The sequence below is a fragment of the Xanthomonas sp. NCPPB 2922 genome (assembly GCF_041520885.1).
Taxonomy (GTDB): domain Bacteria; phylum Pseudomonadota; class Gammaproteobacteria; order Xanthomonadales; family Xanthomonadaceae; genus Xanthomonas; species Xanthomonas campestris.
Genome location: NZ_JBGOFY010000011.1, coordinates 1 through 57,671 on the forward strand (window position 1 = coordinate 1; position 57,671 = coordinate 57,671).

49 protein-coding genes (1 of these 49 running past the window's edge) are annotated in these 57,671 nt (G+C 65.2%); 1 reads left to right on the forward strand and 48 read right to left on the reverse strand.

Annotated features, from left to right (window positions below):
* Positions 1-323 (forward strand): XVIPCD domain-containing protein (locus ACD584_RS13150; RefSeq protein WP_372357293.1); only part of this gene is annotated, 323 nt, incomplete at its 5' end.
* Between the two features lie 265 nt (positions 324-588).
* Here the strand turns inward: ACD584_RS13150 and ACD584_RS13155 are convergent.
* The 48 genes from ACD584_RS13155 to flgJ form a co-directional block, all read right to left on the reverse strand.
* A complete protein-coding gene (locus ACD584_RS13155) occupies positions 589-2,244 on the reverse strand; it encodes a chemotaxis protein CheA (RefSeq protein WP_012438327.1) in 1,656 nt (551 codons plus the stop codon).
* Positions 2,245-2,246: 2 nt separating this feature from the next.
* On the reverse strand, positions 2,247-2,873 hold the full coding sequence (locus ACD584_RS13160; protein ID WP_011037071.1) for a protein phosphatase CheZ: 627 nt from the start codon (positions 2,871-2,873) through the stop codon (positions 2,247-2,249).
* Positions 2,873-3,265, reverse strand: coding sequence for a chemotaxis response regulator CheY (gene cheY, locus ACD584_RS13165; RefSeq protein WP_014507662.1), 393 nt, complete (start codon positions 3,263-3,265; stop codon positions 2,873-2,875). Before cheY ends, ACD584_RS13160 begins: the two co-directional genes overlap by 1 nt.
* A 35-nt stretch (positions 3,266-3,300) precedes the next feature.
* The gene (locus ACD584_RS13170; protein WP_011037072.1) at positions 3,301-4,068 is read right to left on the reverse strand and encodes an RNA polymerase sigma factor FliA; all 768 of its coding nucleotides are present in this window, start codon (positions 4,066-4,068) and stop codon (positions 3,301-3,303) included.
* Positions 4,065-4,949 (reverse strand): MinD/ParA family protein, encoded by an 885-nt coding sequence (locus ACD584_RS13175; RefSeq protein WP_010374294.1) that lies wholly within the window; start codon positions 4,947-4,949, stop codon positions 4,065-4,067. The genes ACD584_RS13170 and ACD584_RS13175 overlap by 4 nt, the downstream gene beginning before the upstream one ends.
* Positions 4,936-6,603, reverse strand: coding sequence for a flagellar biosynthesis protein FlhF (gene flhF / locus ACD584_RS13180; RefSeq protein ID WP_042599020.1), 1,668 nt, complete (start codon positions 6,601-6,603; stop codon positions 4,936-4,938). The genes ACD584_RS13175 and flhF overlap by 14 nt, the downstream gene beginning before the upstream one ends.
* A 1,011-nt stretch (positions 6,604-7,614) precedes the next feature.
* Positions 7,615-9,687 (reverse strand): flagellar biosynthesis protein FlhA, encoded by a 2,073-nt coding sequence (flhA, locus tag ACD584_RS13185; RefSeq protein ID WP_175611847.1) that lies wholly within the window; start codon positions 9,685-9,687, stop codon positions 7,615-7,617.
* Between the two features lie 17 nt (positions 9,688-9,704).
* On the reverse strand, positions 9,705-10,835 hold the full coding sequence (flhB, locus tag ACD584_RS13190) for a flagellar biosynthesis protein FlhB (protein WP_076036899.1): 1,131 nt from the start codon (positions 10,833-10,835) through the stop codon (positions 9,705-9,707).
* Positions 10,836-11,278: 443 nt separating this feature from the next.
* A complete protein-coding gene (locus ACD584_RS13195; protein WP_076036900.1) occupies positions 11,279-13,369 on the reverse strand; it encodes a bifunctional diguanylate cyclase/phosphodiesterase in 2,091 nt (696 codons plus the stop codon).
* 87 nt (positions 13,370-13,456) lie between these two features.
* Positions 13,457-16,384: a ligand-binding sensor domain-containing diguanylate cyclase gene (locus tag ACD584_RS13200; RefSeq protein ID WP_175611646.1), complete on the reverse strand. Its 2,928-nt coding sequence runs from the start codon at positions 16,382-16,384 to the stop codon at positions 13,457-13,459.
* Between the two features lie 130 nt (positions 16,385-16,514).
* Positions 16,515-19,505 (reverse strand): ligand-binding sensor domain-containing diguanylate cyclase, encoded by a 2,991-nt coding sequence (locus ACD584_RS13205; protein WP_076036902.1) that lies wholly within the window; start codon positions 19,503-19,505, stop codon positions 16,515-16,517.
* Positions 19,506-19,609: 104 nt separating this feature from the next.
* Positions 19,610-20,401 (reverse strand): flagellar biosynthetic protein FliR, encoded by a 792-nt coding sequence (gene fliR / locus ACD584_RS13210; protein ID WP_011037080.1) that lies wholly within the window; start codon positions 20,399-20,401, stop codon positions 19,610-19,612.
* A gap of 12 nt (positions 20,402-20,413) precedes the next feature.
* The gene (locus tag ACD584_RS13215) at positions 20,414-20,683 is read right to left on the reverse strand and encodes a flagellar biosynthetic protein FliQ (RefSeq protein ID WP_040941337.1); all 270 of its coding nucleotides are present in this window, start codon (positions 20,681-20,683) and stop codon (positions 20,414-20,416) included.
* 911 nt (positions 20,684-21,594) lie between these two features.
* Positions 21,595-22,437, reverse strand: a complete 843-nt coding sequence (fliP, locus tag ACD584_RS13220; protein ID WP_076036903.1) for a flagellar type III secretion system pore protein FliP — start codon at positions 22,435-22,437, stop codon at positions 21,595-21,597.
* 1 nt (position 22,438) lies between these two features.
* The gene (fliO, locus tag ACD584_RS13225; RefSeq protein ID WP_076036904.1) at positions 22,439-22,846 is read right to left on the reverse strand and encodes a flagellar biosynthetic protein FliO; all 408 of its coding nucleotides are present in this window, start codon (positions 22,844-22,846) and stop codon (positions 22,439-22,441) included.
* Entirely contained in the window at positions 22,843-23,181 is a 339-nt protein-coding gene (fliN, locus tag ACD584_RS13230; RefSeq protein ID WP_014507674.1) for a flagellar motor switch protein FliN, read from the reverse strand. Before fliN ends, fliO begins: the two co-directional genes overlap by 4 nt.
* Positions 23,178-24,191, reverse strand: coding sequence for a flagellar motor switch protein FliM (fliM, locus tag ACD584_RS13235; RefSeq protein ID WP_011037085.1), 1,014 nt, complete (start codon positions 24,189-24,191; stop codon positions 23,178-23,180). The genes fliN and fliM overlap by 4 nt, the downstream gene beginning before the upstream one ends.
* 12 nt (positions 24,192-24,203) lie before the next feature.
* Positions 24,204-24,746 (reverse strand): flagellar basal body-associated protein FliL, encoded by a 543-nt coding sequence (gene fliL, locus ACD584_RS13240; RefSeq protein ID WP_016945280.1) that lies wholly within the window; start codon positions 24,744-24,746, stop codon positions 24,204-24,206.
* A 165-nt stretch (positions 24,747-24,911) separates the two neighbouring features.
* A complete protein-coding gene (locus ACD584_RS13245; protein ID WP_076036905.1) occupies positions 24,912-26,192 on the reverse strand; it encodes a flagellar hook-length control protein FliK in 1,281 nt (426 codons plus the stop codon).
* On the reverse strand, positions 26,189-26,644 hold the full coding sequence (gene fliJ / locus ACD584_RS13250; protein WP_011037088.1) for a flagellar export protein FliJ: 456 nt from the start codon (positions 26,642-26,644) through the stop codon (positions 26,189-26,191). Before fliJ ends, ACD584_RS13245 begins: the two co-directional genes overlap by 4 nt.
* A gap of 3 nt (positions 26,645-26,647) precedes the next feature.
* A complete protein-coding gene (gene fliI / locus ACD584_RS13255; RefSeq protein WP_012438339.1) occupies positions 26,648-28,024 on the reverse strand; it encodes a flagellar protein export ATPase FliI in 1,377 nt (458 codons plus the stop codon).
* Complete coding sequence (locus ACD584_RS13260) at positions 28,021-28,641, reverse strand: FliH/SctL family protein (protein ID WP_011037090.1); 621 nt, start codon at positions 28,639-28,641, stop codon at positions 28,021-28,023. Before ACD584_RS13260 ends, fliI begins: the two co-directional genes overlap by 4 nt.
* Complete coding sequence (gene fliG / locus ACD584_RS13265; RefSeq protein ID WP_011037091.1) at positions 28,638-29,627, reverse strand: flagellar motor switch protein FliG; 990 nt, start codon at positions 29,625-29,627, stop codon at positions 28,638-28,640. Before fliG ends, ACD584_RS13260 begins: the two co-directional genes overlap by 4 nt.
* A 10-nt stretch (positions 29,628-29,637) precedes the next feature.
* On the reverse strand, positions 29,638-31,365 hold the full coding sequence (gene fliF, locus ACD584_RS13270; RefSeq protein WP_076036906.1) for a flagellar basal-body MS-ring/collar protein FliF: 1,728 nt from the start codon (positions 31,363-31,365) through the stop codon (positions 29,638-29,640).
* 13 nt (positions 31,366-31,378) lie between these two features.
* The gene (fliE, locus tag ACD584_RS13275; RefSeq protein WP_014507679.1) at positions 31,379-31,750 is read right to left on the reverse strand and encodes a flagellar hook-basal body complex protein FliE; all 372 of its coding nucleotides are present in this window, start codon (positions 31,748-31,750) and stop codon (positions 31,379-31,381) included.
* Between the two features lie 976 nt (positions 31,751-32,726).
* Entirely contained in the window at positions 32,727-36,257 is a 3,531-nt protein-coding gene (locus tag ACD584_RS13280; RefSeq protein ID WP_076036907.1) for a glycosyltransferase, read from the reverse strand.
* Positions 36,254-37,624 (reverse strand): polysaccharide pyruvyl transferase family protein, encoded by a 1,371-nt coding sequence (locus ACD584_RS13285; RefSeq protein WP_075285703.1) that lies wholly within the window; start codon positions 37,622-37,624, stop codon positions 36,254-36,256. Before ACD584_RS13285 ends, ACD584_RS13280 begins: the two co-directional genes overlap by 4 nt.
* A 36-nt stretch (positions 37,625-37,660) precedes the next feature.
* Positions 37,661-39,184, reverse strand: coding sequence for an FkbM family methyltransferase (locus tag ACD584_RS13290; RefSeq protein WP_075285702.1), 1,524 nt, complete (start codon positions 39,182-39,184; stop codon positions 37,661-37,663).
* Positions 39,181-39,804: a UDP-3-O-(3-hydroxymyristoyl)glucosamine N-acyltransferase gene (locus tag ACD584_RS13295; RefSeq protein WP_070693113.1), complete on the reverse strand. Its 624-nt coding sequence runs from the start codon at positions 39,802-39,804 to the stop codon at positions 39,181-39,183. Before ACD584_RS13295 ends, ACD584_RS13290 begins: the two co-directional genes overlap by 4 nt.
* Positions 39,794-40,939 carry an aromatic ring-hydroxylating dioxygenase subunit alpha gene (locus tag ACD584_RS13300; RefSeq protein ID WP_076036908.1) on the reverse strand — a complete coding sequence of 382 codons (1,146 nt, stop codon included), beginning with the start codon at positions 40,937-40,939 and terminating at the stop codon, positions 39,794-39,796. The genes ACD584_RS13295 and ACD584_RS13300 overlap by 11 nt, the downstream gene beginning before the upstream one ends.
* A 3-nt stretch (positions 40,940-40,942) precedes the next feature.
* Positions 40,943-41,596: an acetyltransferase gene (locus ACD584_RS13305; protein WP_070693108.1), complete on the reverse strand. Its 654-nt coding sequence runs from the start codon at positions 41,594-41,596 to the stop codon at positions 40,943-40,945.
* A complete protein-coding gene (locus tag ACD584_RS13310; RefSeq protein WP_070693106.1) occupies positions 41,593-42,327 on the reverse strand; it encodes an SDR family NAD(P)-dependent oxidoreductase in 735 nt (244 codons plus the stop codon). Before ACD584_RS13310 ends, ACD584_RS13305 begins: the two co-directional genes overlap by 4 nt.
* Complete coding sequence (locus ACD584_RS13315; protein ID WP_070693104.1) at positions 42,324-43,088, reverse strand: SDR family NAD(P)-dependent oxidoreductase; 765 nt, start codon at positions 43,086-43,088, stop codon at positions 42,324-42,326. The genes ACD584_RS13310 and ACD584_RS13315 overlap by 4 nt, the downstream gene beginning before the upstream one ends.
* On the reverse strand, positions 43,085-44,122 hold the full coding sequence (locus tag ACD584_RS13320; protein WP_075285696.1) for a ketoacyl-ACP synthase III: 1,038 nt from the start codon (positions 44,120-44,122) through the stop codon (positions 43,085-43,087). Before ACD584_RS13320 ends, ACD584_RS13315 begins: the two co-directional genes overlap by 4 nt.
* 4 nt (positions 44,123-44,126) lie before the next feature.
* Positions 44,127-44,348 (reverse strand): acyl carrier protein, encoded by a 222-nt coding sequence (locus ACD584_RS13325; protein ID WP_070693100.1) that lies wholly within the window; start codon positions 44,346-44,348, stop codon positions 44,127-44,129.
* A gap of 64 nt (positions 44,349-44,412) precedes the next feature.
* Positions 44,413-45,522, reverse strand: coding sequence for a DegT/DnrJ/EryC1/StrS aminotransferase family protein (locus tag ACD584_RS13330; RefSeq protein WP_076036909.1), 1,110 nt, complete (start codon positions 45,520-45,522; stop codon positions 44,413-44,415).
* A gap of 115 nt (positions 45,523-45,637) precedes the next feature.
* The gene (locus ACD584_RS13335; RefSeq protein WP_011037099.1) at positions 45,638-47,128 is read right to left on the reverse strand and encodes a sigma-54 dependent transcriptional regulator; all 1,491 of its coding nucleotides are present in this window, start codon (positions 47,126-47,128) and stop codon (positions 45,638-45,640) included.
* Complete coding sequence (locus ACD584_RS13340; RefSeq protein ID WP_005997154.1) at positions 47,121-47,504, reverse strand: response regulator transcription factor; 384 nt, start codon at positions 47,502-47,504, stop codon at positions 47,121-47,123. The genes ACD584_RS13335 and ACD584_RS13340 overlap by 8 nt, the downstream gene beginning before the upstream one ends.
* 8 nt (positions 47,505-47,512) lie before the next feature.
* Positions 47,513-48,916: an RNA polymerase factor sigma-54 gene (gene rpoN / locus ACD584_RS13345; protein WP_076037857.1), complete on the reverse strand. Its 1,404-nt coding sequence runs from the start codon at positions 48,914-48,916 to the stop codon at positions 47,513-47,515.
* Between the two features lie 225 nt (positions 48,917-49,141).
* Complete coding sequence (locus tag ACD584_RS13350; RefSeq protein WP_011037101.1) at positions 49,142-49,774, reverse strand: response regulator transcription factor; 633 nt, start codon at positions 49,772-49,774, stop codon at positions 49,142-49,144.
* A 68-nt stretch (positions 49,775-49,842) separates the two neighbouring features.
* On the reverse strand, positions 49,843-50,409 hold the full coding sequence (locus ACD584_RS13355) for a PilZ domain-containing protein (RefSeq protein ID WP_040941334.1): 567 nt from the start codon (positions 50,407-50,409) through the stop codon (positions 49,843-49,845).
* A complete protein-coding gene (locus ACD584_RS13360; RefSeq protein ID WP_016945285.1) occupies positions 50,409-50,702 on the reverse strand; it encodes a hypothetical protein in 294 nt (97 codons plus the stop codon). The genes ACD584_RS13355 and ACD584_RS13360 overlap by 1 nt, the downstream gene beginning before the upstream one ends.
* An 8-nt stretch (positions 50,703-50,710) precedes the next feature.
* On the reverse strand, positions 50,711-51,124 hold the full coding sequence (fliS, locus tag ACD584_RS13365; RefSeq protein ID WP_011037104.1) for a flagellar export chaperone FliS: 414 nt from the start codon (positions 51,122-51,124) through the stop codon (positions 50,711-50,713).
* 147 nt (positions 51,125-51,271) lie between these two features.
* On the reverse strand, positions 51,272-52,600 hold the full coding sequence (fliD, locus tag ACD584_RS13370; protein ID WP_012438352.1) for a flagellar filament capping protein FliD: 1,329 nt from the start codon (positions 52,598-52,600) through the stop codon (positions 51,272-51,274).
* Positions 52,601-52,820: 220 nt separating this feature from the next.
* The gene (locus ACD584_RS13375; protein WP_042599040.1) at positions 52,821-54,020 is read right to left on the reverse strand and encodes a flagellin; all 1,200 of its coding nucleotides are present in this window, start codon (positions 54,018-54,020) and stop codon (positions 52,821-52,823) included.
* Positions 54,021-54,338: 318 nt separating this feature from the next.
* Entirely contained in the window at positions 54,339-55,544 is a 1,206-nt protein-coding gene (gene flgL / locus ACD584_RS13380) for a flagellar hook-associated protein FlgL (RefSeq protein ID WP_050911509.1), read from the reverse strand.
* Positions 55,544-57,418 carry a flagellar hook-associated protein FlgK gene (gene flgK / locus ACD584_RS13385; RefSeq protein ID WP_076036910.1) on the reverse strand — a complete coding sequence of 625 codons (1,875 nt, stop codon included), beginning with the start codon at positions 57,416-57,418 and terminating at the stop codon, positions 55,544-55,546. Before flgK ends, flgL begins: the two co-directional genes overlap by 1 nt.
* 11 nt (positions 57,419-57,429) lie before the next feature.
* Positions 57,430-57,671: the 3' end of a flagellar assembly peptidoglycan hydrolase FlgJ gene (gene flgJ / locus ACD584_RS13390; RefSeq protein WP_076036911.1), read on the reverse strand. The gene runs 940 nt beyond the window's last position; only the last 242 of its 1,182 coding nucleotides appear in the window; its start codon lies off the right edge, out of view — the gene reads right to left on this strand; its stop codon occupies positions 57,430-57,432.

Consider the following 57,671-nt stretch of genomic DNA (forward strand, 5'->3'; position numbering starts at 1 on the left):
CATCGAGCGAGCGCATGACAGCTAGCCTGCTTGCGCTGGCAAAAGAGGAAGGGTTGTCGCGGGTGGATCATGTGGTGCTCAACAACCCAACGGCTCAGCTGGCGGGCGGCGAGAAGGTCTTCGTCGTTCAGGGCGCCCTCAACGACCCGGCTCACCAGCGTGCCCATATGTCGACCATGGACGCCGTGCAGACACCAGAGACCCAGTCGTTCGATCGCCTGCAGGCAATCAATCAGACTCAGGCCCAGGCGCGCGAACAGCAGCAGGCGCTGGAGCAATCTCAGCAAGCCGTCAGCCAGGCTGGTCCGTCGATGACACGCTGAGTGTTTCGTAACGAGATAACGGGGTCCAAACGGTTCCAGGTTGGGGTCCAAACGGTTCCAGGTTCACTTCCACGGCAGCCAGACCATCGCGCCCATACCTGCGCGCGTAGCGACATAGATCGGCAGCGATGCTGGTAGTGAAACGACAACGGCCGCAGTACGCGGCCGTTGTCGTTAGATCAGGCAACCAGGATCGTCTTGCCGATTCCCGATTCCCGATTCTCCCAATCCCCAATCCCCAATCCCGAATCCCCAATCCCCAAAATCAATGATCGCTGGAACGCAGCCCATCCACATCCAGAATCAGCGCCATGCGGCCATCGCCGATCAGGGTGGCGCCGGCGTAGCCGGGCAGGCCGCGCAGGGCGCGGGGCAGGGGCTTGATCACCACTTCCTCGCGGCCGCGGACCTGGTCCACCACCAGGCCGAAGCGGGTTTCGCCAGCCTGCAGCAGCACCACGGTCAGCAGCGGCGGTTGTTCGGCGGGCACGCCCAGCCAGCGGCGCAGGTCGATCAGCGGCAAGGTGTGCGAGCGGCGATCGAGCACGGCGCGGCCGTCGAACCAGCCCAGCGAGGACTGCGGGGCATGCAGCACCTCAACCACGCGGGCCAGCGGCAGGGCATAGACCGCTTCGCCGGCCTGCACCAGCAAGGTGGGCAGGATCGCCAGGGTCAGCGGCACGCGGATCATGAAGCGGCTGCCGCGGCCCAGTTCGGACTGGATCTGGATCTGCCCGCTGAGCTCGCGGATACGCGATTGCACCACGTCCATGCCAACGCCGCGGCCGGAGATGTCGGTCACCTCGGCCTTGGTCGAGAAGCCGGGCATGAAGATCAGATGCAGGCACTCGTCGGTGCTCAGACGCGCGGCGGCTTCTGCATCGATCAGGCCCTTGTTGCGGGCGATTTCGCGCAGACGCTCAGGGTCGATGCCGGCACCGTCGTCCTGGATTTCGATACTGACGTAGTCGCCTTCCTGCTGCGCGGACAGGCGCACGTGGCCGCTGCGTGGCTTGCCGGTGGCTTCGCGTAATGCGGGGGATTCGATGCCGTGGTCGATCGCGTTGCGCACCAGGTGCACCAGCGGGTCGGCCAAGGCTTCGACCAGGTTGCGATCCAGCTCGGTCTCCGCGCCAATCAGCTCCAGTTCCACTTCCTTGGACAGGGTGCGCGCCACATCGCGGGCCACCTTGGGAAAGCGCGAGAACACCTTGCTCACCGGTTGCATGCGGGTGCGCATGACCGCGGTCTGCAGGCGGGCGGTGGCGATGTCGAGCGTGCTCACCGCGCGGTCGAGTTCTTCGTCGCGCAAGCGGGTGCGCAAGGTCTTGAGCCGGTTGCGCGAGAGCACCAGTTCGCCGATCAGGTTGACGATGGCGTCCAGGCGCTTGGTATCCACGCGCACGGTCTGTTCGGCTTCGGCGCCACCGCTCTTGGCTGCGGCTTTCGGCGCGGCCTTGGCACCGGCGGCGGCCGGTGCCTGGCCGGCGGGTACCGCGGCGAGCGCGGCGGCCTTGGGCGCGGACTTCACCGCCGGCGGGCCGCTCTTGGCATCGAACTGCGCGATCAGCGACGCCGGTGCATGCGGCACCGGGTCACCCGAGCCCATCGCATCGAGCATGGCCTGCAGATAATCCAGCGACTGCTGCGCGGCATCGAAGTGATGCGCCTGCAGCACCGCCTGGCCGGAGCGCGCCATGCCGAGCGTTTCTTCGGCAGCGTGGCACAGCTCCACCATGGGCTTGATCGCCAGGAAGCCGGCGCCGCCCTTGAGCGTGTGGAAGCCGCGGAACACCGCGTTGAGCTGGTCGGCTTCGTCTGGCGCCTGTTCCAGCGACACCAGCTGTTCGCCGAGGCGATCCAGGATTTCCTGGGCCTCGACGATGAAATCGGCAGCAATATCGTCTGGAACAGCACTCATGGTTACAACCCCAATCCGGACAGCAGGTCGTCGGCGTCGTCTTGCGACACCGCGTGACGGTCCAGGCCCTTGACTGCAGGACCGGCAAGACCGCCGTCGTCTTTCTTCGGCTCGGTGCTTTTCGGCGGCAGGCCGAGGGCGCCAAAGCCTTCATGCACGCGCCGCACGATGCCGGCCACGCGCCGGATGATCTGGCCGCTCAGGTCCTGGTAGCTCTGCGCCAGCGACAGCTCGGTCAGGTTGTGGCGCATCTTGTCCATCAGCGCGCCCTGGTCCTGGTTAAGACCACCATCGCGCAGCTGGTTCGCCAGCAAACGGCATTCTTCGACCAGATCCAGCGTGCGATGGCTGGCCTTTTCGGTCATTTCCACCACGTGGTCCAACCGCGAGCAGGCGTCGTCGAGCTCGCCGGCTTCTTCGGGCACGGTGGGCAGTTCGCCCAGGGCCTGGCCCAGTTCGCGTGCAAGCCGGCTCAGGCCCTGCATCATCGGACGGGTGCGCAAGGCGGCGAGGTGGTCGACCTCGCGCTTCCAAGCGGCTTCGTCACCGCTTTCCAACGCATCGAGCGCGCCCTGCAGGCGGTCGATCAGCGCGGCGCGTTCGGCATTGGTGTCCACGGTGGCGTTCATCAGGCGGTCGCCGCCAGACGTTCGAACACCTTGCCCAGCTTTTCTTCCAGGGTCTGGGCGGTAAACGGCTTGATGATGTAGCCGTTCACGCCGCACTGGGCGGCTTCGATGATCTGTTCGCGCTTGGCCTCGGCGGTCACCATCATCACCGGCAGGTGCTTGAGCTTGGCGTCGGCGCGGATGTTGCGCAGCAGGTCGATGCCGGTCATGCCGGGCATGTTCCAGTCGGTGACCACGAAATCGAACGGGCCCGCGCGCAACGCAGCCAGTGCGCTGTTGCCGTCTTCGGCCTCTGCGGTATTAGTGAAGCCGAGATCCGCCAACAGATTCTTGACGATACGGCGCATCGTCGAGAAGTCGTCCACGATCAGGATCCGCATGTTCTTATTCACATCAAGCTCCTAACACGAAAAAATACGCGAAAAAATTAATCGTCAATTTCGACACCGGCATCGGCCAGTTCGAAGACTTTGAGGCGGCCGCGCAGACGCACCACGGCCTGGCCATGGATCTGGCAGACGCGCGACTCGCTGACACCGAGCACGGCGCCGATTTCCTTCAGGTTCAATTCCTGTTCGTAGTACAGCGACAGCACCAGCTGTTCGCGCTCGGGCAACTGGCCAATGGCCTTGCCCAGCTCGCGACCAAACTCGCCGCGCTCCATCATCTGCTGCGGATTGGGGCCACCCTTGGCGGTGGTGTCCAGTTCGCCGTGATCTTCGATGCGCGATTCCAGGCTCAGCACCTGGCCGCGTGCGGCGTCTTCCATCAGGCGCAGGTAGTCGGGCAGCGGCATCTCCATCGCGGCGGCCACTTCGGTGGCGGCGGCGGCGCGGCCGGTGTTCTGTTCGATCTTGCGCACGGCGGCGGCGGCGTCGCGGGCACGGCGGTGCACCGAGCGCGGCACCCAGTCGCCCCGACGGATCTCGTCGATCATCGAGCCGCGGATGCGGATCGAGGCATAGGTTTCGAACGAGGCGCCCTGGTCGGAATCGTAGCTGCGCGAGGCTTCGATCAGGCCGATCATGCCGGCCTGGATCAAATCGTCCACTTCCACGCTCGCCGGCAGGCGCGCGGCCAGATGGTGGGCGATCCGGCGCACCAGGTCGGCGTGCTGGGTGACCACATCGTTGGCGTTATTGCGTTGCACGGCACGGTACTGGGCCGTGGCGGTCGTTGCGGTGGCGGTACTCATGCGGCCACTCCCCGTTGGATGATGCGTTCGACGAAGAACTCGACGTTGCCGCGCGGCACGGTGGGGGCCTGCCAGCGCGAGGTACGGCGTGCGATTTCGGCAATGGCCTGTGCCGAGGGACTGGCCGGGTAGGCCTTGATGACCGGTTGCTGGCGCTGCACCGACAGGCGCAGCCAATCGTCCTGCGGCACGTGGCCGAGGTAGTTCAGCGAAACGTCGCCGAGGAACTTTTCGCACACCCGCGAGAGCTTGTCGTACAGCAGGCGGCCTTCGTTGGGGTCGCGCACCATGTTGGCGATGATCTGCAGGCGGTCAACGCCGCGTTCGCGCGAGAGCACCTTGATCAGCGCGTAGGCGTCGGTGATCGAGGCCGGCTCGTCGCAGACCACCACCACGGTGTCCTGGGCGGCCTGGCAGAAGGTCAGCACGCTGTCGGTGATGCCGGCGGCGGTGTCGATGACCATCACGTCCAGGTCGCGCTCCAGTTCGGAGAACACGTTGACCAGGCCGATGTGCTGGGCCGGGGCCAGTTCGGCCATGTGGCGGCGACCGGAGGCGGCCGGCACCACGAGCACGCCGCCGGGGCCTTCGATGATCACTTCGTCCAGCGTGCAGCGGCCGGCGATCAGGTCGGCCAGGGTGTACTTGGGCGACAGGCCCAGCACCACGTCCAGATTGGCCAGGCCCAGGTCGGCGTCGAGCAGCAGGGTGCGCTTGCCCATGTCGGCCAGGGCCACCGCCAGGTTGGCGGAGATGTTGGTTTTACCCACGCCACCCTTGCCACCGGTCACGGCAATGGTGCGCACCGGGCCCAAAGGCTCGGGACGGGTCGCCGACAGGGGGAAGGCGTTGGTCAGCTTTGCGTATTCACGCGACTGCATGGTTGTGCTCCGGAGTACAGGGCTTATCGGCAGCGCGCCGCAAATCTTCAAGGCGAAGAACGAGACTGGCGGCATTGGCACGGTGCAGGTCATCGGGGACGCGTTGTCCGTCGGTGACCCAGGTGATCGGCATCTGGTGATCGACGACCACCGACAGGGCGCTGCCGAAGCGTCCGGTCTCGTCGAGTTTGGTCAGCACCACGCCCTGGGGCTTGGCATGGGCGAAGCGGCGCACGACCTCGTCGAGGTCGGAAAAATGGGCGTTGGCGGGCAGCACCAGCAGCGAGGTGACCTGGCGGGCGGCGCGCAGCCAGTTGAGCTGGGCGGCCAGGGCGCGGTCGCGCTGGCCCATGCCGGCGGTGTCGATCAGCACCAGCTTGTAGTCGCGCAGGCGCTCGAGCAGCTCCAGCAGGCTTTCGGCGCTGTCGGCCTCGTGCACGGCGATGCCGAGCTGGCGGCCGTAGCTGTGCAGCTGTTCGCGGCCGCCGACACGCTGGGTGTCGGTGGTGACCAGGGCCACGTCGCGCGGGGCGTGCTGGGCGGCGAAGCGCTGGGCGAGCTTGGCGATGGTGGTGGTCTTGCCGGCGCCGGTCGGGCCGACCAGGGCGATGACGCCGCCCAGTTCCAGCGGGTCGACCGGGGCCACCGGCAGGCGCTTGGACAGCAGGCCCAGCATCAGCCCACGGCCGCGGTGCAATTCGGTGTCGGCCGGGATCTGCAGGGCGACATCGCGGATCAGGCCGGCGTCGAAGCCGTAGTCGTCCATCAGCTCCAGCGCCTGGGCACGCACCGGCGAGCCGCGCAGGCGTTCGTCGGTGAGGCGGTTCATTTCGCGCTCGATCATCTGGCGCATCAGCGCCAGCTCGCCGCGCAGCTGCTTGAGTTCTTCGTCGTTCTGCGGCGCCGGGGCGGCGGCCTGCACGGCGGCCAGGGCGACCGGCGCCACCGGGGCGACGACCAGCGGCGGCAGCGCGGCCGGCGGCAGGATCTGCGGCAGCGCGTCGTCCAGGTCGAAGCCGTCGTCGGCCAGTTCGTCATCGTGGTGGTGTGCGATCGCGACCGGTGAGGCAACAGCGGCCGGCATCGCCGGGACCGGCGCGGTGGCGACGACCGGGGCCTGCAGCGGTGCACGCGGCACCGGCGGGGTGGTCAGGAATTCGGCGAACAGCTGCTCGGGCAGTTCCGACAGGGCGTGCTCGGGCTGCTGGCGCATGGCGGCAGCCGGTGCGCTCTGCACGGCAACCGGCATCGGCGCCGCAGCGCGGACCGGTGCAGCCGCCGGGGCGGGGCGCGGCACGCTGACCGGCTGGCGCAGGGCCATGGCGGCGATCATTTCTTCGGCGGCACTGGCCACGCGCTGGCGCTGGGTCATGCCGGCTTCGGCGGTGTCGCGACGCGGCACGTGCACAGGAGCAGGCTGGATGGCCGGCGCCTGCTGGACCGGAGCCGGCGCCGCAGCGGCGGCCGGCACGTCGGAGCGGGCGGTTTCCAGGGCGCGCTGCACCAGTTCTTCGTCGTAGTTGCTGGCGGCGACGATCTCGACGCCTTCGGCGGTGCGGCGGTTGGACAGGATCACCGCGTCCGGGCCGTGCTCTTCGCGCACCATGCGGAATGCGGTGCGCATGTCCGGGGCAACAAAGCGTTTGATCTTCATGCGAAGTGCCTCCAGGAACAGGACCCGACGGACGCCGTACGGGTGCGGGTGAAATGTGGGTGTGTTGCCAGCGTCATGAGGTGCCTGTCCCGTTCGTTCGTCCAAGTGCTGCGTCCCGCCCCGCAGCGGTGTGGCTGTCTGCGGTCTCGCCAGAGCTAATGCATGCGGTGTGCCAAAACGCGGCGCCGGGGTTCCGGCGCGTAGGTTTATGGGATTGGGACGGAGGCGGGGCTGGGCGTTCGGCCTGGGCGGGTGTGGTCAAGTCGTTGGATTGATTGACGTTTTTCCAGGGCGGCGATGCGGTGGCGGTGCCGTGCGGGCGGAGCCGCTGACGGGCTGGGTGACGAACGTGGAGCGAGTGGAGCGCCTGAAAACGGCCAGCGCCCTGCAATCGATTGGAGGTTTGGACCGGTGGCGGGTTTCCGACGCCGGGTTTTGGCATTCGATTACCGGGCTTTAGCATTCGCTTGCCGGTCGGCAGGCAGTGCGACGCCGAGGCGCGGGGCACCGGTCAATGCGTAGGAGCGCCCTTGGGCGCGATGGGCATTCCCGGTGAAGCCCTATGGGCGTTTCCGGTAAAGCCCTCGCGACCGAGGTCGCTCCTACCAAGCGGTGTCAGCGAGATTGTTGGCCGATCGCGTGGTCGGGTCGCCGGAATGCCGTAGGAGCGCACTTGTGCGCGAGGGCGTTCCCGGTGAAGCCCTATGGGCGTTCCCGGTAAAGCCCTCGCGACCGAGGTCGCTCCTACACAAGCGGTGTCAGCGAGCTTGTCTGGGCCACTGCGCGTGGTCGGGTCGCCGGAATGTCGTAGGAGCGCCCTTGGGCGCGAGGGCATTCCCGATAACGACCGTCGCGCCCGGGTGCGCTCCTACGAGGTGGCCAATCGACGAACCCGCCTCATCAATCACCACAGCGAAGGCTGGCTGACCACAAACCCGTCTCATCAATCGACGGGCCTGGCTCAGCTAATGGTGCCCGCCAGTTTCAACCGCGTGATTAGAAGCGCCCGGCTCAGCTAATGGTGCCGACCAGCTTCAACCGCTTGTCTTCCGGCACTTCGCTATACGCCAGCACCGACAGGCTCGGCACGCTGTGGCGGACCAGGCGGGCCAGGGCGGCACGCACCTGGCCGGGCACCAGCACCACCGCCGGTTCGTTGCGGGCTTCCTGCTTGCCGACGCACTCGGCCAGGCTCTGGTGCAGGCGTTCGGCCAGGCCCGGTTCCAGCGCTACGCCGTTGCCATGGGTGGATTCCTGCAGCACGCGCTCCAGCTGCGGGGCCAGGGTGAACACCGGCAGCTCGGCCGACATGCCGGCGATTTCCTGCACGATGAACCGGCCCAGCGAGGTGCGCACCGCGGCGGTGAGGGCGGCCGGGTCCTGGCTGTGCGGGGCGTGCTCGACCAGGGCTTCGACGATCTTGCGCAGCTGGCGCACCGGGATGCGTTCGATCAGCAGGTTCTGCAGCACGCGCACCACCACCGACAGCGGCAGCGCCTTTGGAGTGAGATCTTCGACCATCTTCGGCGCGGTCTTGCCCAGGGTGGCCAGCAACTGCTGCACTTCTTCGTGGCCGAGCAGCTCCGGGGCGTGTTCGCGGATCAGGTGCGACAGGTGGGTGGCGACCACGGTGGCCGGGTCGACCACCGTGTAGCCCATCGATTCGGCATAGGCGCGCTGGTGCGGCTGGATCCAGGTGGCATCCAGGCCGAACGCCGGGTCCTTGCCGGGAATGCCGTCCAGCTGGCCGAGCGCACCGCCCGGGTCCAGGGCCAGTTCGCGGTCGGGGTAGATCTCGGCGGTGGCCACCGGCACGCCGTGCACCAGCAGCCGGTAGGCGTTGGCCGACAGCTCCAGGTTGTCGCGGATGTGCACCGGCGGCACCAGGAAGCCGATGTCCTGGGTGAGCTTGCGGCGCACGCCCTTGATGCGCGCCATCAATTCGCCGCCCTGGTTCTTGTCCACCAGCGGAATCAGGCGGTAGCCCACTTCCAGGCCCAGCGGGTCGATCGGGCGCAATTCGTCCCAGCTCAGCTCGGCGCTGGCGGCGGCGGCCGTCGCGGCAGCGGCGGCCTTCGGGTCGGTGGTGGCTTCGCCGGTGGGGGCGACCACCAGGCTGCGCTTGTACATTTTCCAGGCGATCACGCCCAGGATCAGGCCGAGCGTCAAAAACGCGACGTTCGGCATGCCGGGCACCAGGCCGACCAGGCCCAGGATGGCCGCGGCCACCGCCAATGCGCGGTGCTGGCCGAAGACCTGGCTGATCATGGCGCCGCGCATGTCCTGCGCCCGCGAGGCGCGGGTCACCAGCAGGGCGACCGAGGACGAGACCAGCAACGCCGGCAGCTGCGCCACCAGGCCGTCACCGATGGACAGCAGTGTGTAGGTGGACGCCGCATCGATGAAGGACATGTTGTGCTGGAGCATGCCCACCGCCATGCCGCCGATGAGGTTGATGAACAGGATCAGGATGGCGGCGATGGCGTCGCCGCGGATGAACTTGTTGGCACCGTCCATTGCGCCGTAGAAGTCGGCTTCCTCGCGGACCTCTTCGCGGCGGGCCTTGGCTTCCTCACGCGTCAGCAAACCGGCGTTGAGGTCGGCGTCGATGGCCATCTGCTTGCCGGGCATGGCGTCCAGGATGAAGCGGGCGGTCACTTCCGACACGCGCCCGGCACCCTTGGTGATGACCACGAAGTTGATGATGGTCAGGATCGCGAACACCACGATGCCCACGGCGTAGTTGCCGCCGATCACGAACTGGCCGAAGGCCTCGATCACCTTGCCGGCTGCGGCGTGGCCGTCCTGGCCGTTGATCAGGATCACGCGGCTGGAGGCGACGTTGAGCGCCAGCCGCAGCATCGTGGTCATCAGCAGCACGATCGGGAAAATGGTGAATTCCAGCGGGCGCTGCACGTAGACCACCGCCAGCAGCACCATCAGCGAGATGGCGATGTTGAAGGTGAACAGCGCATCCAGCACCGGCGCGGCCAGCGGCACCATCAGCATGGCCAGCATGGCCATCAGCGCGAGCGGGGCGCCCAGGCCGTTGCGCAGCAGCTCCATCACGCGGCGGGCGTTCATCGGGGCGGGTTGGGCGCTCATGCGCTGGCCCCCTTGCCGAACTCATCCACCTCGAGCGGCGGCAAATCGGGCATCGGGCCGCCGTTCCAGCCGCGTAGCTGGTAGACGTAGGACAACACCTGTGCCACCACCGAATAGAGTCTCACGGGAATTTCCTTGCCGAGTTGGGCTTCCCTATACAAGGCGCGTGCCAAAGGCGGCGCGGTGACGATCGCCACCCGGTGCTGCTCGCAGGCTTCGCGGATGCGGAAGGCCATTTCGTCCACACCTTTGGCCACCACCACCGGGGCGCGCATCTTGCCGCCTTCGTACTTCAGCGCCACCGCGTAGTGGGTCGGATTCATCAGCACCACGTCGGCGGTGGGCAGCGCTTCCATCATCCGGCGCTGCGACATCTGCATCTGCATCTGGCGGATGCGGCCCTTCACTTCCGGGCTACCTTCGCTTTCCTTCATCTCGCGCTTGATCTCCTCGCGCGTCATCTTCAGCTTCCGCAGCCAGTTCCACTTCTGGTACGGCGCGTCGAAGGCGGCCAGCAGCACCAGCGCGCCGGCGGTGTAGAACAGCAGGCTCTTGGTGAAGTCCAGCCCGTTGCCCACGGCCTGTTCCAGCGGCTGGTTCACCAGCGAGCGCAGGCCGTGCAGGCCCTTGGAGACACAGAGGCTGGCCGCCAGGCCCACGAACAGCAGGCGCAGGATCGACTTGACCAGCTCGGCCAGGCTGTTGCCGCCCCACATGCGCTTGATCCCGTTCATGGGATTGAGCTTGTTGAGGTCGGGCATGATCGCCTTGCCGGAAAAGTGCAGGCCGCTCATCAGCAGCGGGCCGACCAGCCCGGCTGCCAGGCAGATGCCGATCAGCGGCACCATCACCCACAGCAGTTGCAGCAGCAGATCGCCGAAGTGGCCGAACAAGGCCATCGGGTTCTCGCGCATCTTCGGGTCGGGGCTCAGCGCGGTCTTCATCCAGACACTGGCGCCGTCGCCGATGCCGCGCGCCATCAGCATCAGCGCGAACACCCCGGTACCGAACACCGCGGCGGTGGACAACTCGCGCGATTGCGGGATGTTGCCCTGCTCGCGGGCTTCGCGCAGGCGTTTTTCGGTCGGTAGTTCGGTGCGTTCGCCGCCGTCTTCGGACTCGGACATTGGGGGGCCGTTGACTGGATTGGCCTTGCGTCATGCAAGTGGTGTTCCTTAAAACGGGAATGGGGAATCGGGATTCGGGAATCGCAAGGGCGGGGGGCTGCGCGCTGGACGATTGCGGGGGGGCGGGAATAGGCAAAGCCGGGTAGCAGACGGCTGGTAGGTTGCGCTGGCCGGACAAGCAGCGGTGGTGCGTCTTACGCCGTATGGCTGGGAGCGTGCATGGTCTAGATCGGGGCGCCTGGCGATGCCAACCATGTGGGTGCGTTGTTGGGTAGTTCGGTGTGTTGGCAGCCGGATGCTGGGAGCGCGAACGTGGGCTGGGCCACGGGATCGATTGGCCTGCGTGGGGCTGAAGCAGGGGGGCGTCAGGTTGCCGGCGTTGGGCTACGTACGCGCAAGGTGCGGGCTTGCGCCTGCGGCACTTTCACCTGCAGCCTTGGGGCTCAGCTGGCGCGGCGGCGTTCGCCATCGGGTTGGGCGACGACCAGGGCGATGAAGCGGTCCGGTTCCATCGGTCGGCCCAGCAGGTAGCCCTGCAGTTGGTCGCAGCCCAGGCGTTCTAGCGTGTTGCGCTGGGCGGCGGTCTCCACGCCTTCGGCCACCACCTGCAGGCGCATGGTGTGGGCCAGGGCGACCACCGCGGCGACGATGGCGATGTCTTCCGGGCCGCTGTCCATGGCCTGCACGAAGCTGCGGTCGATCTTGAGCTCGTGAGCGGGCAACTTGCGCAGGTAGAGCAGGTTGGAATAGCCGGTGCCGAAGTCGTCGATGGCGATCCGTACGCCCAGGTCGGTGAGCTGGCCCAGCGTGCGCAGGCAGGCGTCGGCGTCGCGCATGGCCATGGTTTCGGTGATCTCCAGGGTCAGCTGGCCGGGCGCGATGGCGTGCGCGGCCAGGGTGGCGGCCACTTCCGCCGGCAGGCTGGGCGAGGCCAGCTGGGTGGCGGAGAGATTCACCGCCACGCGCCAGTCGCCGTGCCCGGCATCGCGCCAGGCGCGCATCTGCCGGCAGGCTTCTTCGAGCACCCACTTGCCGAGCGGGCCGATCATGCCGCTGCGCTCGGCCAAGGGGATGAAGCTGTCCGGCGGCACCATGCCGCGTTCGGGGTGCAGCCAGCGGATCAATGCCTCCGCACCCAGGGGGCGGCCGTCTTCAGCGCAGTACTTGGGCTGGTAGTGCAGCGCGAACTGGCCCAGCTCCAGCGCGCGCGGCAGATCCTGCAGCAACTGCAGGCGCTCGCGGGTGGTGCCGGTCATCGAGCGATCAAAGAAGCTGTAGCGGTTGCGACCGGCCTGCTTGGCATGGCCCATGGCGGCATCGGCGTGGGTCATCAGCTGGTGCTCGCTGCCGGCATCTTCCGGATACAGCGCAATGCCCACGCTGCTGCTGAGGCGCAGCTCGTGGTCGCCCACCAAAAACGGCAGCGCCAGCGCCTGCACCAGATGCCCGGCGATGGCGGCGGCATCTTCCGGGTCGGCGATGTCGGCCACCAGCACGAATTCGTCCGCGCCCAGCCGTGCCAGGCTGCCGTGTGCGCGCCGATGCGCGCCCAGCCGCTGTGCCACGGCGATCAGCAGTTGGTCTCCGAGCTGATGCCCGTAGCCGTCGTTGACCGCCTTGAAGCCGTCCAGGTCGATCAGCATCACCGCAAAGCGCTGCCCGTCGCGCTGGCCGCGCTCGATGCTCTGCAGCACGTGCTCATGCAGCAGCACGCGGTTGGGCAGGCGGGTCAGCGGGTCGTGCAGGGCGGCCAGCACCAATTCCTGGTTGGCCTGCGCCAGCGATTGCGCCAGCACGTCGGTGCGTTGCTGGAAGCGGCGCGACAGCACCGAGATCACCAGCGCCAGCCCCAGCAGGCCCAAGGTGACCGCCGCCACCACCGAGGCCAGCCACGACAGCGGCAGCTGCGCGCCGATCCCGGCCGCGCCGCAGATGCTGCCGGGCGCAAATTGCGCGGCAGCCATGCCGGTGTAGTGCATGCCCACGATGGCCACGCCCATGATCATGGCGGCGACCACGCGCAGGCTGTAGCGGCGGCCGTCGTGGCGCAGCTGGAAGGCGATCCACAACGCTGCAGCCGAGGCACCGATGGCGATCGCCACCGAGACCGCGAACAGCAGCGGGTCATAGGTGATCTCCGGATCCATGCGCATCGCCGCCATGCCCATGTAGTGCATCAGCGCGATGCCCAGGCCCATCAGCAGCGCGCCCAGGCTCAAGCGGCGCCAGGGCAGGTCGGCGCGCGAGGTCAGCCACAGCGCCAACGCCGAGGCCAGGATCGCCACCAGCATCGAGTACGCGGTCAACGCCAGGTCGTAGCCCAGCGGAATCGGCAGCTGGAATGCCAGCATGCCGACGAAATGCATCGACCAGATGCCGAACCCCATTGCAATGGCGCCGCCCACCAGCCACGCGGCCGCAATGCCGCCACGGCTGGCGGTCATGCGCGCGGCCAGGTGCAGCGCGGTATACGAGGCCAGCACGGCCACCGCCAGCGACAGCAGCACCAGCGAAAGATTGTAAGTACCGAGCACCCGTCCACATCCCGCGCCGACACCAGCGCTTGCCCTGTGAGCTAACGACCCGCCGCGCCGCTTCTTGAGTGGGTGCGGCGACGGGTTTCATGCAACCGAGCAGGCCGGGGTTTCCGGTTCGATCCGGTTGCGCCCCTGGCCCTTGGCGCGATACAGCGCCTCGTCGGCGCGGGCCAGCAGGGTCGGGGTGCTGTCGCCGCTGCGGAACCAGGCCACGCCGACCGAGCAGGTGACCCGCAACGGCCGCGCAATGCCGACCTCGTACGGCGTGGCGCCGATCACCTCATGGATGGCGCGCAGGCGGTGCTGGCTCTGTTGGGTCATGCCCGGCAGCAACAGCAGCAGTTCTTCGCCGCCATAGCGGCCCACCTTGTCGGAGTCGCGCAGGCAGTTGGTGAGCCGCGCGCCGACCTGCGCCAGCACGGCGTCGCCCACCAGGTGCCCGTGTTCGTCGTTGACCAGCTTGAAGTGGTCCAGATCGATCAGCACCACCGCCAACGGGTGACCGGCGCTGGCGCACTGCTGCAGTTCTTCGGCCAGTGCCTCCAGCACGCCGGAGCGGTTGAGCAGGCCGGTCAGCGCGTCATGGCTGGCCTTCAAGGCCAGCGCGGCGCGTGCGGTTTCCAGCTCGCGCTTCTCGCGCTCGAGTTGGTAGGTCCGTTCGGCCACCAGCTCGGCCAGCATGCGTTCGCGCGCCACCAGATGGCGGTGACGCCAGCGCCACAGGCCGGCCAGCACGCCAGCGCCCATCAGCACATACAGCGCGATGGCCGGCGGGCTGCGCCACCACAGCGGTGCCACCGCAAACGGCCAGTCGACGATGGGCGAGGCGGTGCGCCGGTAGCGGTCGAGCACCTGCACCTGCAGGCGGAAATGGCCTGAGGGCAGCGGCGGCTGGTCGATGGCCAGGTCGTTGGTCTGGATCCATTCGTCGTGCAGGCCGAGCAGGCGATAACGCACGCTCAGCCGGCTGGGGTCGTCGTAGACCTGCAGGCTGGACAAGGCCAGATGCAGTGGCTTGTCGTTCCAGGCCAGCAGCTGGCCGCGCTGCACCGGCACACCGCCACGGGTGACGCTGTCGATACGCACGCTGGGCTGCTGCTGGTCGAACAGCCGCGCCGGCGTGCGCACATGGCTGACACCACGCGCGGTGCCGATGCACACCGAGCCATCGGGCTCTTCCAGGAACGCGGCTTCGGAGACATCGTCCCAAAGCAGGCCTTGCGACTGCGACAGATGCGACCAGCGCTGGCCGTCGTAGACCTCCACGCCGCTCGCGTGGCCCACCCAGATCCGCCCGGCGCTGTCCTCGCGCAGCAGGTACACGCCCGCTTCGCCCAGGGCTTCATCACTGACCGCCTGCAGGTCCAGCCCGGAGGGCTGCAACACGCCATGCCACACGCCAGGGCGATAGAACGCCAGCCAGACTTCGCCGCTGTCGGTGACGTGGAATTTGCTCACCCAGGGCTCGCCCGGCCCGCCGTTGACGCGGATCGGAATCTTGCTCCAGTGCGCTCCCTGCAGGCGGAACAGGCCATTGGCGCTGGACACCCACACACTGCCGTCGCCGCTTTGCTGGACATCGGTATAGGCGATCGCCGGCAGGTCGGTCACCCGGTGCAGGGGGGCGCCCTCCAAGGCCGCGTCGATGACGAACAGCCCGGCCACGCTCAACGCCCAGAGCCGCCCCTGGCGGTCGAGCAGCAGGCGGCGCCCGGTGCGCGGCAGCTTGCCGACCTGGGCGCTGCGCCCATCCGGCCAGTCGCGCCGCACCGCGCCGGCGGAATTGAGGGTCCACACACTGCCGTCGGCAGAGCGCACCATGCTCACCACCTGGATGCCCGAACCCGGCAGCGCCGGCGCAAAGCGGCCATGCGGCACGGCCTGCCGGCCAACGCCGTGTTCGTTGCCGACCAGCAATGCGCCGTGCGCGTCGCGGGTGATCGACCAGGTGGGTGTCAGTGGCATGCCCTGCGAGGCGTCCCAGTTTTCGATCCATTCGTAGCCGGCCCAGCGCACCAGGCCTTCGCCATCGACGCTCATCCACACGTCGCCTTCGGCGTCGACCACCACCGCGTGGCTGCTGCCCTGTGGCAGCCCGTTGCCGGCATCGAAACTGCGCCAGTGGTCAGACTCCCAGCGCACCAGCCCGGCGTGACTGCGCACCAGTACGCGGCCGCTGCGGTCCAGCACCAGTGGCGCTGGCTGGCCGACGGCGCGGCCATCGAGCACCGGCAGTGGCCGAACCGTGAAGTTGTGCGCGCCCGGTGCGCGGTACACGATCGTGCCCACGCCGCGGGCCCACAGCCCACCTGCGCGGTCACGCAACACGCTGTACCAACGGTCATCCGGCACGCCTTGCTGCGGGCCGTAGACCTGCACCTTGCGCTGCGCATCGATCGCACACAGCTGGCGCCCGCAGCCGGCCCACAAGGTGTCGTCATCCACCGACAGGCTCAGCACCTTGGACAGGTCCGGCACGCGCACCCGGGTGGCGGTGTCCAGCAGCGGTTCGCTATGCCAGCGTTCGCGCGCACGTGGCAACAGGCGCAGCAGGGTGCCGTTATTGGCCAGCACGGTGCCCCACGGCAGGCTGGCCAGCAGCACGCCGTCTTGCAGGTGGTTGACTTCAGTGGTGTCGAGCTTGCGAAAGCCGCGCTCGTCGCCGACGAACAGGCTCTGGAAACCGGCCACCCACAGGCGCCCGTCGGGCGCTTCGCTCATCGACGAAATGGGTTCGTTGCGCAGGCCATCCAGTGGCGACTGCTGAAAATTGCGGCCATTGAAGCGATACAGCCCGGTTTCGGTGCACATCCACAGCAATGTGTTGCGGGTCTGCAGCAAGCAGGTGCCAGCTAGCCCGAGCAGGCCTTGATCGTGTGCGTAGCGACGGATGGTGGCGGTCTGCGCACCGGCCAGTTCGGCAAACGCCAGCCACAGCAGTACCAACAGCAGCGCCACGCCTTTCGACGGACGCCGGCTTGGCGAAGTGTACTGGCGGTTCTCGAACCCCACGGGCGTTGCGCTCTCCCACGCAGCGGCAGGCGTCAAGGCCGGTGCGTCATGCGCCGTGCCTCACGGGTGCCATGGACGGCCGGTCGTGCAAGCCGCGTTACCACGCTAACGGCTGCAGTGACGGCTTTCTTTAACCGGCGTTGTCGGCGTTGCGTGCTGCATCACTGGCGTGCAGCTGCGGCGCAGCGTCGTATGCGATGCGGTTGCGTCCGTTGCGCTTGGCCAGATACAGCGCTGCGTCGGCGCGTGCGAGCAGGTGTTCGACGCTGTCGCCGGGGTACCGCCAGGCCACGCCGATCGAACAGGTGATCGGCAGCACGACCTCGCCGGTGGGGTAATCGCCGCAGATGCCGGCGTGCAGCGCGTCGAGGCGATGGGTTGCATCAGCACCAAGACCAGGCAGCAGCGCCAGCAATTCTTCGCCGCCATAGCGGCCGATCCGGTCGTTGCCACGCACCAGCGCATTCAAACGCATGCCGACGCCCGCCAGCACCGCATCGCCGGCCAGATGGCCGTGCTGGTCGTTGACCTGCTTGAAGTAGTCCAGGTCGATCAGCACCACCGCCAGCGGTTGCTCGCGCAGCGGCGCGCTGTCGAGCATGCCGCGGAGCGCTTCCAGAATGCCGGCGCGGTTGAGCAGGCCGGTCAATTCGTCATGCGTGGCCTTGTGCGTCAATGCCGCGCGCGCGGCTTCCAGATCGCGCTTGTCCTGCTCGAGCTCGGCGGTGCGTTCGGCGATGAGATGTTCCAGCTCCTGCTTGCGCGCCAGCAACTTGCGCGTGCGCCAACGCAGCAGCGCCACCACGCCGCCGATGCCGGCCAGCACGTACGCCACGATGGCCAGCGCACTGCGCCACCACGGCGGTCGCAGTGCGAAGGCGAACTGTGCAATGGGGCTGGCGCTGCGTTGGTAGGCGTCCAGCGCCTGCACTTCCAGCGTGTAGTTGCCCGGTGGCAGCAAGGGGTAGGTGATGTGGCTGAGCGAGGTGGTGGTCCAGCGTGCCTGGCGGCCTTCCACCCGGTAGCGGAAGCTGATGCGCTCCGGCCCGCCCTCCACACCGGGGGTGCGCAGGTCGATCTCCAGCGGCGTCTCCGACCAGCCCACCGATGTATCCGCGCGCAGGCTGCGCTCGCCGCGCTGCACCTGGGCGATCTCCACCCGCAATGGCGGTGCGGCAAACAGGCGGTCGGGCTGGCGCAGATGGCTCAGGCCGCGGCTGCTGCCGATCCAGATGCTGCCGTCGGTGTCTTCGAAAAACGCATTGGCCGACATGTCGTCCCACAGCAGCCCCTCGGCGCGGGTGATCCGCGACCAGTGGCCGTGCTGATACAGATCCAGCCCCTGGCTGCTGCCCACCCACAGCCGGCCCTTGCGGTCGTGACGCAGGATGAAGGGCATCACCTTTGAGACCAGCGGGTCGGTCACTGCCTGCAGCGCCACGCTGCCGTCGGGTTGCACACGCCCGTGCCACAGGCCGACCTCGCGCAGCGACACCCAGAGGTCGCCATCGGCGGCGAAGTCGAGCTGGAACATGTCCTGGCTGGGCAGATCGCCATGCACCGGCACCTGCACCCAGCGCGCGCCATCGTGGCGATACAGGCCATCGGCGGTGGCCGCCCACAGCCGGCCCTGCGCGTCGAGATCGAGATCGCCGATAAAGGTGCCGGCCAATGCGACATCGGGTGCCAGCGGGTAGGATGCCTGGCTGCTGCCGTGGTAGATGCCGCGCGGGGTGGCCATCCACAGCGTGCCGCTGCGGTCGAAGACCAGTTTGTAGACCGGGCTCGGCAGGTCCATCACCCGGCGCGTCTGCCCGGTGATCGGGTCGCGGCGCGCAATGGCCCCGGAAAAAAACGACACCCAGCCCGCGCCATCGGGCGCCACCGCAATGGTCAGCGCCTGCGGCAGCGGCTGGCCGTCGTGTTGCAGCCAGGGCTGCGCGCGCTGCGCCTGTGCCGGCAGCAGGCTGCCGCCGCCGTCCGCACCCACCGCCAGGGTGCCGTCGGGTAGCCGTTGGATGGCCCAGGTGGGCGCGGCGGCCATGCCCTGTGCTTCGGTCAGGTGTTCGATGCTGCCGTAGCCGAGCCAGCGCTGGATCCCCATGCCGCGCGTGCCGATCCACAAGGTGCCGGTGGATTGCTGCAGCAGCGGGCCCACCATCGCATCCAGGTGCAGGCCCTGGTCGGCACCGATGGCCGTCCAGTGACCGTCCTGCCAACGCACCAGACCATGGTCGGCACGTGTCAGCAGCCGGCCTTGCGGGTCTTCCACCATGGTGGTGGCGCCCGACAGCGTGTTGAAGGTGGCTTGCGCGATGGACGGATGCGAACGGAAACGCGCCTCGCCTGGCCCGCGCGAGACGATCAGGCCACCGCCACGCAACCACAGCCGGCCGGCACGGTCGCGAAAGATCACCCGCCAGCGTTTGGCCGGCACGCCTTCCTCGTCCGAGAGCACCTCCACCAGCGTGCCGTGCGCATCCAGCCGGCACACGGTTGCCTCGCAGGCCACCCACAAATCGTTGCCATCGGCCAGCAAGGCGCGGCGCGGCGGCAGCACCGTGCCATCGGCGGCGCGCAACGGCAATGGCTGCACCTGCCAACCGGTGACCGCGGCAGGCGTCAGCGCCAGCAGCGTGTTGTCGCTCACCACCGCCACACCGTTGCGGTAGGCGGCGATCACGTTGCCGGCATCGGCACGGATCCGCTTGCCGTTGTATTGCACCTGCTCGAAGCGCTCGCCGATGCGGACGAACACGCCGTTGGCGGTGGCCACCCACAGCCGCCCGGCGCGGTCCAGGGTCAGTGCACGGGTGTAGCGGGCATCGAGGCCTTGCTCGGCACCGACCGGGACGAAGCGATCGCGCTCGAAGCGGTGCAGCGCGGTTTCGGTGGCCACCCAGACCGCGCCGTTGCGGTCTTCGAGGATGCCGTTGATCGACATCCCCTGCAGGCCATCGGCCTGGTCGTATTCGCGAAAGCTGAAGGTCTGCGCATGCGCTGCACCTGCGGTGCCCAGCAGGGCAAGCACCAGCATGCAGAGCGCCCGCAGCCACGGCCGAGCCCGCAGCGAACCGCGGCACGGGAGCAGCAGGGCGAGCAGGGCAGGCAGCGTGGGCATCGTTTCCCGTCGACGGAGGAAGGGCAGTGATCACTGGCGATTGCCGCCATCAATCGTCCACCAGCATTGTCGGCCATGGCGCTTAAAGCTTGAGGCCGGTCACGCTATCCTGTCAGTGCGCGCGCCGCATCGAACGCGCTGTCGAACAGCCGTTGCACTGGCGGTGCGAATTCGCTGGCGAAACTGGACAGCAGGAACAGCCCCAGCAACACCGTCAGCGGCAAGCCCAGCTGCATCGGATTCAACGCGGGCGCGGCCTTGGCGAGCGCACCAAAGGCCAGGTTCACCGCCAGCATCGCCACCATCATCGGCAAGGCCAGGGTCAGCCCACCGCGCAGCACCTGCAGCAGCAAGGTGGGGGCCACTTCGGCAAACGCCGCCGCATCCGGCACCGCGGTGCCGATCGGCAAGGCCTTGTAGCTGTCCACCAGCAACGCGATCACCGCCAGGTGCCCATTGGCCGCGAAGAACAGCAGCCCGAAGCCGATGTAGAACCACTGCGCGATCACACCGGAGGTCACCCCGCGCAGCGGGTCGGACATCTGTGCGAACGACAGACCGGTGGCCTGCGACACCAGCTCGCCGGCCAGCGCACCGGCCTCGAAGATCAGCCGCAGCATGAAACCCATGCTGGCTCCCACCGCCAACTCGCGCGCAATGCTCAGCACTGCGGTGGCATTGAACCCGTCCCACTCCGGCACCGGCGGCAGGATCGGCGCCAGCGCCATCGCCAGGGTCCCGGTCAGCATGACCCGCACCCGCCCCGGCACCGCCCGCGTCCCGATCAACGGCATCGCGGTCAGCAGCGCACCGGTGCGCAGCATCGTCCACATGATCGCCCCAACCATCGCAAACGCGCGCTGGCCATCGATCACCATCTGGGTGGCGGCATCCATCAGCGCGTCCCGCTACCCGATCAGATGCGGAATGCGGTGGAACAACTCGATGGTGAACTCCACCAGATGTCCCAGCAGCATGCTGCCAGTCGCAAACAAGGTTGCGGTCAAGGCAACGGCCTTGGCGACAAAGCCGATGGTGGGCTCGTTCAACTGGGTGGCGGCCTGCACCACACCAATCACGACACCAACGATCAGCACCGCCAGCAGCATCGGTCCGGCAATCCACAAGACGGTGACCAGGCCACCACGCAATTCGGTCAGGGCGATTTCAGGGCTCATGGGAGTGCTGATGCAAGTGCGGTGCCAAAGGAGGGGATTGGGGAGGTGGGATTGGGGATTCGTTTGGAGCAGGGGGCTGAAGTGGCCCGGTCGGGCCAGGTTGCAGTGGCGCACCGAGTAAGGGGTGGCAGTGCCCCTCACCTTGTCGCTGTTGCTCGGCCGTTGCTTAGCTTTGTTGTTGCCTTGCCTTTGCTGTTCTGCTTCGGGGTCCCCCATACCGCAGCGGCAAGCCAGGTAGATACAACCCGCAGGGCGGCGCGCATGGATGCGCGACGTTTTTGTAAGGGACATGGATGTCCCTTACAAAAATTTCTGCCTGGCTTGCGTACCCGGAGCGCGCAGCGCGCAGGGGCGCGAGGACGGGGGTGTGTTTCTTTGGTTACTTTCTTTGCACAAGCAAAGAAGCGCTTTACAGCAGCCGAAGGCTGATCAAGTAACTCGACCCCCGAAGGGGGCCGAAAGCTCTGCTTCTGCTTGTGCTTTGAATTCGTCAGGTGAATAAACCCCAGGCTTTCACGCCCTCCGGGCGCGAGTCACTTTTCTTTGCTTGTGCAAAGAAAAGTAACCAAAAGAAAGCACACCCCGTCCTCGCGCCTTCCGCGCTACGCGCTCCAGGTCCGCAGGCCATTCGAGAATTTTTCAAAGGGACGTCCCTGTCCCTTTGAAAAACGTCGCGCATCCATGCGCGCCGCCCCTGCGGGGTTTGCCCCGAATGGCCTGCCGCTGCGGTATGGGGCCCCGGAGAAGCTGAAAGCAAAGCGAAGGCGAAGCAACAAGCACAAGCACAAGCAACAAGCGGCAAGCGGCAAGCGGCAAGCGGCAAGCGGAGCTGATGGTTCAGCAGTACAGCTTTGCCGTGCGGAAACTCAGTCAACTAGCGCGGTGCTACCGCGCGCAACGCGCGCCCACCCCTACGACGCGTTGAAGCTCGCCGCCAGCGTGCCCACCACCAACACCCACCCATCCACCAGGATGAACAACAAGATCTTGAACGGTGCCGAGATCAACATCGGCGACAACATCATCATGCCCATCGACATCAACACGCTGGCGACCACCAGATCGATGATCACGAACGGAATGAAGATCAGAAACCCGATCTCGAACGCCGTCTTCAGCTCGCTGGTCACGAACGACGCCACCAGCACCGGGAACGGCACCGCGTCCGGGCCGGCGTACTTGCCGTCGCCGGCCATGCCCGCGAAGGTCATCAGGTCGGTCTCGCGGATCTGCGCCAGCATGAAGGCGCGCAGCGGCTGGGTGGTCAGTGTCCAGGCGGTGGAGAAATCGATCTGGTTGTTGAGGTACGGCTGCAGGCCGGCACCCCACATCTTTTGCCACACCGGCATCATCACCAACGCGGTCAGGAACATCGCCAGCCCCAGCAGTACCTGGTTGGAGGGGGTCTGGCCGGTGCCCAGCGCCTGGCGCAACAGGCCCAGCACGATGGTGATGCGGGTGAAGGCGGTGAGCACCAGCAGCATCGACGGCAGCAGGGTGATCGCCGTCATCAGCAGCAGTGTCTGCAGCGGCAGGCTCACCGGCTGGTCGCCGATGCGGCCAACGCTGACGTTGGGCAGGGTGGGGACCTGATTGCCGGTGGCCGGCGCCGCCGGTGCGGCGGCAGGCGCGGCGGCCTGGGCCATGGCCGGCAGGGCCGCGGGCGTGGCGCTGGCCAGCAGCGGGCAGCTCATCACCAGCAGGATCAACACCAGGCGCACACTGCGCCCCCAGCGATTCCAACGACTGAACATGTCACGGGTCCTTGCGCAGCTTCTGTGCGAGCAGCTGGGCGAAATTGGGAAGTTGCTTGAAATTGGGCAGGGTGGGTGCAGGCGTGGGCGGCAGTGGTTCGGCCAGGGTGTGCAAGGTGCTGATGCCGCCAGCGGTCACGCCCAGCAGCAATTGCTGGCCGTTGACCTCCACCACCACCACGCGTTCCTTGGCACCCACCGCCAGGCTGGTGACCACCCGCAAGGCCTCGGTGCTGCGGAATCCGCTGCCGGGCATGCGCTTGAGCAACCAGCCCAGGCCGACGATCAGCGCGAGCACCAACAGCAATGCAAAGACCGCGCCAAACAGGCCGGGTGAAGAGGGCGCCTGCGCGCCGACCTGGGTGGCCTTGGCCGCGGCGGGCGCGGCAATGGCCAGCAGGCCGATCACCGCAGCCTCCGGATCCGTTCGCTGGGGCTGACAACGTCGGTCAGGCGGATGCCGAAGCGGTCGTTGATCACCACCACTTCGCCATGCGCGATCAAGGTGCCGTTCACGTACACGTCCAGCGGCTCGCCGGCGCCACGTTCCAGTTCCACCACCGAGCCCTGGTTGAGCTGCAGCAGATTGCGGATCGGAATGCGCGCGCGGCCGACTTCCAGCGACAGGGTGACCGGCACGTCCAGGATGACGTCCAGGTTGAGGTCGGTGGCGTTCTGGTCGTGCTCGGCGTGCAGGCTTTCGAAGGTGGCGGGCGCGGCGTCGAGGATGTCGGAGTTGATCATTTGCTGGAGTCCTGGGAGGGAACGGCGCGTGGGGCTTGCACGCCGGGCGGGCGCACGGCGGTGATCTTGACGGCGTTGTTGCCGTTGGAAACGCCGAATTCACCGGTAAACAAGGGGATTTCTTCCACGCACAGCGGCACCTGGGCGGGCAGATCGATCGGCAGGATGTCGCCGATCTTCAGGCCGGTAAGCTGGCGCAGGCTCATGCGCTTGCTGGCCAGCACGCTGGAGAGGGTGACCTCGGCGGTGTCCAGTTGCTCGCGCAGCATCACGTTCCACGAATCGTCGCGGTCGTTGCGGTCGCTCTGGATGCCGGCGTCGAGCAGTTCGCGGATCGGCTCCAGCATCGAGTACGGCAGGGTGATGTGGATCTCGCCGCCGCCGCCTTCCAGCTCCACGTGGAAGCGGCACACCACCACGTATTCGCGCGGGGTGACGATATTGGCGAAGTGCGGGTTGATCTCCGAGTTGATGTACTCGAAGTCCACATCCATCACCGGCGCCCAGGCTTCCTTCAGATCGGCAAAGGTCTGCTTGAGCATCAGCTGGATCACGCGCATCTCGGTGGCGGTGAATTCGCGGCCTTCGATGCGGGTGTGGAAGCGGCCGTCGCCGCCGAAGAAGTTGTCCACCACGGTGAACACCAGGGTGGGTTCGAACACGATCAGCCCGGTGCCGCGCAGCGGCTTGAAGCGGATCAGGTTGAGGTTGGTGGGCACGTACAGCGAGTGCATGTACTCGTTGAACTTGACCAGGTCGATGCCGCGCACCGACAGGTCCGCCGAGCGCCGGATCAGGTTGAACAGGCCGATGCGCCATAGCCGCGCAAAGCGCTCGTTGACCATCTCCAGGGTCGGCATGCGGCCACGGATGATGCGGTCCTGGCTGGACAGATCGTATTGACGGGCCTCGCCGGGCAGCGGCTCCGGCTCGGTGTTGACCGCGCCCGAATCCACGCCATGCAGCAGGGCATCGATTTCGTCCTGGGAAAGCAGATCACTGACGCTCATGGGGACGGTGCCTTACTGGGTAACGAAACTGGTGAACAGCAGTTCTTCGACGCACTTCTTGCCGGTCTCGCTGGTCATGACCTTCTGCGCTTCGGCCAGCGCGGATTTCTGCAGCTTCTGCTTGCCGGGCAGGTCGGCCACATCGGCGGCCTTGACCTGCGACAGCAGCATCAGCAGATGCGCGCGGATGGCCGGGGCGTTTTCGGTGATGAGCTTGAGTTCTTCCGGGTCGCGGGTGACCAGCTGCACTTCGACCTGCAGGTACTGCGGGCCGTCGCCGGGGTCGGCCAGGTTGACCACGATCGCCGGGTCCATCGGGAAGTACTGCGCCGGCTTGGGCACTTCGGCAACCTTGGGCGCGGCGTGCTTGCCGTCTTTCTCTTCGCCCTTGTGGCCGAGGAAGAACCAGGCGCCGCCGCCGGCAGCCGCCAGCACAACGACACCGATGGCGATCAGCAGGATGGGCTTCTTGCCGCCCTTCTTCTTCTCGTCTTTCTCTTCGGTCTTTTCGGGTTTTTTCGCGGCTGCCACGGTGTGCTCCAGGGGAATGCTCACCCAATGGATGCAATCAGCGTGCCAAAACCGCGCCGGTTTCCTGGCGCCCATCTTCCGGATGCACCAAAACCCCCGAAGCCCTTACGCTGCGGGGGTATGGAGGGCACCGCGGGCGGGGGCGTGCCCGCGATGCGCGACGCGATCGGGCCCGTGGGCCCCTGGGAATCAGGCGTAAGCGTCCAGCAATCCACGCTGGCGCAGCACCACCGACGGAATTCCGACGGGCGGGCTGTCTTCCAGGCTCAGGCCGTTGCCATCGGTGCCGGCACCGTTGCGATTGCCGGACGGGTTCTGCTGTTGCTGGCTCACATCGGCCTGGCCCAGCTGGAAGCCCTGCTGGCCGAGCATGTCGCGCAGGCGCGGCAGGCTCTGCTCCAGCGCCTGGCGTACATCGGCGTTGGCGGCGGTGAAGCTGGCATTGACCTTGTCGCCTTCCAGATGCAGGCGCACCTCGACCGGGCCCATCTCGTTCGGGGTGACCTTGATGTGGGCGTGGCCAATCTTCTGGTCGGCCAGCCAGCTGAGCCGGGCGCCGATGGCATCGTCGAAGGTGTCGCTGCCCATTTCCGGGGTCGGGGTGGGCGAGGCACTGAACACGGCCGGGGCGTCCTGCAGGCGGTTCAGCGCGGAGGCGGTGGTGGTCGGCAGCACGAAGGCCGGCGCGTCCGGCGCATCGGTCTTGAGGTCGTCGGCCGAGCTGTCCAGAGCGGCGGTGGCCAGGCCCATCAGCGCGGCGGCCTGCGGCTCGGCGCTGAGCGCCGTGGCTGCGGCGGGTTTGGCGGTGGCCGCCGCCGGTGCCAGCGCGCCCAACGAGGGCAGGGCGCTGGCGGCCGTGGCGGTGGTGGCCGGTGCGGCTGCATCGGTGGGCAGGGTGGGCGTGGCGGTAGTCGCCGTGGTGGCAGCGCTCATGCTGGCCGCCAGTGCTGCGGCTGCCGCAGCCAGGGCGTCGCCGCCCGGTACCGCTGCCGCCAGCAGGCTCATGCCGAACCCGCCCAGGCCCGCCGGCGGCCAGGCGGCCTCGGGGGTGGCAGTCGCGTCCGTGGGTTCTTCTTTGCCGTCGGCGCCGGCCGGCTTGGCCTTGGCAGTGTCAGTGGCTGCGCTGGTGTCCTTGGCCGCCGGCTCCTTGGTGGACTGCTTGGCGGATTGGGCAGATTTACCATCGCCGTCCTGCGCACGCGGGCGCGCAGTGGCATCGCCCGGCGCGTCCTCGTTGTTGTCGTCGTCGCTGCGTTGCTTGTCGGCGGGCGGCTTGGGCGCGGCCTGCTTGGCCGGCACGCGCTCGGGCGCCTGCGGCGGGGCCTGGTTGGGCGTGTTGGCCGGGTTGAGCATGCGCGCGAACTGGTCCTGCCCCGGGTCCTGCTCGGAGGAGGGATCGCTGTAGCTGGATTTCTTGCCGGTGCTGGCGAGTGCGCCAAGGCCGGCCGCAAAGGCGGACAGGGGGTTCATGCGGATTCTCCGGTGGCGTCTTCGCTGCGGGCCAGGCGTACGCGGCGTGCGCCCAGGTCGTCCATCTCACGTTGGTCGCGGCGTTCGATCACCTTGTTCTCCTGTGCGCGGTAGCTGGCAGCCAATTGCTCCAGTACCTGTTTTTCGCGGCTGGCCAGCAGCAGGCGGGTGCGCTCGGCTTCCACCTTGGCGCGGTTGCTTTCCACGGTCTGGGCCTGCTGCAGCACGGCGCTGTCGAGCCGGTCCAGGAAGGCGCGGCGGTTGCTCAGCGCCACCGCGCTGGTGCCCGACATCTGGCTGCTGGCGTATTCCTCGGCGTAGCGGCGCAGTTCTTCCAGACGCGACTGATGCGTGTCCAGGGCGCGCTGACGCTCGGCCAGGTCGCGGGCGACCTTGTCTTCCTGTTCCTGCGCACGCCGCAGCAGCGGGTCGATTCGTTTGGACTGCATCATCGGTTAGTTCTCTGGTTCCACCAGCCGCTGCAGCGCGGACAGGCTGTCGGTCAGATCGGACGCCTTGTGCACGTCCTGGCCAAGGAAGTCGACAATTTCCGGCCAGCGCGCCAACGCTTCGTCGGTAGCCGGGTCGCTGCCGCGCTGGTAGGCGCCGATGGCGATCAGGTCGCGGTTGGCGGTGTAGGCCGACAGCAGGCGCTTGAGCTTGCGGATGCGCAGGCGCCAGGTGTCGTCGGCAATGTCCTGCACCACGCGGCTGACCGAGGATTCCAGGTCGATGGCCGGGTACAGGCCGCTGTCGGCAACCCGGCGCGAGAGCAGGATGTGGCCGTCCAGGATGGCACGCGCGGCGTCGGCGATCGGGTCCTGCGGGTCGTCGCCTTCGGTCAGCACGGTGTAGAAGGCGGTGATCGAGCCGCGGCCCTTGGCGCCGTTGCCGGCACGTTCCACCAGCGCCGGCAATTTGGCGAACACCGACGGCGGGTAGCCGCGGGTGGTGGGCGGCTCGCCGACCGACAGGCCGATCTCGCGCTGTGCCTGCGCAAAACGGGTCAGCGAATCCATCAGCAGCAGCACATTCAGGCCCTGGTCGCGGAACCATTCGGCAATCGCGGTGGCGCGGTAGGCGCCGTGCAGGCGGGCCAGCGGCGGGCGGTCGGCCGGGGCGGCCACGACCACGGCGCGGCGCAGGCCTTCCTCGCCCAGGGTGGTTTCGACGAAGTCGCGCACTTCGCGGCCACGTTCGCCGATCAGCCCCACCACGATGACGTCGGCGGAGGTGAAGCGGGTCATCATGCCGAGCAGCGTCGATTTACCGACGCCGGAGCCGGCGAACAGGCCCACGCGCTGGCCGCGGCCGATCGGCAGCATCGCGTTGATGGCGCGCACGCCCACGTCCAGCGAGGTGGTGATGGGTTCGCGCGCCAGCGGGTTGATCGACACGCCGGCCATGCCCACGCTGCCTTCGGCGCGGATCGGGCCCTTGCCGTCCAGCGGGGTGCCGTCGCTGTCGATGACGCGGCCGAGCAGGCCTTCGCCCACTTCCACGCCGCCGCGGCGCCGCGAGGGCACCACGCGGGCGTTGGGCAGCAAGCCGTGCAGTTCGGCGCTGGGCATCAGATAGGTGCGTTCGCCGGAAAAACCGACCACTTCGGCGTCGACCCAGCCGCCATCGACTTCCACCTTGCAGGTGGCGCCCATCGGCGCCTCGCAGCCGGTGGCTTCCAGGGTCAGGCCCACCGCGCGGCGCAGGATGCCTTCGCGGATCAGGGTGCGGCCGGCGGCCGGGTCCAGGCCCAGCCCGCCCAGACGGGTGGCCAGGCGCAGATTGCGTGCATCCAGCCAATCGGCCGGGGTGGCTCCCAACAAGGCGCTCACAGGCCTGCTCCGGATTTACGCATGACGGTTTCCAATGCGGCCCGCAGGCGCGCGTCCAGGGTGCCGTCCACGCGGACGCTTTCGGCATGCACGCGGAGGTCGCCGCGGCTCAGGGTCAGGTCCGGGGCCACCCGGGTGGTGCTGCTGGTGGCCAGGTGCGGCAGCAAGGCGGTGATGTCGTCCGGATGCAGGCGCACCTCGACCTCACGGCCGGCGCTGCCAACCGCATCGATGGCTTCCTGCACCAGGTCGGCCAGCAGCTGCGGCTCGGCCTGGTAGGCGCGCCCGACCAGCGAGCCGGCAATGCGCACGGCCAGCTCGCCGAGCGCGCCGACCACCTCGTTTTCCAGACGTGCCAGCGGGCGGGTGAAGTTGTCCAGGATGCCGTCGATCTGCGCGGTCAGGCGGCGCACTTCCGACTGGCCCTGGGCAAAGCCTTCGGCATGGCCGCGGGCGAAGCCTTCCTGCTGGGCGGCGTCCTCGATGGCCTGGATCTCCTCCAGGGTCGGCGGGCGCAGCACCGGCTCGTACACGGCCGGTTCGTCGAATTCGGCTTCCGGCAGTGCCGGGGCCATGTGCAGGTCGGGGGCCAGCCAGCGGGTGACCACGTCATTCATACCATCGCCTCCGCACCGGCGCCGCCGAGGCTGATGGCACCTTCGTCAGCCAGGCGGCGGACGATGGTGAGGATTTCCTTCTGCGCCGCTTCCACGTCGGCCAGGCGTACCGGACCGCGCGCTTCCATGTCTTCGAGTAGGATCTCGGCGGCGCGCTGGGACATGTTGCGGGTGATCTTTTCGCGCACCTTGACGTCGGCGCCGCGCAGGGCCAGGCCCAGGCGTTCGCCGGAAACTTCGCGCAGCAACGTCTGCAGGCCGCGGTCGTCCAGGTCCACCAGGTTGTCGAACACGAACATCAGGTCCTGGATCTTGCTGGCCAGGTCGGCGTCGATCTTGCCGATCTCGCCCAGCACGCCCTGTTCGGGGCCGGTGTCCAGGAAGTTGAGGATGTTGGCAGCCACCTTGATGCCGCCCACGTTGGACGACTTCAGGTTCTGGTTGCCGGCAAATTGGCGCTCCATGATGTCGTTGAGCTCGCTCAGCGCATTGGGCGGGATGCCGTCCAGGGTGGCGATGCGCAGCAGCACGTCGGCGCGGGTGCGCTCGGGCAGCAGCTTCAATGCTTCGGCGGCCTGGTCGCTATCCAGGTGCGCCATGACGATGGCGATGATCTGCGGGTGTTCGTTACGCACCAGGTCGGCGACCGCGCGCGGGTCCATCCACTTCAGGGTGTCCAGGCCGGTGGTGTTTCGGCCCAGCAGGATGCGGTCGATCAGGCCGCCGGCCTTGTCGGCGCCAAGCGCCTGGATCAGCACGTTGCGGATGTAGTCGTCGGCGCCCACGCCCAGTGAGGTCTTGCCGGCCAGTTCGCCGTTGAAGTCGTCCATCACCTTTTCGACCTGGTCGCGCGAGATCCCGCTCATGGTGGCCATGGCGATGCCGATCTTCTGCACTTCCTTGGGGTCCATGTGCTTGAGCACTTCGGCCGCGTCGGTTTCCCCAAGCGACAGCAACAGCACCGCGGCACGCTGCACACCGGACATCGATTGTGTATCAGGCTTCACTGGCGACCCATCCCTTCACGACTTGTGCAACACGTTTTGAATCGGCTTTGACGGCTTCACGGGCCAGGCGCACCCGTTCTTCGTAGGCATCCGGCAGGGCGATCGGGAGCTTCTTGTCCTGGCCGATCTGCGCAGTGTCTTCTTCCAGGCGGGGCATCAGGTCGTCGTCTTCATCGACCATCCGCACGTCGGCGCTTTGCGGGGTGCCGTCGTTGCCGCCTTTCTTGTTCTTTTCCTTGACCGCAGCGGTGCCGGTCAATTGACGCAGGGTGGGGCGCACCACGCCGAACAGCAGCGCCAGCACCACTACCGCACCGACCAGCAGGCGCAGACCGTTCTGCACGCGCGGGTCTTCCCACCACTTCGGACCTTCCTCGCCCGCCACCGCTTCACGCACGAACGGGGCATTCATCACCGACACCGTGTCGCCACGTGCCGCGTCGAAGCCCACCGCCTGCTTGACCAGGCCTTCGATACGGGTGAGCTCGGCCGCGGTCAGCGGTTGCTCGACGATCTTGCCCTTGGCACCCGGGCGCGGGACGTTGTCCAGCAGCACCGCCACCGACACCCGCTTGATGCGGCCCGCCGGCTGACGGGTGTGTTGCAAGGTTCGGTCCAATTCGTAGTTACGGGTGGCGCTCTTGGAACTTTCGGTCGGCGCGGCCGGGGTGGCGGCCTGGCCAGCGGCCGGCGTGCCCGGTGCACCGGCGGTGGCATTGGCGGCCGGGGCAGGCGGCTGGCCGGGGCTGTTGCTGGTTGCGCCCGGAGGACCCTGCGGGCCGGTGGCGCTGGTGCTGCTGTCGCTGACCTGCTCGCTGCGCAGCTTGGCCGGCTCGCCGTTGTAAAGCTCGCGGGCCTCTTCGACCACCGAGAAGTCCATGTCCACGCTGACTTCCGGGTTGACCCGGCCGGCGCCGGTCATCGGCTCCAGCAGCTCGCGGATGCGCTGGTTGTAGGAGCTTTCCTGGCGGCGCACCTGCTCGAACTGGGCGGCGTGCTGGGCGGCGTCGCTGTTGGGGTCGGCAATGGAGAGCATGCGGCCGCTCTGGTCGACCACGGTGACGCGCTCGGGTGTCATGTCCGGGATGCTGGACGCCACCAGATTGACGATGGCATCGACCTGGTTACGCTCCAGGCCCTGGCCGCCGCGCAGCTCCAGCACCACCGAGGCGCTGGCCACGTCGCGCTGGCGGGTGAACGCGCTGGGCTTGGGAATGGCCAGGTGCACGCGGGCCTCGCGCACCGGGCGCAAGGTGCCGATGGTGCGCGAGAGTTCGGTTTCCAGGGCATGCTGGTAGCGGGCGTTTTCCACGAACTGGCTGACGCCAAAGCCCGGGTCCTTTTCCATCAGCTCAAAGCCACCGCCGGTCTGCTGACCGGTCAGGCCGGAGCCGGCCAATTTCAGGCGGGCGTCGTACAAGCGGTCCTGCGGCACGGAGATGGCGCCGGTTGACTGGTCGATCTTGAACGGGATCTGCGCGGTACGCAGCAGGTCGGCCGCTTCGGCGTTGCCTTTATCGTCCAGGCCGGTATACAGCGCCTGGTAGCCGGGCTTCTGCGACCAGAAGAACACCGCCAGACCGGCAGCCACCGCCAGGGCGATCATCGCCATCATGGTCAGCTTGCGGGTGATCTGCATGCTGCGGATGCGGTCGAACCACTGTCCCGCCTTTTCGGCGTTCTGGTTCATGGAATCTTTGGTGATCGCGAGGGCCATGTGTCGTCAACCTTTACAGCGGCATGTTCATGACGTCCTGATAAGCCTGGACGAGACGGTTGCGGACTTCCACGGTGGCGCGGAAGGCCACCTGGGACTGCTGGGAGGCGACCATCACCCGTGCCAGATCGGCACTGGGGTCACCCATTTCGAACGCCTTGGCCAGCGCGCCGGACTTCTGCTGGGCCTCGTTCACGCCGCCGATGGCGCCGCGTAAGGTCTCGCTGAAGCTCGGTGCCTGTGTGGCCGGCGTGCCTTGCGCGCCAGCCAGTCCCTGGATCTGATTTCCGCGCGCAGCGTCGGCCACCTGACCCATCGGGCCTTGGCCCATCTGTGTCTGGTAGCTGCGGATCTGCGAAAGAATCGAGGTAACGGAGTCGCTCATGGGTGCGGTCAGCCAGGGAGGCATCCACACCGATGCAAGCGGCGTGCCGAAACCGCGGCGGGTTTCTGGCGCAGGGGCGGGGAGGGTGTCCGTAGCTGGGCTGAGTGTGATCCGCGGGCGCAACTTTCTCTGCGCTAGCGAGGCGGGCACCTACTGTTGAGTCGGGTGCTTCTTTAGCCGGGGCTTGTCGACAGGGCGCGCGTTTGTTCAGCCGGTTTGTCTAGCAAGACGCGGGCCTGTCTAGCGAAGAGCGGCTGATCTGTGGCTCGGCTGAAGGGTCCTCGTCCGCCCACCATCGGGGCGCACGCTGCAAGTACGGTAGTGCGGATAAACCAGGTGTGGGGCGGCTGGTCTGCTGCTTGGCTGCACGGCCCTTGCCCGCCCACCATCGAGGTGCACGTTGCAAGTACCTAGTGCGGTTAGATCAAGTGTGGAGCAGCTGGTCTGCTGCTTGGCTGTAGGGCCCTTGCCCGCCCACCATCGCGGGACACGCTGCAAGTACGTCCTTGTAAGCTCTTACGCGGCATCCATGCCGCGTAAGGTCCCGCGACGGTGGGCGGGCAAGGGCCAGTCGAGAGGGTCGGTGTGCAGGGTGCAAGCAATGCATGACGTGCTTCTAATGCGCTCGATCTAATGTAGTTGCAGCCCGTACTCGTAAGCCAATGCAACCCGCGAGATGGCCCGCCTTTTACTTGGCTACCGACCAACTTCCTGGTGCGGTGTCCTCGCCGCTTGCGGGACCGTGTGGCGGCATGGATGTCGCCACCGAGCCCCCAGGGACGGGTTCACGGCGTGTCCCGCGAGCGGCGAGGGCACCGCGCGCTCGACCAGTCAGGCTTTTGATCTATTCATTTGACTGTAGCTAAACGGCGCCACGACTCGATATCTCTGCGACTGTGAGCTGATTGAGTCGGCGGGCTTGGTTTCGATGACAACGTGTCCTAACAGTAGTGCATGCACCCGCGTCCTTGACCAGCTAATCCGGTAACCATGCCTCACGCCAGCGATCGAGATTGCTGCCGGTCAACATCCAGTCGCGGCGAACCACTTCACGCAATGCCGCGCCCTTTGCCGCTGCAGCAGCCGGGTCGGCAAGATGCTCGCGGATCGCGCCGATCCAGTCGCGGTAACGGTTCTTGACCAGCGTAACGGGCAGATCGTCGCGGTAGCAGCGCACGTCGCTGGCGATCACCGGGTAACCGCACGCCCCGTATTCGAGCAGGCGCAGGTTGCTCTTGCACTCGTTGAACAGGTTCTGCTCCACCGGGGCCAGCGCGATATCCAGGTCCAACGCGGCCAAGGCCGCCGGGTAGTGGTCGATCGGCACGCCCGGCTGGAACTGGTGGATGTACTCGCGCAGCGCGAACGGATACATGCCCAGGAAGACCCATTCGACCTCGCCAGCGAGTTCCTTCACCACATCGGCGATCAGTTCCAGATCGCCGGTGTGGCTGGCGCCGCCGGCCCAGCCGATGCGGGGCTTGCCGCCCTGGCGCACCGTGGGCTCCGGCAGGGCATCCCACCAGTGCGCCGGCAACCGGTTCTCGACCACGCGGATATCGCCATGTAGCCCGGCAAACGCCTCGGCCAGCGCGGGCGTGGAGACCACGAAGCGGTCCACGAAGCTCAACCCGCGGCGCACCGTCTTGAGGATGTCCTTGGGCATGTGCGCGCGATGCGCGTTCTTCAGCGGCAGGTTGGGCAGATAGTCGTCGAGCTCATACACCTTGAACGCGCGCGACAATGCTTTCATCCGCCGCATCGCTTCCAGACGTGCTTCACCCACCTGGCGCTGCAGCACGATGACGTCGGGATCCTGACGCGTCAGCTCGGCAATGGTCAGATGGCCGTTGAACATCACCGCGTCCACCATGCCGGCGTCGCGCAGCGCCTTCAGCGGCTGGATCACCCGGTAATGGCCGCAGCCCTCGAAGTCGGCCGGCAGCGCCATCACCGTGGGCAGCGGCCGCCACGCTTCCAGCGGGCGCCAGCTCGCGCGCGGGTCGGCCAACCGGAAGCCGGTGCCGGTGCCGGTGTCCAGCGAGAACCCGGGGTTGTACGCGGGGTCGTGCGCCAGCAGCGGCAACCAGCGTGCGTACATCGCTTCTTCGTCCAGCGCGGTGGCCGGCGCGATCTCCGCAGGGTCGATCAACAACTGCGCGCGTGGCGCAAAGACGTTGAGGTAGCCGGCCTGGTGCAGGCGCAGGCATAGATCGGCCGCACTCCACTGCGCCAATGCCGGCTCCTCTGCGAAGCCGCCCGCATCCAGAAACAGCTGGCGCGGCAGCATCAGGCACTCGCCGCCGAGTGCGGTGTAATTCTGGTCCACCTGCAATCGATGCAGATAGCCGGGCTCGTCGAAGGCGCTGCCGGCAAACGCGCGGCCCACCGGCGCCCCCAGGCCCAGCAGCAGGCCGGCGTGCTGCACGGTGCCGTCGCCGCGCAGTAGCTTGCCGGCGACGGCGCCCACTTCCGGGCGCAGCGCATGGTTGAGCAGTTGGCGCAGCCAATCCGGTTTCATCACGGCCGCACCGGCATCCAGCCAGAGCAGCAGATCGCCCTGCGCCTGACCGGCCGCCGCGTTGCAGACGGCCTCGGCACTCAACTCGCGGGCGAAGCGCAGCACCTGGATCTGCTGGATCTGCAGCTGCGCGATGCCGGCCAGCCAATCGCAGGTGGCCGGGTCGGTGTTGGCATGGTCGAGCAGCAGCAATTGGTAATGCGGGTAATCGGTGTTGGCCAGGATGCTTTCCAGGCAGCGTTGCACCTGCGCCAGGCGGCCATCCACGCGCACCAGGATGCTGACCAGTGGCTGCTGCGCATGCCCGTAATCCACCGCATAGCGGCCCAGGCCCTGAGGCTGCGCGACTGCATCCACATAGCCGCGCGCTTGCAGGTGCGCAGCGATCGCGGCGTGCTCGTCTTCCTGCGTGTGCAGCGTGGACGGTGCGGCGATCAACAGCGGCTCGGCTACATGCGCGACGCTGGCCAGTCCGTCGCGCTCAACCAGGCGCAATTGGGCTCTCAGCTCGAACGCGGTGCCGGCATCGGTCGGAAAACCGCCATCAGCCAACAGCGTGCTGCGGCGGAACAGCCAATGCCGCGATAGCGTGCCCGGCGTGCTCAACAACGCGTCCAGGAACAACGCAGGCCGCAGCACCAGGCCAAGCTGGTTCTGCTCCAGCGCCACGCCCTCATCGGCGTAGATCGCCTGGCAGGTGCCGGGCGTCTCGCTCATCCGCAATGCCAGCATCAGCAGCCCGGTGGGCGTGAACCGGCTGCCGGCTTCGGCCACCAAGACCCAGTCCGCTGCCTGTTGCGCGGCAACCGCGCGGTTGAGTGCAGGCACCAGGCCCTGCGCATCGATCAACACGCCATTGGCGCCATGCGCGGCGACCTGTGCCGCGGCACTGCTGACCACCCAGGTCTGCAGATTGCCGTACAGCTCCACCGCCGCAAGGCTGGCCAACGTGGTTTCGATCTGGGCCGTATCGCCGGCGGCATCGACGATCACCACCGCAATGCGCGGGCCACCGTCATGCGCATCCAGGCGCGCCTGCATCAAGGCGCGCTGCACGGCGCTGGGCTGGCGCACGGCCAACCAGGTCGGCGCGGTCACGTTCTCGGCCAAACCACCGCTTTGTACCAGCGCATCCAGCACATCGATGGACTTGAACACGCGGGCCTTGTCGGGGTTGAGCGGTGCCACCCGCACCAGCCGGTTGTCGCCGGTTTCGCGCCGCCAACCGAGTTGGCGGAGGCCTTGTCGGAAATCCTCATGGCCTTGGTCGCCAATGCCAGGCTGGTCGCGGCCCGCCTGGCTGAACTGCGCGTTCGACACCCGAAAGTGCGTGAGCGGGTTCGCCAGAAAGGCCAGGTTGCCCCGGCGCAGCAGCTTGACGTAGAGCGCCAGGTCGCCGACCCAATGAATCACTTTGTTGTTCAACGACATCAGTTCGGCGCCCAGCGCCAGCACATCGGCGCGGCGGCACAGCACGCAGCTGGGCTCACCGATGAAGTTGATGGTGTGATCGGCCAAAAACGACACCAGATCCGGCCCATCGATCAACACGTCTTCGGCAAACGGAAAACAGGTAGCCAGGATGTCTGGCAACACCTGATCGTCGTCATCGATCCGCCGACGCCGCGACGACGCCATCACCGTGCCGGGGTTGCGCTCGATCGCCTCTACCAGCTGCGCCACGCAGTCTGGCTGCAACACGTCGTCGTCGTGCAGGAATTTGATGTACTCGCCATGCGCCAGGCTGATGCCTTTGAGCTTGCTGCCGAGTTCGCCAAGCCGCGTTGCGTTGCGGTGATAGCGGATCGGGAAGGGCGCATCGGCCGACCGCGCTGCCACCGCCGCCTCGACCGTGCCGTCCGCATTGTCGTCGCAGATCACCAGCTCCAGCGCGGTGTGGGTCTGCGCCAGTACGCTGTCCAGCGCACGCTCGAAGAAGCGCAGCTTGTAGGCGGGTATGACGATGCTGACTAAACTAGGCTTCACTTAGGTTCACCCGTAAATCGGCTGAGGTAATCCAAATACTCCTTGCGCGTGAGCCCTGGATAGCGCCGTCTGAGGAGTTGGAATTTATCTACCAAGCGCCGAGATATCTCTCCGCCATGCTCTCTCCGAACAACGACTTCGCGGTCCAGATTCTCTACGAGTTCGGTGTAGGCTTCATGTAGTTCAGCTGCAACCGAAGGGCTAGTGCTTTTCTTTAGATCCGGAAATTCAAAGCAGGGTCTGTCATGAGATACAGTGCAAGGAACAAGGCCGACTGTGTCGAGAAAATCAAGAAATTCCTTGTACAAAACCGGGTAAGCGTTGTTCATTTCAGAGAGGTCGAGGTTCTCGAAAACTTCACGGATGTTGCTTCTGCTGTGAATGGTAGGGTCATAAGGGATGCGGAGGTATTCGCAAGTTTCCCTGGCCCTGGAATCCGGATTGGTCACAATGGCGGGGACGCCGCTATTAATCGAGAGAATTCCGGAGTGAAGTCGGGTTCCAATCGTGAGGCAATGGTCGTTGCTTTTGAAGAACGTGGCCCACCGGCTGTAATCAGAGAAAAATTCCAGTCGTCCAGCCATGGCCTTGGCCAGTAGTTGGAAGGATGTGGGTATTTCGTCGAGATTGAAAGGTTGCGCTGTGATGTTGCGGGTCGATGGCAGTGCTTTTTCAAGATAGAGCAAGTTGATGAAATACAATTCATCCTGAAGCAGATGGGATGTCCTCGGCAGCCCAGAATTGAAGAATGTTGCCGTAGTGATGACCTTGTCCGCATCCCATGGTTTTTTTTGCAGGGTCCGGGCGGGTCCGTTCTCAAAGTAGCTCGGGCAGCCAATCACTCCGACGTTCTTTATGCCCAGGCTATTCAATATTTCGGCGGAATAATTTCCGCGAACACCAATCAGCTTGGACTTTTCGGAGAGAAGGGAGAAAAGTCGCTTTTGATTGGGACTTAGACGCTTGGCCAAGCCCGGATCGTAGCCATTGAAAGAGTTCGCGCAAAGGCTCACCGGCACGATCGGAATTGTGATCTTTTCAAGAAAGTGCGTTATTCGCTCAACAGGAAGTCCGGAGAAGTCCTCCCGGATGTCATCCTTCATCGTCCAGACAAGATGCGAGTACTTTCCATTGATCTCTTCTGCAAGTTGCTCGGAGAGCTTTGCCTCCAGTGCGTTAGAAATGTGGTCAAGCTTCACTGGGCGTCCGAACAACGCCTTCAATAAACCATAGGCAATGTAGCCGTTTCCGATGTTCTGCCCTCTGATATTGTCTTGGGAAGGTCCCATGCCTTTCAGGAAATCGGACATCGCCAGGGATTCAGGAAGGGCCGAGTTGAAAAGGAAAATCTTACTGGCGTCGGTCATCGCTCTATCTCTTCCAAGTCATTAATGCTCTCGGGCTTAAGCTGCCCAAGGCGGCGGCTCGGCTCCGGCGACGGGGGATGCATACAAAACGAGGTCGTAGTAGTGACCGGGAGAGTGATGGCGTAGACGGAAGTGATAGCCATCCACCAAGTTGTCCAGTTGTTCCACGATATCCAGTAGATCCTGGGCGTAGTGGTAGACACAGATAGCCATACGCGGTCGCTGGGTACGGATGAGGTGAGACGCGCCTTCCAGTGCCCTGGCTTCAAACCCTTCGATATCCAACTTCAGTAGCGTCAGTTTTTCCAATTCGTCGTCCAGGCGTGTAGTCGCCACAGAGATTCCGCCGTCCGGCGATACATGGCTGGAAACGGTGCCGGTCTCCTCGAAGCGCAGCGTCGTATGTTCGTTGGAGATGGCTTTTTTTATGGCTTTGAAGTTGTGCGGGAGAAGGGGGAGGGCGCTCGCAATGCCCTCCAGTTTCTGGAAGTTGATGCTATCGGGTTCAAAAGCGGTGATGCTTTCGTAGCGATGGCGGGATGCTTCTAGAAACTTGTGGACGATGGGGCCCTGGAAGGCGCCGCCATCGCAGAAATGTTCACGCTGGCCCAGCTGGAATGTGCTGCTATCGGCGTATGTTGAAAAGTACTCGTTGATGGGCGTAGCCCAGCAGTCCAACAGGAGGCTGGAATCGTAGGTCAGGCGGAACAATAGATTGCTGTAGAGCGTAAAAACGCTTAGGTCGTCGTCCAGTCGATCCGCAAAACTCAGAAATTCGTCCAGGCGCAGAAGCGTCCGCTGACGGTATACCTGGGCAGGCTCGTATACAGCCGCCAGCCCACAGTGAGCAACGGCCAGGCAAGCATCTACTCTTTCAATGCCTGCTTGTTCGCAGAGCTTGTGGGCCAAGCCCGATTCTCCGGGGCCATAAGAAAAATCGATGGCCAATGCCTGGGGATGCTGGGCCGCGTGTTCGATAAACTGGCGCGAACTCCAACGCGGCACCCCATGAACGGTGTTGCTGTCGCCTGGCTGGTCATCAACGGCGGCAATGACATGGCTGGGGTGCTGGACGATCTTTGGGGCATAAATGTTGCCAATGCCCGAACGCGGTTGGAGCAGAAAGAGGGGGCGATGCTCAAAACGTGGGATTAGCGGATCCAGGGAAGGCGCAACGCTCAGTTGCTCAATTCCCGCGCGGGTGCAGAGGTCATTTGCAAACGCCCGTCCGCGCGGGCTGCAAGAGAAATCGATGGCGATCGCATCGGCATACTGCCCCGCCTTGGCAAGAAACTCCTGACTGCTCCAGCGCGGCGCGCCGTGAATGCGGTCCAGGTGGATGCTCTGGTCATCAATTGCAGCAACTACATGGCGCAGGTCGGCAACGACTCTGGGGCCATGCACCATGCCTGCATAAGACTCGGGAGCGACGAGGAATACAGGGCGGTTGGCAATCGCGGGTAGGCGGGCAATGACATCATCGAGTGCGGGGCGCTCCTGCTCCGCAATACGTAGAAGCCGTTGGCGAAGCAGCTCATTTCTTGAGTTCATGAACGTCATCTCTCGTAGGTATGAATAGGGGCGTCGTAGCGGGCATCGAAATAGGTCTTGGCCGGCACGTCCTCGCAGTAGACACGTGGCCAGCCAAGTTCGCAGCTTCGCCCAACCTTGACACCCCCACGCACGATGGCGCCGGTTCGCAGGATGCTATTGCTGCCGATCTCGACGCCCGCGCCGATTTGCACACCATTCTCTATCCAGCATGAAGATTTAACGCGGCATGCGGGTCCCAGGTGCGTGCCGGCATGGATGACGGTGTTGTAGTCGATCTTGCACTCGTGCCCAACGACAGCATTGGCACCCACGAATGCGTTGAGGCCAATGGCCGTATCAGAGCCGATGGCTGCGCTTGGGTGGATGAAGGGCTCGAGCTTGAAGCCACGTTCCATCGCTGCCTGCATCAGTTCCATGCGCTTGAAGTTGCCGAAGCGTTCGTCAAAAGCCACGAACATGGCCCCGTCAGTCGGATTCAGTCCATCCAGCACGTCCAGATCGAATTCGTGTTCCGAGTCCTGTGGTACACCGATCCTGATGACCGTCTCGTCCTGACGCGCGTGCTTCCAGGCGTGAAAGGCCAAATCGAGGTATTCGCTGCCGCCGATGATCCACCTAGATCTCATGTTCGGTCTCCATCAGCACCGTGTACCAGCGCTCAACCAGGCGATTCATGGATTCATAGGCTCCCTGGGTGGGTAGCGGGGCGTCTGTATGCAGTGCCGCCTGCACCCGCTCCATGATGTCCACGTCTTCTCCCACTACCACCTTGCTGCCGTGCATCTGCGCAAGCAGCACTTGGCTGGAAGAACCGTAAGGCTGTTTCTTGCGTGCGCTAAACCAATAGATTTCCAGGTCGGTCCGGTCCGGTGCGACGGGGATGTGGTGTTCCAGAGTGAAGGAATAGCCCCCGTTGGCGCTCGCGATATGCAAATTCGGGAAGGCAAGCCAGTTAAAGTAGGCGTCCTGCTTGCCCCAGCGTTCCACTTTAGCGTGCCAGCCAAAATGCTTAAGGTTGGAGATGGTGGCTTCCGGGCCGCCGAAACTGAAGCGGCGCATCTCGCGCCTCAGCGCTGCGGGCGATGTGTCCTGCAAGGCCTCCATGGACTCCTTGGCTTGTTCCTCGTTTACCTGGGGAGTGAATTTGACGCTTTTGGCCAGGGTCTTGGGGTGGACAAAGCGCGGGTGGTTGGCGTCCCGCAGATTCTCGTAGGCCAGCTTCCAGTTGTACCGGCCATGCCATGTGGTCACCATGACCTCAGTGTCATAGGCGTTGGAACTACTTTCCAGCAAGGCGATGAAGTCTGCCGAAAACTGCTCCTCGATTGGCATGGGGTCTGGATCGAGGTTGACGAACAACAGGTTGCCGATGGCGCGCAGTGAGAATTCGCGCAGCTTCAAGTTGGCCTTTTCACTATTGTCCAGGTGGTAGATCGCATCGCAGTCCGGGATGTTCTTTACCCGGCCTTGTTCGTCGTAACTCCAGGCGTGATAGGGGCACACCAAAGGCCGGCAACCGAGAGCACCGGTTTGAATCAGTGCACTGCGGTGGAGGCAGACGTTCTCGAACGCACGGATTTGCCCGTGGAAGTTCTGGATCACCAGAGGAACACCCGCGATCTTGCGTGTGATAAAGCAATTGTGATCCTTCAGCAGCGTTCTGAGTCCTGCGAACAACCAGACCCTGCGGAAGATCTTGCGCTGCTCGCGATCAAAGATTTCCTGCGACAAGTAATACTTAGGGTGCATCCTGGAGCGCATGGATCAGTCCATCTTGATGTTCTTGTGGAAGACGATCTTTGCCGGATTGCCGAATACCGTGGCGCCCGCTGGCACATCCTTCAGCACAACCGCACCGGTGCCGACGACAGCGTGCTCACCTACCTTGACGCCGGGCACCAAGGTGGCGCGCGGGTGAACGACTGCGAAGTCGCCTATCTGCACACCGCCGCCCATGAAAACCTGTGCGCCCACATGAGCATAATTGCCAATGCGAACGTCGTGTCCAATCACCGACCAAGTGAGCAGATTGGCAAAATCTCCGATCCATACATCGGGGCCGACATGGACCTGGTTCCCGAGAAAGCAACCTGTGCCTAGACGTACGCGTCGGCTGAGGTGTGCCTCGGTGCAGATAGGGATGAACGCCGCCCCCTGTGCAAGCAGCGGTTGAATGTATTTATGCCTTTCCAATGGATCGCCTTGCGCGCAGACAAAAGCCTCGTTGCCACGCGGCACGTATGTCAAAGGGTCACCGACGATGGGTACCCCAACATCAAAGCCATCGAGAATATGCTTGCGGCTATCCAGGAATCCGGTGACTTCCCATTCCTTGCGATGCGCTACATCACCTTGCATTTGCTCAAGGACCTCCCGGCCCCAGCCGCCCGCGCCGACGATGAGCACGGAATAGGTCACAGGACAGCCCCACCGTCCATCACCAAACTGGTCCCGGTTACCCAGCGGCTGGCATCGGACAAGAGATAGATCGCAGCGTTTGCTACGTCCTCTGGGGTGCCCAATCCAAGCGGATGGCGTTTGCGCTGTGCTTCCAGATGGGTTGCGTCCCAGATGGGCGTCACGACTGCAGAGGGAGACATGCCATTGACCCGGATCTTGCGTTTGGCCTGCTCCATGGACAGGCAGCGAATGATGCCGAGCAGGGCTGATTTCATGGCCGAATATGGTCCTACCCCGGGTGTGCCGATATGGGCCGCAGTGGAAAGCATGAAGACGATGGAACTTTGAGGCGCAAGAGCGTTCGCCTGCAACAGCCGCTGGGTGAGCATGACAGGGGCCAGGAAATTGACCGCATAGACATCGGTCATGAGCTTCTCGGTCAACTGCCTGATAGGGCTCAAGCGCTGCCTGCCAGCGCAGTGGACCAAGCCATCTAGGCTGGAAATGCCCTGTACCAGTCGTTCACGGTCTTCGGCTTCGGTCAGGTCGGCCAGCACTTGGAGGTGTCCTTCGCCGTTCAACAAGTTGTAGGTTTCCTGCAGGCGTTCTGCATCCCGCCCGGTGATGACCAGGCGCGCCCCACGCCGTGCGCAGGAAACGGCGATTTGCCTGCCGATGCCCGAAGAAGCACCTGTGACCAAAATGGTCTTGCCATCCAGTGAAAAAGCGCGTTGCGCCGCGTTGGTCATGCGTAGATGTCCATCGGTACAGAAAAACCGCCATCAAGAATGAAGTGGTTGCGCGTGATCCAGCGGCTGGCATCGGAAAGATAGAACACTGCTGCATAAGCCACGTCTTCCGGCTCGCCCATGCCAAGTGGCGTCAATTCAAACAGGCTGTCCATATTGCCGCCGCTTCCCTGCAAGCCATCCAGCAAGGGAGTGCGTACATAACCCGGTGCAATGCAGTTGGCGCGCATACCTTGCTTTGCTACTTCCATGCCAAGCGAACGCATCATGCCCAGCAGGGCGCTTTTGCTGGCAGCGTATGCGCTGCTCGCCAGTGGGCCGATATGCGAGGCAATTGAGGCAATGAATAGCAGGGATCCGCCCGGCGCGATCTGCTTCTTCGCCAACAGGCCTCGCGTCAGTAACATGGGTGCGTAGGTGTTGCTTGCAAATGTCTCGTCAAGGTGCGCTTGACCGATCATTCGAAAGGGGGTCAGCTTGGACATGCCAGCTGCGTGCGCCAAGCCGTTGATGACACCGCTCGCAGTCACCACGTGGTCAATACCCTCCTGTACCGCCAAGTCCGCCACCACTTGCGTGTGGCCTTGGCCTTCCAGTTGGTTGAATGTGGCTTGCAAGCGCTCGGTGTTGCGTCCGGTGATGACAACGCTCGCTCCCATCTGTGAGCAAGTGATTGCAATTTGACGACCAATACCCGATGAAGCACCAGTCACCAGGACGCGCTTGCCTTGCAGGGAAAACGGATCACGCTCGGCGTTCATGCTTCGATCAGTGCCGGAAAAGCCGCGTTTTCGACGTCCACGATCGCCGTGCCCCACGACAAGCCGATACCGAAGCCGGCAAGCAACAGTCGGTGCCTGGCATTGATCAGCGTATCGTTCAGGCGGACGGTCATGGTGACGGGCAGGGAGGCGCCACTGGTGTTGCCGAAGTCTCGCAAGGTAGACGGAACTTTCTCCGTCGGCAGCGCCAACTTCTTGCGGATGGTTTCGTTGATCATTTTGTTGGCCTGATGGAAAACGAAGAAATCAACGCTGTCCTTAGCAACACCAGAATACTCAAGCAATCTTTCCACCGCTGGAGGTACTCGCTGAGTCGAGAAACTCAATACGGCAGGGCCATCCAGAATGAGTTCACCTGGCCAATGCAGCACACCGTTCTCGTCACGTGTAGGAGAGATATGTTGGGGGCCGTAAGGCTCACGATGTCCGCCTATGGGCAACATGATGGCCCGGTAGCCGCTACCGTCGCTGTTCAAATCGAAATGCATGGGCGGTGCATTCTTGTCGAACTCCAGCGCCGTGGCGGTGCCCGCGTCGGAGAACAATGGGTCCAGAAGCGTGGCCGAGCGGTCGCCGACCAGCAGAAGCGCCTTTTTGATGGTGCCCGCCGCAATCATGCTGCCCACCAGGTGCAGGCCAAAGGGATAGCCGGAACAGCCGAGATTGACATCAAAGGCGATAGCGGTCTGCGGTAATTGCAGCCGGTGCTGCATGATGATGGCTGTGGCCGGGATAGGGTAGTCGGGTGACTGCGTCACGACAATCAATGCATCGATTTCTTCCTTGTCCCATTGCAGCTCTGCAAGCAGCTTTTCCGCGGAGATGAGCGCCAGATCGGAAAATGTCTGCCAGCTTGGGCAAATACGACGAAACTCGATGCCGATGTTACGCACTAGGCGTTCCCGTTCTGAGCGCATCTTCGGCGGACAATCGGTCAGGTTGGAAATGATCCGCTTGGGCACGCAACTCGCCATGCCCGCAAAACGGACATTGCTAAGAGTGGACAGTCCCATGGCTTTACCCCAGTAGTTTGTAAAGATCGTTTAGGGTGACGCAGTTCTTGAGATCTTCGCCGGTAATGACCTTTCCGTAATCCACGTCGAACATGACGATTACTCCCAACGCCGAGAGCGAATCCCACTCAGGCAAGTCAGCCAGCACGGTGTCCAGCGTGACCTCCACCGGTTCCTGGAAGTCGGTGGCAGAAAGAAAATTCTCGATAAATGTTGCGTGGCTCATGCGGTCTCGCCTGGTTGTCTGTTGAAGATGCGAAAGTCTGGAACCGGCAGGCATCCAGTGTGGCTCATGTGCGGTGTTGGGCGGCAATCAGGTCTGCGATGGTATCGACCTGGTCGCTGTGCAGGCCAGGGAAGATCGGCAGGCACAGCACCTGGTCGGCGACCGAGCGTGCTACCGGTAGCCACGCGGGCGCTGCGGAGGGCAGGGCACGGTACATCGGGAAGTCGCTGATCAACGGGTAAAAATAGCGCCGCACCAGAATGCCGTGTTCGCGCAGCACTTGGTACAAGGCATCGCGCGAGAGCGGGTAGTCGTCCTGCACCAGCACCGGGAAATACGCGTGATTGGCGCTGGAATGCGCAGGGCGCGCGACGCAGCGGATACCACGTACATCGTCCAGCCGCTGCCGATACTGCGCATCGATCTGGGCGCGCTGCGCAATCGCCTGGTCCACGTGTTTGAGCTGCAGCAGGCCGAAGGCCGCGCTCACCTCGTTCATTTTGCCGTTGATGCCGGGCGCAACGACGGTGGTTTCGTCGACGAAGCCGAAGTTCTTCAGATGCCCGATGCGCTGGTAGGTGCGTTCGTCCGGGCACACGATCGCGCCGCCTTCGAAGGTGTTGAACACCTTGGTGGCATTGAAGCTCAGCACGCTCAGATCGCCGTGGCGCAGAATCGAGCCGCCGCTGTCGCGTACACCGAAGGCATGCGCCGCGTCGTAGATGACCTTGAGGTTGTAGATGTCGGCGATGCGGGTGATCGCAGTGGTATCGCAAGCGGTGCCGTAGCAATGCACCGGCATGATCGCGGTGGTGTTCGGGGTGATGGCCGCCTCGATCTTGGACGGGTCCATGTTGAGCGTCACCGGGTCGATATCCACGAACACCGGGGTGATGCCTTTCCACAGCAGCGAGTGACAGGTGGCCACGAACGAGTAGGGCGTGGTGATGACCTCGCCGGTGATGCGCAAGGCCTGCAGCGCGGTGATCAACGCGGTGGTGCCGTTGGTCAGCAGCGCCAGGTGTGGCACCCCCAGGTACTCGCACAGCGCCTGCTCGAGCGCGCGGTGCATCTCACCGCCGTTGCTGAGGATGCGGCTGGACCAGATCTGCTCCAGGTAGGGCAGAAATTCTTCCAGCGGCGGCAGCAACGGACTGGTGACGGGAATAGTCATCAACGACCCTGTTGGTGGATGTCGGGATTCCGACGCAGCGGCGTGGCTGCGTGCGGTTGATCCAGGTGAAGCAAGCGTCATGCCACCACGCGGAACCGGCTCCCCCCGGGTCCGCTCAGTTCGCCAGCTCGGTCTGCTCGCGGTCGATGCCGTACTTGCGCAGCTTCTCCACCAAGGTGGTGCGGCGCAGGCCGAGCAGTTGCGCGGCGTGGGCGACCACGCCTTGGGTGCGTTCCAGTGCCTCGTTGATCAAGGCCAGCTCGATGTTGGCCATATGGCCGCGCAGGTCGATGCCATCGTCGGGCAGGCTGGAAGCCGTCAGCGGTTCGGCATCGGCGTGCGCGGTGGCCGGCTGCAGGGTGACCACGTTGCTCGGCAAGGCGGCAACCTCGCCATGTGGCGCAACCAACGCCGGCTCCGGCGGCAGTTCCACCGGGATCGACGAAGCGAAATCACCGCGATAACGCGCCGGCAGGTCCTGCACCCGCACCAGCCCACCGGGATGCAGCACCGCCAGGCGCTCCACCAGGTTGGTCAATTCGCGCACATTGCCCGGCCAGTCGTAGCTCCGCAGTGCCTGCAAGGCTTCATCGGCAAAGCGCACTTCGCCGCGGCCGGTGCGGGCCAGCTGCCCGGCAATGGTCTGCACCAGGATCGCCAGGTCGTCCACGCGTTCGCGCAGCGCCGGCATCTCGATCGGGAACACGTTGAGGCGATAGAACAGGTCCTCGCGGAACTGGCCGTCGCTGATGCGGGTTTCCAGATTGCGGTGTGTCGCGGCGATCACGCGCACGTTGCAGCGGATGGTCTGCCCGCCGCCCACGCGCTCGAAGCTGCGCTCCTGCAGCACACGCAGCAGCTTGACCTGCATCGGCAGGCTCATGTCGCCGATTTCGTCCAGCAGCAGCGTGCCGCCTTCGGCCATTTCGAAGCGGCCCTTGCGGGTGGTCAGCGCGCCGGTGAAGGCGCCTTTTTCGTGGCCGAACAATTCGCTTTCCAGCAGATCCGGCGGAATCGCGCCGCAGTTGATGGCCACGAATGGCCCGTCACGGCGCGGCGAATGCTGGTGGATGGCGCGCGCCACCACTTCCTTGCCGGTTCCCGATTCGCCCAGTACCAAAACAGTGGTGTCGAACGCGGCCACCTGGTCGATCAAGCGGCGCAGGCGGGTGACCGCCTCGCTGTTGCCGGTCGGGCCGGTGTCTTGCTGCACGCCGGCCTGGTGTTCGGCGTCCAGGCGTTTGAGGCTGGCACGGCGCAGCAGCGCCTCCAGCTGCGCATGCCGCAGCGGCGTATCCAGCGCCCACACGTTGGCCTCATGCAGGCCATGCGCCTGCGCAAACGCCGACGGGCTGCCTTCCATCAGCAGCACTGGCGGCGGCAGCTTGGCATCGGCCAGCCAGTCGAAGAACTTGTCGGCCTGCGCAGCGTCCTGCGCCGAGCCCACCATCACCGCCATCCACTCATCGTGGCGGTGGCGGCCAGGATTGATGTCGGCGCCGTCGGTGACCCAGCGCGGGTTGAAGTCCATGAACTCGAGCAACGACACCGTGCGCTCGGCGCGCACTGCATCGCTGTCGATTAACAGAATGCGGGACTCACTCATTCCTGGCTCCTTCCGTCAGGCCCTCCAGGATTGGCATGACTTCCTGGATATAGGACAGCTTGCTGACAAAATTGTCAGCACCCGCGCGAAGAGCGTGTTCACGATGCTCTGCATCGTCGAAGTGGCTCGCGATGACAATATACGGCGGATCGTCCTGCGTCTTGATCAGACGGGTGGCCTGCAGGCCTCCCATCTCGGGCATGGCCAGGTCCATCAGCACGACATTGGGGCGCAGCGACTCAGAGCGCTCGATCGCTTCCAGTCCATTGGCGGCACTGCCCACGATATTGAGCCACTCCACTTTGCGAAAATGACGCATCGCAGCGTTGATGAAGCCCTCGTGGTCGTCGACCAGCAGCACGGTGAGTTTGCTCATAGTAGTCCTTATCCCGCCCGGGCAAGCAGCGGTTTGGTGGTGCGGCGGCGCTCGCGGGCCGGGGCGATATCGAGTTGTTCGCGGTACTTGGCCACGGTCCGTCGCGCAATATTAACGCCCTGGCGCGACAACAGCCCGGCGATGGCTTCGTCGGCCAGGGGGCGTCCGGCCGGTTCGCTTTCGATCAGGCGACGCACCATGGCCTTGACGGCCTGGCCGGAGACGCTGGCGCCTTCCAGCCGCACGGCGAAGAAATGCTTCAGTTCGAAGGTGCCGCGTGGGGTCTGGATGTATTTACCAGTGGTAATACGGGAGATCGTCGACTCGTGCATGCCGATCTCGTCGGCGATCTCCTTGAGCGTCAGTGGCGCCATGGCTTCTTCGCCGCGGGCCAGGAAGGCGGCCTGGCGCTCGACGATGGCGCGGGTGGCGCGCAGCAGGGTCTCGTAGCGCATCGACAGGCCGCGGGTTAGCCAGCGGGCTTCCTGCAGCATGTCGCGCAGCGGCTGGGCGGCGTCGCCGGCCTCGGCCAGGGCGCGTTCGTGCACCGGATTGATGCTCACCCGGTGGGTGGTGGCCGGATTCAGCGCCACCCGCCAGCTGCCATCGGCATGCCAGGCCAGCACGTCCGGGATCACGCTGGCGTTGGTTTCCTGCAACAGGTCATCACCAGGGCGCGGCTGCAGCGACAGGATCAGCCGCACGGCTTCACGCACATCGTCCACATCGGCATCGTGGGCGCGTGCCAGCAGCGCGTAGTCGTGGCCGGCCAGCAGGTCCAGATCGCCGGCCAGGATGCGGCCGGCCAGGTGGCGCGCAGGCACGCGGCCGGGCAGGGCGGCCAGCTGCGCCTGCAGGCATTCGCGCAGATCGCAGGCCGCCAGCCCGGCCGGGTCGCCGTGCAACAGCCGCTGGCGGATCGTCTCGGCCGCATCCACGCTGATGCCCAAGCGGGTGGCGGCTAGTTGCTGCAGGGTGGGCAGGGCTTCGGTCAGGTAGCCGGCGTCGTCGGTCTGTTCCAGCCAGAACGCGGCGGTGCCGAGGTCGGTTTCGTCCAGGTCCAGCGCCAACTCGCGCAGGATGCGCACATGCGGGTCGGTGGATTCGCCGGCGGCCACGCGCTGCATGCGGTCGTCGTCTTCACCGTTCCAGCTGCTGCTCTGCACATCCCACATGGTGCTTTCGGGCAACTCGTCGAAGGCGGCCATGTCGGTGGCGCCATCCTCGGCGCTGGGAGCCTCGTCGCTGCTGTCGGCCAGTTCTTCCAATTCCAGTAGTGGATTGGTTTCCAGGGCGCGACGGATCTCCAGTTCCAGCTGCATGCCGTCCAGTTGCAACAGACGGATCGACTGCAACAACTGCGGGGTGAGGTGCAGTTGTTGGCCCAGCTGGGCAGAGATGGTCGTCTTCATGGAGGCGCTTTCCGGAAGGCGCCGCAAGCGTGCGGCGATGGAATGCATCTTGCAGGACACAGCGACGGGTTTCGAATCAGGGAGTCAGGTGAGGTGCCTCCTGATTTTCCTGACAGCTGGTGGGGAATTCCCCTACAGCTAGTGCGAGCTCAAGCGTGCCCGCCGGAATTCAGTCACTGTTTTGTGGCAATGGCCGCATTGCGCGGCCCTGCCTGGCTGGATCGGCTAGACCAGCTCGTTGTGATGCTTGGCGGCCAGCAGCACCAGATCATTGGCGCGGCGGCACCCCAGCGATTCCATCATGCGGGCGCGGTGGGTTTCCACGGTCTTGACGCTGATGCCGAGGTCGGCGGCGATTTCCTTGTTGCTCTGGCCGCGGCCGATTTCGCGCAGGATCTCGCGCTGGCGCGGTGACAGCGCAGCGATGCCGACCGGTTTTTCGCGGCCCAGCATCGGGGCGATCATCTTCGAAGAGATCTGCGGGCTCAGGAACACCTGCCCGGCGGCGGCGGCGCGCAAGGCCAGCTCCAGTTCCAGCGGGGCGGCGTCCTTGACCACGAAGCCGACCGCGCCGCGATCGAGCGCATCGCGCACGTGCACCGGGTCGTCGTGCATGGACATCATCACCACATGGGTGCGCGGCGCGGCGCGCAGCACATCGGTCATGGCATCCAGGCCGCTGCGGCCGGGCAGGGATAGGTCCATCAGCACCAGGTCTGGCCGGTGCAGGGAGGTCATGTCCAGGGCTTGTTGCGCATTGCTTGCTTCGCCGACCACATCGATGCCGGAAAAGGTCTGCAGCAGCCTCGACAGGCCAGCGCGAACAAGGGTGTGATCGTCGACGATGATGACTCGCACGGCGGAGAAGAGACCTTTTTTGTAAAGGGCACCTTAGCCGACGCGGCGCCTGAGCGCCAACCATCGGTTCAGCGCTGGCGACGGGCGTCGGCGATCTGACGGCGATGCAAACGAAACAGATGACGTTCCAGGGCGTCCTGCAGACCGGTCCCCAGTGGGGCAAAGCGTAACCACAGCCAGTGCTGTTGACCATCGCTTGCGCTCGCCAGGACCTCGGCAGGAAGTTGTAACAATTCAGGAAGCCAGTCCGACGGCTGCAGCAGAACGCTGCCAGTCGTGCCGGGTGGGTGCGCGTGCGGGCTAGCCAGCCGGATGCCGCGCACCGACCAGTGCACCGTGCCCAGCGCCAGGCGCGTGTCGCTTTGGCGGACCAGGCGGCCGATCAGGGCCAGGATGAGGTCGAGTTTGGCGTCCATGCGCTGCACCAGCAGCGGCAGCTCGCCGCGCTCTTCGCTGCTGTCTTCGCTGCGCAGGTCTTCGACCTGGCCGAGGCTGCGCAACAGGGTTTCGGCAGTGGCGTGCGAGCCGGGGTCGGCCGTGACGTGGAAGCCGGCCGGCAGGCGCAGCTCGCAGCTGAGCGTGTCGGCGAACAGCTCGGTATCGGCCGCCGGTGCGAGCGTGCCGAGCGTGGACATCAGATGCGTCCGACGCGTGCGTAGGCGCGGCTGGCTGTGGCCGAGGTGCGCTGCGCGCGGATCAGCTCCAGCAACTTGCGCTGGCGCTCGCGCATCATCCGCACCAGCTCCTGCTGCATGGCCTGCAGCGCTTGCACCGCATCGCGGTCCTGCGCCACATCGGCGTGCTTGCAGTATTCCTGCACGTGCAGGTCGTGGACATCGAGCATGTGCGGCATCACCTCGAACTCCTCGCGCGACATCGCGATGCGGATCTCGGACACTTCGTCTTGAAGGCTTTGCACACTATGCATGGGAGGACTCACGAGGCGGCAGCGATGCCGCGTTGATCGAGGGGGATTGAGTTCCACGCCGAGTCGATTTCGCTGAGCAGATCCAGCGCTTCGGTCAACGCGGTCTCGTCGTTGTGCAGATTGGCCGCGGTCAGGCGCTGGATCACGTAGTCGTACAGGGCCGACAGGTTACCAGCGATCTCACCGCCGGCTTCGTGGTCGAGCGAGCCGTTGAGATGGCCGACGATTGCGCAGGCTTCGCCAATGGCCTTGCCCTTGCGCGCCTGGTCGCCCTGCGCCAGGCATGCCTGGGCCAGACGAATGCGTTGGCAGGCACCGGCAAACAGCAGCGACACCAACTTGTGCGGGTCGGCTTCGGTCACGCTGGTGGACACGCCGACCTTGCGGTATTGCTCGGCGTACTGACGATTGGAACCGTACATGGATGACTCCCTCAATTGGCTGGCCTTCGCTGGTCCCGGAGCTGGGAGCTCCTGCGACAACGCTCCTGCCAGAAGGCAAGGCCGATATCACGATAGGTACTTCTTTTATCGGCAAGACCAAGGCGTGACTTGAGGACGTGCATCACATCATTTGATCGCGAGCAGGCTGCTGAGCGAACCGGTGGCGCCCTGCATCTTGCTGATCATGGTTTCCATCGCGGTGAACTGCGCGGTGTAGCGGTCGGTGAGCTTTTCCATGCGCGCATCGAGGTTGTCCAGATCCGCCTCGAAGCCCTTGATCTGCTTGTTCAAGCTGTCCGAACGCAGGGTCAGGGTGCCGTTGTTGACGTTGACGTTGGCGTCCAGCAGCTTGGTCAGCCCGCTGCCGAACTTGCTGTCCTTGCCCAACGCCTCGGCGGCCGCGCCACCATCGGCGGCGATGGCGGTGTCGAACTTGCCACCGTCGAAGCTCATCACGCCATCCTTGTCGATGGTCAGGCCCAGCGCCTTGAGCTCGCTGATGCTGCCGCTGACCTGGCCGCGCAACTGCTGCTGCAGGCCGCGCACCAGCGAGTCGCCGGTCAGCGCCGAGGCGGTGCGGGTTTCGGCGTTGTAGCTGCTGCTGTTCTTGAGCAAGGTGTTGGCGGTGTTGTAGGCCGCCGCAAATGCGGTGAGGTTGCCCTTCAGGCCGCTGGTGTCGGCAGTGACGCCCAGGGTGACCTTGGTGCCTTCGGCGGCCTTGGTCAGGTTGAGCACCACGCCCGGCACGATGTCGGTGACGGTATTGGAACTGGAGGTGCGCTCGAAGCCGTCCACGCGCACCAGCGCGTCGGCGGCGGCCACCTGCTGGGTCAGCCCGCCGGTGACGCCGGCACCAAAGGTAAGCGCGCTCAGGCTGGGGTCGCTGGCACTGACGGTCAATGCGCCCTTGGTGCCGGTGTCGACGGCGTTGAACACCAGGTGCTGGCCATCGTTGGCGGTGACCACGCTGGCAGTGACGCCCTTGCCGCCGGCCGCCTTGTTGATGGCTGCGGCAATGTCGGTGAGCTTGTCGGTGCCGCTGATGTCCACGGTGATGCTTTTGTCGCCGTAGCCAATGGTCAGCGTGCCGCTGCCAACGGTGGCATCGGCGGTGAATGCGCCGGAGGCCAGTTTCTGGGCGCTGGCCAGCGACACCACTTCCACCGAGTAGTTACCCGGCGCGGCCGAGCTGGTGGTGGTGGCGGTAAAGCCGGCATCGGTCGGGACGCTGGCCTTGTAGGCATTGGTGTCGGCACTGCTGACCACCTTGTCCAGCGCAGACTTGAGCGTGGTCATGCTGCTCTTGATCTGGCTGATCGCCGACAGCTGCGTGGTTGCGGCGGTGCCGGCCTTGTTGATGCGTGCCTGTTCCGGATCCTTCTGACGGGATACCAGGGTGGACACCACGGTGGGGATATCCAGCCCGGAGCTGGACGTACTGATCACCGATGCCATGTTGCATTCCTCGTCTGGGCATCCGGAAAGCGGATGCATGGGATTACGAGACGGGTATCGGCCGCATCCGGGAGGACTTGAGCGGCGTCGACGGGTCTGGTTGACCCGAAAACAGATGCAACTTTCATGCCTGGCGCGCCGGTCCTCTGGCGTCAAGAAACCCGCGCCCACAAAAAAGCCCCTCCGGAGAGGGGCTTTAGCGTTGCTGTGACGCTGCCGATTACTGCAGCAGGCTCAGCACGTTCTGCGGAACCGACTTGGCCTGGGCCAGCATCGCGGTACCGGCCTGCTGCAGGATCTGCGTGCGGGTCAGTTCAGCGGTTTCCTTGGCGTAGTCGGTGTCGCGGATACGGCTACGCGAGGCCGACAGGTTTTCCGAGGTTGCGCTCAGGTTGGCGATGGTGGAGGTGAAGCGGTTCTGCACCGCACCCATGTCGGCGCGCGAGGAGTTGACAGCGGTCAGCGCCTTGTCGACGATTTCCAGGGCCTTCTGCGAGCCGGAGAACGTGGAGATATCCAGGCTGCTCAGGGTCGAAGCGGTGGAGCCGGATGCAGCCGAAGCGGTGGTGAGACCGGCGCCGACGGTGATGCCAGCAGCGCTGGAGGTACCGGCCGACAGCGAGGTGAAGTCCTGGCCAGCCTTCAGCGATTCGATCTGCATGGTGCCGTCGGCCTTGATCGAGGCGTACATGCCGGTCTGGTCCAGCTTGTCGTTGATCGCCGCAGCAACCTTCTTGTTGACATCGGCAGCGGTGTCGCCGGCGCCGACCTTGACGTCAGCGATGGTGACGCTCTTGGCCGAACCGGTCGAATCGTTGAACGACAGGCTGATGCCGGTGACCGAACCAGATGCAGTGGCGGTGCCGGTGACGCCAGCGCCGGAGACGGCGGCAGCGAAGTTGGCCTTGCCCAGCGAATCGACATTGGCGTCGACGATGCTGTTGATGCCGATGGTCTGGCCAGCATCGGCGCCGACCTGGAACAGCGCGCCGGAGAAGTCGCCGTTCAACAGCTTGGTGCCGTTGAAGTTGGTCTGGTTGGCAACGCGGTCGATTTCGGCGGTCAGCTGCTTGACTTCGGAGTTCAGCGCGTCACGGTCGCTGGCCGAGTTGGTGGCATTGGACGACTGCACCGACAACTCGCGGATACGCTGCAGGTTGCTGCCGATTTCGACCATCGCGCCTTCAGCGGTCTGGGCCAGCGAGATGCCGTCGTTGGCGTTGCGCGAGGCAACGTCCAGGCCGCGGATCTGCGTGGTGAAGCGCTCGGAGATCGCCAGACCTGCGGCGTCGTCCTTGGCGCTGTTGATGCGCAGACCCGAGGACAGACGCTGGATGCTCGTCTGCATGCTCGCGCTGCTGGTGTTGAGGTTACGCTGAGCGTTCAGCGACATTACGTTGGTGTTGATTACCTGTGCCATTTTGATATCTCCTCTAAGCGATTTTTCCGGCAAGGGGGCTTGCCTGGAGCCTCCGCAGGGGGGCCATCAAGTTGGCCGTTGCCGCTGCTGAGATGAATAACGGCGATGCTGTGGGAACCTTTAGCGCATTTCAGTATTTTTTTTCTATTTCTTGCTTGAAGGTGCAACGCGCGCAGCGTTGTGTATCAAGGGGTTCGGTTTATTCGGCAGCAACTGCAAGATCTTTAGCGTTGGTATAAATGCACCCGCGATAAACTCCATTGCCTTCGCACATTGCTCGGTGCGAAGGGGCAGGAAACCACGGGTTTTTGCGCGCAATCAGCGGATCAGATTGAACAGCGAAGACGACTGCATCTGCTGAAAGATCGTTTGCGCGGCCTGCAAGGAGGCGCGCTCAAGTTCGTACTGCCCAATGGCCGAGGCGTAGTCCAGATCGCGGATCGACGACAAGGTGGTCTTGAGCGTGACTTCGTTGGATTCGAGCAAGGAATTGGCGTTGTCGATCGCCGACAACTGCGCGCCGCCAGAGGCGCGCGCATCGATCATCTTGGAAGAAGCCTGCGCGATGTCGCGCATGGACGACTGCAGCGTGTTGATCATGGCCGCCTTCTGGGTCGGCGTCTGCGTATCGGAATTCAGTGCTGCCACCATATCGTCGATGGTGGAGAACACGTCCTTGGTGCCCGAGGCGCCGATCTGGAAACTGTCGCCCACCGCCGGCGCGCCACTGATGCGCATGCGCACCCCGGCGGCGTTGATGTCTTCGCCATCCTTATAGGTACCGGTGCTCACCAACGCGTTGGTGCTGTCGCGCACCTCGTAGGTGTCGGCGGCGGTGAACTGCACGCTGTAGCTGCCGCCGTTCCAGCTACCGGAGCTGGCGTCGCGGCTGAAATCCAGCAGCAGCCCGGTCCCGGTATTGGTGGCATTGGCGTGCGCATCCACGCTGCCGTCGCCGGTGCGGATGCGCATGAAGATTTCGCTGCCGGGCAGGGTGTCGCTGACGAAGGTGTCCGGCGCCACTTCCACCTGCTTCTGGGTCTGGTCGCCGTTGTAGAGCACGTTGCCGTTGCTCTTGATGAAAGGCGCGTTGCCATCGGAGGTGCCGGCGAACAGGTAGCGGCCGGTACCGTCGGTGCTGTTGGCCAGGCTCACCATGCTGTCGCGCAGGGCGGTCAGTTCCGAGGCGATCGCTTTACGGTCGTCGGGGCTGAGCGAGGAGTTATTGGACTGCACCGCCAATTCGGTGACGCGCGCCATTTTGTCGCCGGCCTGTGCCAGGGCGTTTTCCTGCAGGCCGAGCCGGTTCTGCACGTTGTTGGCGTTCTCGCCGAAGCGGGTGATCGCCGCCAATGCGCGATCCAGGCCGACCGCGGTGCCTGCGGCGACCGGATCGTCCTTGGCAGTGACCAGGCGCTGCCCGCTGGAGAGCTGGGCTTCCAATTGGTTCAGTCGCGACTGCTTGGCCGTCATCGACGACACCGACTGGCTGTACATCATGCTGGTGGAGATACGGTTGGTCATCAGCGTACGGCGCCCAGGATCGCTTGGAAGATGGTGTCGGCGGTGGAGATCATCTGTGCGGCGGCCTGGTAGGCCTGCTGCAGTTTCAGCATGTCGGCGGCTTCCTCGTCGAGGTTGACGCCGGAAATGGAATCGCGGCTGGCCTGCGCCTGGTCGTTGATGACCTCCTGCGCATCGGCCGCGTAGTTGGCGGCGCGTGCGGCCGAGCCCACCGAGGTGGTCAGGCCGGACAGCGCGCCATTGAGTGTGACCGTGCCGCCATTGAGCGCCTTGGCGTCTTCCACCTTGGCCAGCAGTTTGGCGTTGCCGTTATCGCTGGAGCCGGCGCCCATCGGGCCGACGCCGAAGGTGTCGCCGGCCTTGGGCGCGCCATCCAGCGCGAAGCTCCAGCCGTTGGCGCTGATGGTCTGGCCGGGCGTGTAGGCGAACGGGCCGGTGCCATCGATGGTGTACTGGTTGGCGTCGATGAACTCCACCGACGACGGTGTCAGCAGCGCGGGGTTCTGCGCATTGGTGACCTTGACGTCGCTGATCTTGCCGGTGCCCAGGTTGGCGATGGTCGCAGTGGCTTTCACCGGTGTGGCCGCGGCAATGCGCGAGGGGTCGGTGATCGCAACTGACAGGCTGCCCGCCAGGCCGGCGGTGGGCTGCAGCAGGAATTTGTCGCCGTTGGCCGGCGCACCACCGACCACCATGCTCACGCCGTTGACCACCAGCGGATCGGCAGCGGTGCCGGTGCCGGTCAGCGGTACGGTGGAGCCGGTATCGGTGCGCGTGGCCTTCCAGCTGCCGGCATCGAAGCTCAGGGTGACGTTCTGCCCGTCCACCGCGCCCAGATTGCTGAAGCTGGCGGTGAGGGCTGCGGTGCCGGTGTTCTTCGGGTTGGCGGCGGTGGTGGGCGAGCCGATGTTGAAGAAATTGCCGCCCAGCGCGCCGTACAGGTCCATGCCCTGGCTGTGCGCGGTGTTGAAGCTGCTGGCCATGCCCACGGCCAGCCGGCCGAGCTCGGCCTGGGTGGGCTCAAGTACGTTGCTGCGAAATTCCAGCAGGCCGCCGATCTGCCCGCCCAGCGAGCTGGGGCTGAGGCTGACGTTCTGCCCCTGGGTCTGCATCGCCACCTGCAGCTTGGTCGGCTGATACGGGTCGGCCACCGTGGTCAGCTTGGCCGCGGTGGTCCCCACCACCAACGCCTGTCCGCCAGCGGTGAAAACATTCATGAAACCGCCGTCCTGGATCACCGCGGTACCGCCGGTGTAGCCAACCAGCTTGGACACCAGCGTATCGCGCTGGTCCAGCAGGTCGGCCGAGGCGTTGTCGATGCTGTTGCCGATGGTGCCGTTGATCTTGGCGATCTGCTGCGTCAGCCGATTGACTTCATCTACCGACGACGTCAGGCCGCTGTTGACTTCATTGCTCAGGCTGTCCATCTGCCCGTTGAGCTGCTTGAAGCGCGTGGCCAGGCTGTTGCCGCTGTCGAGCATGCTCTGCCGCTCGGCGGTGGAGGAGGCGTTGGACGACAGCGCGCTGGCCGAGTCGAAGAAGTTGGACCACAGCCCGGCCACGTTGGTGGCGGTATTGGAGTACAGGCTGTCCACGCGGTTGGACAACGACGATAGCTGCTGCAGGCGCGAAAGTTCGCCGCCACTGTCGAGCAGCCGCGAGATGGCCAGCTGGTCGGCCACGCGGCCCACATCGCTGATCTTGGCGCCATTGCCCACGAACGCGTAGCCCATGTCGGTGGGCGTGCGCGTTGCAAATTCCACACGTTGGCGGCTGTAGCCTTCCGTATTGATGTTGGCGACGTTATGGCTAACGGTCGACAACGCCCGTTGGAAGGCGATCAGCGCGCTGGTCCCGGTGGACATGATGGACATGGGCGATTACCTCAGCGACGAATGGTGCCTAGCCCAACGGGCTCGGCGGTACTGGCATAGCGGTTGGACAGGTCGGCCGCCGCGTTGCCAATCGCGGCCACCGCACGGTCGATGGTCGGACCGTTGGCGATCGCCGCGATCTTGGCTGCGTAGCCCGGATCGGTGGCGTACCCGGCCTGTTGCAAGCCGCGTGCAAAACCCTTGATATCGGTGCCGGCCTGCAGCGCCGTCTGGTAACGGCTGTTGTTTTTCA

Coding starts and splice junctions, on each gene's coding strand:
- ACD584_RS13155 (WP_012438327.1), bottom strand. CDS start 2,244: ATGAGTGCTGTTCCAGACGATATTGCTGCCGATTTCATCGTCGAGGCC.
- ACD584_RS13160 (WP_011037071.1), bottom strand. CDS start 2,873: ATGAACGCCACCGTGGACACCAATGCCGAACGCGCCGCGCTGATCGAC.
- ACD584_RS13170 (WP_011037072.1), bottom strand. CDS start 4,068: ATGAGTACCGCCACCGCAACGACCGCCACGGCCCAGTACCGTGCCGTG.
- ACD584_RS13175 (WP_010374294.1), bottom strand. CDS start 4,949: ATGCAGTCGCGTGAATACGCAAAGCTGACCAACGCCTTCCCCCTGTCG.
- flhF (WP_042599020.1), bottom strand. CDS start 6,603: ATGAAGATCAAACGCTTTGTTGCCCCGGACATGCGCACCGCATTCCGC.
- flhA (WP_175611847.1), bottom strand. CDS start 9,687: ATGAACGCCCGCCGCGTGATGGAGCTGCTGCGCAACGGCCTGGGCGCC.
- flhB (WP_076036899.1), bottom strand. CDS start 10,835: ATGTCCGAGTCCGAAGACGGCGGCGAACGCACCGAACTACCGACCGAA.
- ACD584_RS13205 (WP_076036902.1), bottom strand. CDS start 19,505: ATGCCCACGCTGCCTGCCCTGCTCGCCCTGCTGCTCCCGTGCCGCGGT.
- fliR (WP_011037080.1), bottom strand. CDS start 20,401: ATGGATGCCGCCACCCAGATGGTGATCGATGGCCAGCGCGCGTTTGCG.
- ACD584_RS13215 (WP_040941337.1), bottom strand. CDS start 20,683: ATGAGCCCTGAAATCGCCCTGACCGAATTGCGTGGTGGCCTGGTCACC.
- fliP (WP_076036903.1), bottom strand. CDS start 22,437: ATGTTCAGTCGTTGGAATCGCTGGGGGCGCAGTGTGCGCCTGGTGTTG.
- fliN (WP_014507674.1), bottom strand. CDS start 23,181: ATGATCAACTCCGACATCCTCGACGCCGCGCCCGCCACCTTCGAAAGC.
- fliM (WP_011037085.1), bottom strand. CDS start 24,191: ATGAGCGTCAGTGATCTGCTTTCCCAGGACGAAATCGATGCCCTGCTG.
- ACD584_RS13245 (WP_076036905.1), bottom strand. CDS start 26,192: ATGAACCCCCTGTCCGCCTTTGCGGCCGGCCTTGGCGCACTCGCCAGC.
- fliJ (WP_011037088.1), bottom strand. CDS start 26,644: ATGATGCAGTCCAAACGAATCGACCCGCTGCTGCGGCGTGCGCAGGAA.
- ACD584_RS13260 (WP_011037090.1), bottom strand. CDS start 28,641: ATGAATGACGTGGTCACCCGCTGGCTGGCCCCCGACCTGCACATGGCC.
- fliG (WP_011037091.1), bottom strand. CDS start 29,627: ATGTCCGGTGTGCAGCGTGCCGCGGTGCTGTTGCTGTCGCTTGGGGAA.
- fliF (WP_076036906.1), bottom strand. CDS start 31,365: ATGGCCCTCGCGATCACCAAAGATTCCATGAACCAGAACGCCGAAAAG.
- fliE (WP_014507679.1), bottom strand. CDS start 31,750: ATGAGCGACTCCGTTACCTCGATTCTTTCGCAGATCCGCAGCTACCAG.
- ACD584_RS13285 (WP_075285703.1), bottom strand. CDS start 37,624: ATGACCGACGCCAGTAAGATTTTCCTTTTCAACTCGGCCCTTCCTGAA.
- ACD584_RS13290 (WP_075285702.1), bottom strand. CDS start 39,184: ATGACGTTCATGAACTCAAGAAATGAGCTGCTTCGCCAACGGCTTCTA.
- ACD584_RS13295 (WP_070693113.1), bottom strand. CDS start 39,804: ATGAGATCTAGGTGGATCATCGGCGGCAGCGAATACCTCGATTTGGCC.
- ACD584_RS13300 (WP_076036908.1), bottom strand. CDS start 40,939: ATGCGCTCCAGGATGCACCCTAAGTATTACTTGTCGCAGGAAATCTTT.
- ACD584_RS13310 (WP_070693106.1), bottom strand. CDS start 42,327: ATGACCAACGCGGCGCAACGCGCTTTTTCACTGGATGGCAAGACCATT.
- ACD584_RS13315 (WP_070693104.1), bottom strand. CDS start 43,088: ATGAACGCCGAGCGTGATCCGTTTTCCCTGCAAGGCAAGCGCGTCCTG.
- ACD584_RS13320 (WP_075285696.1), bottom strand. CDS start 44,122: ATGGGACTGTCCACTCTTAGCAATGTCCGTTTTGCGGGCATGGCGAGT.
- ACD584_RS13325 (WP_070693100.1), bottom strand. CDS start 44,348: ATGAGCCACGCAACATTTATCGAGAATTTTCTTTCTGCCACCGACTTC.
- ACD584_RS13330 (WP_076036909.1), bottom strand. CDS start 45,522: ATGACTATTCCCGTCACCAGTCCGTTGCTGCCGCCGCTGGAAGAATTT.
- ACD584_RS13335 (WP_011037099.1), bottom strand. CDS start 47,128: ATGAGTGAGTCCCGCATTCTGTTAATCGACAGCGATGCAGTGCGCGCC.
- ACD584_RS13340 (WP_005997154.1), bottom strand. CDS start 47,504: ATGAGCAAACTCACCGTGCTGCTGGTCGACGACCACGAGGGCTTCATC.
- rpoN (WP_076037857.1), bottom strand. CDS start 48,916: ATGAAGACGACCATCTCTGCCCAGCTGGGCCAACAACTGCACCTCACC.
- ACD584_RS13355 (WP_040941334.1), bottom strand. CDS start 50,409: ATGTCCACGCTCGGCACGCTCGCACCGGCGGCCGATACCGAGCTGTTC.
- ACD584_RS13360 (WP_016945285.1), bottom strand. CDS start 50,702: ATGCATAGTGTGCAAAGCCTTCAAGACGAAGTGTCCGAGATCCGCATC.
- fliS (WP_011037104.1), bottom strand. CDS start 51,124: ATGTACGGTTCCAATCGTCAGTACGCCGAGCAATACCGCAAGGTCGGC.
- fliD (WP_012438352.1), bottom strand. CDS start 52,600: ATGGCATCGGTGATCAGTACGTCCAGCTCCGGGCTGGATATCCCCACC.
- ACD584_RS13375 (WP_042599040.1), bottom strand. CDS start 54,020: ATGGCACAGGTAATCAACACCAACGTAATGTCGCTGAACGCTCAGCGT.
- flgL (WP_050911509.1), bottom strand. CDS start 55,544: ATGACCAACCGTATCTCCACCAGCATGATGTACAGCCAGTCGGTGTCG.
- flgK (WP_076036910.1), bottom strand. CDS start 57,418: ATGTCCATCATGTCCACCGGGACCAGCGCGCTGATCGCCTTCCAACGG.